This window comes from Neptunomonas marina, assembly GCF_004005935.1.
Lineage (GTDB): Bacteria > Pseudomonadota > Gammaproteobacteria > Pseudomonadales > Balneatricaceae > Neptunomonas > Neptunomonas marina.
Map to the genome: position 1 here is coordinate 170,840 of NZ_SACQ01000007.1, position 55,510 is coordinate 226,349.

Genomic DNA, 55,510 nt, shown 5'->3' on the forward strand with positions numbered 1-55,510 from the left:
ACGGTGCCCCAATGGGTACTCGTATCTTCGGCCCGGTAACGCGTGAACTTCGCTCTGAGAAGTTCATGAAAATCATTTCCCTGGCGCCTGAAGTGCTGTAAGGCATTAATTCTTCGGAATTATTCCTTTTAAAACGTCACTCTCGAGAGGGGGTGGCGTTTTTGAGCATGAGAGGGTAGTAGGAAGCGATATAGGTATATTATGCGCAAGATTAAACGTGACGATGAAGTGATCGTCATCGCAGGTAAAGATAAAGGTAAGCGCGGCAAAGTATTACGCGTACTTACTGACGATCGTTTGATCGTTTCTGGCATCAACATGGTTAAGAAACACACTAAGCCAAACCCGATGCTAGGCAAGCCAGGTGGTATCGTTGAGAAGGAAGCAGGTATTGCTACTTCTAACGTGGCGATCTTTAACCCTGCTACGGGTAAAGGTGACCGTGTAGGCTTCAAGACTCTTGAAGACGGCACCAAAGTTCGCTTCTTCAAATCTAACGGCGAAGTCGTCGGTAAATAAGGAGCGGATACCATGTCAAGATTGAAAGCACTTTACGCAAACGAAGTTAAGCAGTCTTTGAAAGAAGAGTTGCAAAGCCCGAACGTAATGGCTGTTCCACGCATCACAAAGATCACTCTAAATATGGGTGTTGGTGAAGCGTTGGGCGACAAGAAGCAGCTGGAAAATGCTGTTAATGATATGACTGCAATCGCCGGTCAAAAACCTGTGGTTACTTTGGCGCGCAAATCTATCGCGGGCTTTAAAGTACGTGAAGGCTGGCCAATCGGTTGTAAAGTTACACTACGTGGCGAGCGCATGTGGGAATTCTTAGATCGTCTGGTTGATGTATCTATTCCTCGTATTCGCGACTTCCGTGGTTTGAATCCTAAATCTTTTGACGGCCGTGGTAACTACAGCATGGGCGTTAAAGAGCAAATTATCTTCCCTGAAATCGAGTACGACAAGGTTGATAAGCTGCGTGGTCTAGATATCACTATCACGACTACTGCTCAGACTAATGACGAAGGCCGTGCGCTGTTGGCTGCACTAGGCTTCCCGTTCAAAAAGTAAGGGATTAGATAATGGCTAAGTCATCTATGAAGGCGCGTGAAGACAAGCGCGCAAAAGCGGTTGCTAAATTTGCTGAGAAACGTGCTCAGTTGAAAGCGATCATTAAGAACCCAGCATCTAGCGACGAAGAGCGCTGGGATGCTCAAGTTGCGCTGCAGAAATTGCCGCGTGACGCTAACCCTGTTCGTCAGCAGCGTCGTTGTCAGCTGACAGGTCGTCCACATGCGGTTTACCGCAAGTTTGGCCTGTGCCGTAACAAGTTGCGTGAAGCAGCTATGCGCGGTGACGTTCCGGGTCTTAAGAAGGCAAGCTGGTAAAACAGTTTGTTGAACGGTAAGCACGATGGTCTGGGCTAGTTAGCTACCGCATCGTGCTGCACAATTGAGGAAGTTAAACGCATGAGTATGCAAGACACACTAGCGGATATGTTTACACGTATCCGTAATGGTCATATGGCTGAGAAAACAGCCGTATCTATGCCGTCTTCCAAAATGAAGGTTTCAGTGGCAGAAGTACTGAAAAGCGAAGGTTACATCACTGGCTACAATGTAGAAGGTGAAGGTAAGCCATTGCTTACAGTCGAACTGAAATACTTCGATGGTAAGCCGGTAATCGAAGAAATTAAGCGCGTTAGTCGCCCAGGTCTTCGTATCTACAAAGGCGCTTCGGACCTACCGTCTGTTGCAGGTGGTCTGGGTGTGGCAATTGTTTCCACGTCTAAAGGCCTTATGACTGATCGCGCTGCACGCGCTGCTGGTATCGGCGGCGAAGTTGTTTGCACGGTATTCTAAGGGGGTTTCATGTCTCGTATAGCAAAAAATCCCGTAGTAGTACCTGCTGATGTTGAGTTGAAACTCGACGGACAGCTCGTCAGTGTTAAGGGTAAGAACGGTCAGCTATCTATCGATCTGCACACTTCTGTAGAAGTTAAGCAGGAAGGTAACGAAGTCACTTTCGGCGCACGCGATGGCTCTAAAATCGCTCGTGCTATGTCCGGTACAGCTCGTTCTTTAGTAAACAACATGGTTGTTGGTGTAGCTACAGGCTTCGAGAAAACCCTTCTTTTGCAAGGTGTTGGTTATCGTGCAGCTGCAAAAGGTAGCACTTTGAACCTGACGCTGGGTTTTTCACACCCAATCGATTATGAATTGCCTGAAGGCGTATCTGCAGAAACTCCTAACCAGACTACAGTGGTTATCCGCGGCGCGGACAAACAGCGTGTTGGTCAGGTAGCAGCAGAGATTCGCGCTTTCCGTCCACCAGAGCCTTATAAAGGTAAGGGTGTACGTTATGCCGACGAATACGTTCGTCGTAAAGAGGCTAAGAAGAAGTAAGGCAGGGTTATGAACGCTAAGAAACAAGCTCGTATTCGTCGCTCACGCCGTGCTCGCCTGAAAATGCGTGAACTCGGTGCTGCGCGCCTGTGCGTTAACCGCACACCTCGTCACATTTACGCTCAATTGATTTCAGTCGACGGTGGCCAAGTATTGGCATCTGCGTCAACTGTAGAGCAAGCGCTACGCGCTGGTGCGACGGGTAATGTTGAGGCTGCAGGTAAAGTAGGCGCTCTTATTGCAGAGCGTGCTAAAGAAGCAGGTATCACGAAGGTTGCTTTCGACCGCTCTGGTTTTAAATACCATGGTCGTGTGAAAGCTTTAGCTGACGCAGCCCGTGAAGGCGGCCTGGAATTCTAAAGGGGTCGATGATGTCAAATCACGAACAAAAAGATGGTGAACTACAGGAAAAGCTGGTTCAAGTGAACCGTGTAGCTAAAGTTGTAAAAGGCGGTCGTATTTTCGCATTTACAGCATTGACTGTAGTTGGTGACGGTAAAGGTCGTGTTGGCTTTGGCCGTGGTAAAGCGCGTGAAGTGCCTGTAGCTATTCAGAAGGCTATGGAGCAAGCACGTCGTAACATGGTTCGCGTTGAGCTAAATGGTGATACTTTGCAGTACCCAGTAAAAGCTCGTCACGGATCATCGAAAGTCTACATGCAGCCTGCTTCTCAAGGTACTGGTGTTATCGCCGGTGGTGCGATGCGTGCAGTATTGGAAATCGCTGGTGTCCACAACGTTTTGGCGAAGTGCTACGGCTCTACAAATCCAGTTAACGTTGTTCGCGCAACAGTTAAAGGTTTGCAAGAGATGCGTGCTCCAGAAGACGTTGCTGCTAAGCGTGGCAAGACTGTTGAAGAGATTTTGGGGTAATCGAACATGGCTAAGACTTTGAAAGTTACACTGGTTCGCAGCCCAATTTCTACACTGCCAAATCACAAGCTTTGTGTGAAAGGCCTGGGTCTGCGCCGTATCGGGCACACAGTTGAAGTAGAAGATACTCCTTCTGTGCGTGGTATGATCAACAAAGTCAACTACATGGTTCGTGTAGAAGGCGAGTAAGGGGAGTTCGTCACATGCGTCTGAACACTCTAAGTCCGGCTGCCGGCTCCAAACCTGCTGCGAAACGCGTTGGTCGCGGTATCGGTTCAGGTATTGGTAAAACAGGTGGTCGTGGTCATAAAGGCCAAAAGTCCCGCTCTGGCGGTTCTGTAAAACCGGGTTTTGAAGGCGGTCAAATGCCATTGCAGCGTCGTCTGCCTAAGTTTGGCTTCACGTCCCGCAAAGCTCGCTTTGTTGCAGAGATTCGTTTGAACGAGTTGGCTAAAGTTGAGTCTGAAGTGATCGATCTAGCAGCGTTGAAAGCTGCAGATATCATCTCTGAAGAGATTAAGTCTGCAAAAGTAATTTTGTCTGGCGAAATCAACAAAGCAGTAAACGTTAAAGGCCTTCGCGTTACTAAAGGTGCGTTAGCTGCAATCGAAGCTGCAGGCGGCAAAGTCGAGGCGTAAATGGCTAAGCAAGGAACAATACCAACCGGCAATCAAAGCGGATTAGGCGAGCTATGGTCTCGACTGCGATTCGTTTTGTTGGCGATCATTGTATACCGGATCGGAGCTCATATCCCGGTACCGGGCATCAACCCAGATCGTTTGGCCGCGTTGTTTGATCAGAATCAGGGTACCATCTTGAGTCTATTCAATATGTTTTCCGGTGGTGCACTGGAGCGTATGAGTATTCTCGCATTAGGTATCATGCCCTACATCTCTGCATCTATTATTATGCAGTTGATGACGGTAGTGAGCCCGCAGTTGGAACAACTGAAAAAAGAGGGCGAGGCTGGTCGACGCAAGATAAATCAATACACACGTTACGGCACTGTTGTGTTGGCTACGGTCCAGTCATTTGGTATGGCGGTGGGCTTGGCTAACCAGGGCGTTGCATTCTCAGCTGGCGCAAGTTTCTACTTCGTTGCTGTAGTTACCCTTGTAGCAGGCGCTGTTTTCCTTATGTGGTTAGGAGAACAGGTAACGGAGCGTGGTATTGGTAATGGTATCTCCATCCTTATCTTTGCGGGTATTGTTGCAGGTTTGCCTAGTGCAATTGGGCAGTCTTTCGAGGCTGCTCGCCAAGGTGACCTGAATATACTTGCGCTATTGGCTATAGCTGTCTTAGCGGTGGCAACTGTTGGTTTTGTAGTGTTTATGGAGCGCGGTCAACGCCGTATTACCATTAACTATGCGAAGCGTCAGCAGGGTCGTCAGGTTTTTGCAGCTCAGTCTAGTCATTTACCTCTGAAGGTTAATATGGCGGGTGTTATTCCTCCGATCTTCGCTTCAAGTATCCTGCTATTTCCAGCATCTGTTGGTCAGTGGTTTGGTCAGAGTGAAGGTATGGAGTGGCTTCAGGACGTAGCTTTAGCGCTGGGTCCAGGTCAGCCGCTTTATATTATCCTATTCGCAGCAGCGATTATTTTCTTCTGCTATTTTTACACAGCGATTATGTTTAATCCGCGTGAAGTGGCAGATAATCTTAAGAAATCAGGGGCGTTTATCCCGGGTATCCGTCCGGGTGAGCAGTCAGCTCGCTACATTGATTCCGTTCTAGGGCGTCTAACATTATTTGGTGCGCTGTATATTACAGCTGTATCATTGATGCCTCAGTTCTTGGTCGTAGCGTGGAATGTGCCGTTTTACTTTGGTGGTACTTCGCTATTGATTGTTGTCGTCGTCGTAATGGACTTTATGGCTCAGGTGCAGTCGCACTTGATGTCCCACCAGTACGAATCTCTGATGAAAAAATCAAATCTCAAAGGTGGCGGCGCTGGCTTTATGCGCTGAGCGCCCTAGGAGTGGATCATGAAGGTACGTGCATCTGTTAAAAAGATTTGCCGTAACTGCAAGATTGTTCGTCGCAATGGTTCCGTTCGTGTGATCTGCAAGGTGGAACCTCGCCACAAACAACGTCAGGGTTAAGAACCTGACTTCATAGAGGAAGGTGCGCGCTTGATTTATTTTTGATCAAAGCGTATAATTGCGCGCCTTCTATGGCATATAGAACATAAGCTCATGCATGATTGAGCATAGTTAGATGGAGTAAGTTGAATGGCTCGTATAGCTGGCGTCAATATTCCTGACAATAAGCATGCGGTTATTTCTCTGACTTACATTTATGGGATTGGCCGCACTACAGCAAAGAAAATTTGTGAAGCTGCGAATATCGCTGAAGCCACAAAAATTTCTGAGTTGACTGAAGAGCAACTCGATGTAGTTCGTGGAGAAGTTGGCAAGTTTACTGTCGAAGGTGACCTACGCCGTGAAGTGTCTATGAGTATCAAACGTCTCATGGACCTCGGTTGTTTCCGTGGAATCCGTCACCGTCGTAATCTGCCGGTTCGTGGACAGCGTAGTAAGACCAACGCGCGTACGCGTAAAGGTCCGCGTAAGCCGATCCGTAAATAAGTGTTAAGCGATAGGAATTTCCAATATGGCTAAGCCAGGCAATCGCACACGTAAAAAAGTTAAAAAGCAAGTCGTAGATGGGTTCGCTCATATCCACGCTTCTTTTAACAATACAATTATCACCATTACCGATCGCCAAGGTAATGCACTGTCTTGGGCGACTTCTGGAGGCTCTGGCTTCCGTGGTTCCCGTAAAAGTACGCCATTTGCTGCTCAGGTAGCTGCAGAGCGTGCTGGTCAGGCTGCTTTGGAATATGGTTTGAAAAATCTCGATGTGTTTGTAAAAGGTCCAGGACCAGGTCGTGAATCCGCAGTTCGTGCGCTGAATGGATGCGGCTACAAAATTACAAACATTACTGACGTGACGCCAATCCCACACAATGGTTGTCGTCCGCCGAAGAAACGTCGTGTATAAACTGGAGACGGTATAATGGCTAGATATCTTGGACCAAAGTGCAAGCTGTCCCGCCGTGAAGGTACAGACCTATTCTTGAAGAGCGGCGTTCGTGCCCTGGACAGTAAGTGTAAAGCTGAAACTGTTCCTGGTGTACACGGTGCTCGTCGAGGTCGTCTGTCCGATTACGGTCTACAGCTTCGTGAGAAACAAAAAGTACGTCGTATCTACGGTGTACTGGAACGTCAGTTCCGTAACTACTACAAAGAAGCGGCTCGTCGCACTGGCTCAACAGGTGAGAACCTGCTTCAGTTGCTAGAGACGCGTCTTGACAACGTGGTATATCGTATGGGTTTTGGTGCGACTCGCGCTGAAGCTCGTCAGATCGTATCACACCGTCAAATCACTATTAACGGTCAGGTTGTTAACATTCCTTCCTACCAAGTGAAAGCGGGTGATGTGGTCGCAGTTCGTGAAAAAGCTAAGACTCAGTTGCGTGTTAAGAACGCATTGGAATTGGCTTCTCAGCGCGCTCCTATCGAGTGGGTTGCTGTTGACGCTGGCAAAATGGAAGGCGAGTTTAAAGCTGTTCCTGAGCGTAGCGAGCTATCCGCTGATATTAATGAGCAGCTGATCGTAGAGCTGTACTCTAAGTAATTCATGAACTCTTGATTGGTGGAACTATGCAGCGTTCTGTAAATGAGTTTCTGAGTCCTCGTCATATTGACGTTCAGGAGATCAGTAATACTCGTGCTAAAGTGACTTTGGAGCCACTCGAGCGTGGTTTCGGTCACACATTGGGTAATGCGCTTCGCCGTATTCTTCTCTCCTCTATGCCAGGTTGTGCTGTAACCGAGGTTGAGATTGAAGGCGTTTTGCATGAGTACAGCACTATTGAAGGCGTGCAGGAAGACGTAATCGAAATCCTGCTCAACCTTAAAGGCGTCGCTATCGCACTGCACAACGGTGACGAGGCAACTTTGACGCTGAGCAAAACAGGCTCCGGTGCTGTGACTGCTGGGGATATCCAGTTAAATCAGGATGTCGACGTTGCAAACCCAGATCACGTGATCTGTCACCTGAACTCTGGCGCTACTCTGAACATGCAGCTGAAAGTAACTCGCGGTCGCGGTTATGTTCCTGCTGATTCGCGCCTAAGTGACGAAGATGAAACTCGTGCTATTGGTCGTCTTCAGTTGGACGCGACTTATAGCCCGGTACGCCGTGTTTCTTATGTTGTCGAAAGTGCTCGTGTAGAGCAACGTACTGACCTTGATAAGCTAGTCATTGATATCGAGTCAAACGGTACGATCGATCCAGAAGAGTGTATCCGTCGTGCAGCGACAATCCTTCAACATCAACTGTCTGTATTTGTTGATCTTGAGGATGCTGCAGACCAGGCTAAAGACGAGCCAGCTGAGCCGGAGGTAGATCCGATTCTGTTGCGCCCAGTCGATGATTTGGAATTGACGGTTCGTTCCGCTAACTGTCTGAAAGCTGAGCAAATTTACTACATCGGTGATTTGATCCAGCGGACAGAAGTTGAGTTGCTTAAGACACCAAATCTGGGTAAGAAGTCGCTGACAGAGATCAAAGACGTACTAGCGTCCAAAGGCTTGTCTTTGGGTATGCGTTTAGAGAACTGGCCACCGGCTAGCCTGAAGAACGACGATAAAATCGCATCGTAAGATGCGGTTTTAATTGATCAAATTGGTAAGGAATTTACAATGCGTCATCGTAAATCTGGTCGCCAACTGAATCGTAACAGCTCTCACCGTAAAGCAATGTTCAAAAACATGGCTAACAGCCTGTTCGAACACGAGCTTATCCGAACTACTTTGCCGAAAGCAAAGGAGCTTCGTCGCGTTGCTGAGCCGCTGATTACTCTGGCGAAAGAAGACTCGGTTGCTAATCGCCGTTTGGCATTCAGCCGTACTCGTAGCAAAGAAGCTGTGGGTAAATTGTTCAACGAGCTGGGCCCTCGCTATGCGAACCGCCCAGGTGGTTACATCCGCATTTTGAAATGTGGTAACCGTCCTGGCGATAACGCGCCAATGGCTTACGTTGAGCTGGTTGACCGTCCGGTTGCAGCTGAAGAAGTAGCAGAAGATTAATTTTCTGTATATTAAAAAGCCCGGCTTAGCCGGGCTTTTTTGTGCCTGAAACACTCCAGAATCATATCAAGAGTTGTTGTTTCTGAGCATCGTTGCGAGGAAGCGGCCTGTATGTGATCGTTCGCAGTCTGCGACCTGTTCAGGTGTGCCTGCTACCAATATCTCACCTCCTTTGACCCCACCCTCAGGTCCTAGGTCTACGATCCAGTCCGCAGTTTTTATCACATCTAGATTGTGCTCGATGATGACGACAGTATTCCCATGATCACGTAAGCGGCTGAGTACGCCGAGAAGCTGTGCGATGTCGTGAAAGTGCAAACCTGTTGTAGGTTCATCAAGGATATAGAGGGTCTTGCCGGTATCGCGCTTGGAGAGCTCTTTAGCTAGTTTTACCCGCTGAGCTTCGCCACCAGAGAGGGTAGTGGCTGCTTGACCAAGCTTGATATAGGAAAGCCCCACATCGATGAGTGTCTGTAAGCGACGCGCGAGGGCAGGGATCGCATCGAAGAACTCTCGTGCTTCCTCTATTGTCATCCCGAGCATCTCGTCAATATTTTTGCCCTTATATTTGATCTCGAGGGTTTCTCGGTTATAGCGCTTACCTTTACACACATCGCAAGGCACGTAGATGTCGGCTAGGAAGTGCATCTCGACTTTAATGACACCATCACCTTGGCAGGCTTCGCAACGTCCGCCTTTGACATTAAAGCTGAAGCGTCCCGGCTTGTAGCCTCGCGAACGGGCTTCCTGTGTGCCAGCCAATAGCTCACGTATCGGTGTGAAGATTCCAGTGTAGGTAGCTGGGTTTGAACGTGGCGTTCGCCCGATCGGGCTCTGGTCGATATCAATCACCTTATCAAAGTGTTGCAGCCCTTCAACGGCTTCATAAGGCGCTGGAGTTAGCGTCGTTGCTTTATTCAGCGCAGTTGCTGCAATGGGGTAAAGCGTTGAGTTGATGAGAGTCGATTTTCCAGAGCCAGAAACGCCCGTAACACACGTCATCAGCCCGACTGGAAGTTCTAGCGTGACGTTCTGCAGGTTGTTGCCAGTTGCACCGCGTAAGACTAAGTTTTTGTTTTCTACCGGAGCGGTTCGCTGCTCTGGTATTTCGATGGCTCTTGCGCCGCTCAGGTATTGTCCAGTGAGGGAGCTTTTGTTGCTCATAACTTGGTCAGGTGTGCCGCTGGCGACAACTTCACCGCCGTGTACCCCCGCACCTGGGCCGATATCGATGACGTAATCGGCTAAACGAATAGCATCTTCATCATGCTCAACGACCAGCACGGTGTTGCCGAGGTCACGAAGGTGCTCCAGTGTGTTGAGTAGGCGTTCATTATCACGCTGATGCAAACCGATAGAAGGCTCATCAAGAATATACATGACCCCCACTAAACCTGCGCCAATTTGGCTGGCTAGGCGAATACGTTGAGCTTCGCCACCTGATAGGGTATCCGCTTTGCGATCAAGCGATAGGTAATCTAGCCCGACGTTAACCAAAAATGTTAAGCGCTCGCGAATCTCTTTAAGAATCTTCTCTGCGATCTCGCCCCGTTTGCCGGGCAGGGTCAGCTGGTCAAAGTACGCTAGTCCCTCCGCGATTGGCATTTTTACAAGGTCGGGTAGTGAATGCTCATCGATAAATACATGGCGGGCTTCACGACGTAGGCGGCTGCCGTGACAAGACGGGCATGGCTGCATATTGAGGTACTTGGCTAAGTCCTCGCGCACCATATCGGACTCAGTCTCTTTGTAGCGGCGTTGGAGGTTGTTTAGTACGCCTTCAAACGGGTGAGAGCGAGTTACACGATCGCCACGGTCATTGATGTAAACAAACGGCACCTCTTCACCACCACTACCCTCAAGAATCAGCGATTGCTGCTGTTCGGTCAGCTGATTAAACGGGGTATCAATATTAAAACCAAAGTGCTCTGCCACTGCCTTAAGTTGCTGGAAGTAGTAAAGCGCACGGCGATCCCAGCCTTTGATGGCACCTTCGGATAGCGTCAATGAAGGGTCGTGCACTACCTTTGCTGGGTCAAAGAACTGCTTGATACCGAGGCCATCGCAGCTAGCACATGCGCCATGTGGATTGTTGAATGAGAAGAGGCGAGGTTCCAGCTCTTGGATGCTATGCCCGCACTGGGGGCACGCAAACCGCGCCGAGAACACCATGTCCTCATTCTCGCCATCCATGTCAGCCACGCGGGCGATGCCGTCTGTAAGATTGAGCGCAGTTTCGAATGACTCGGCCAAACGCAGCTGTAGATCGCCACGGACTTTAAAACGGTCAACGACGACTTCAATTGTGTGTTTTTTCTTTTTGTCCAGCTCAGGGATGCTGTCCACATCGCAAACAATGCCATCGACACGCGCGCGCACGAAGCCCTGTTTACGCATCTCTTGGATAATATGCAGATGCTCGCCTTTGCGTCCTTCTACAACGGGTGCGAGCAGCATCAGTTTGCTGCCCTCTGGAAGCGCCAGTACTTGATCCACCATTTGGCTAACAGTTTGAGCCGCGAGCGGTAGGTTGTGGTCGGGACAGCGAGGTTCGCCCGCACGAGCAAACAGCAGGCGCAGATAGTCATAGACTTCGGTGATTGTGCCAACGGTGGAGCGGGGGTTGTGCGATGTTGATTTTTGCTCGATAGAGATGGCGGGTGATAGCCCTTCGATATGATCGATATCCGGCTTTTCCATCATCGATAAGAATTGGCGCGCGTAAGTAGAAAGCGATTCCACATACCGGCGCTGGCCTTCAGCATATAGCGTATCAAAAGCCAGTGATGACTTGCCCGACCCAGATAGGCCGGTAATCACAACCAGCTTGTCTCGTGGAATGTCTAGGTCGATATTCTTGAGGTTATGCGTGCGCGCACCCCGAACCAGAATGGTGTCCATGTTATCCCCGTTGCTGTTCCGCAAAAGTTCCGAATTATAAGGTACAGGCTGAGGATGGGCTATGTTATCCTTGATCAATTAAAGTGCGATCTCAGGTATATACCTGTTTTATAAAGTTAGAGCGAGGCAGAAAGTTCATGGCACGTGGCGTTAACAAAGTCATTCTAGTGGGTAATTTAGGTGGTGATCCTGAAGTTCGTTACATGCCAAATGGCAATGCTGTGACCAACGTCACTATTGCAACTACGGATTCATGGAAAGACAAGCAGACGGGCCAACAGCAAGAACGTACAGAGTGGCATCGTGTTGTCTTTTTTGGTCGTTTAGCAGAAGTGGCAGGCGAATACTTACGCAAAGGCTCGCAAGTTTATATTGAGGGCGCGCTACGAACGCGTAAGTGGCAGGATCAGAGCGGCAACGACCGCTATACCACTGAGATTGTGGTTGATATTAATGGTCAAATGCAGATGCTTGGCGGCCGCGGTGGCAATGATAATAGCGGCTACAGCCAAGATCCTGGCTATGGTATGCCACAACAGCGTCAGCAAGCGCCGCAACAGCAGCAATCGATGGTACCTCAGCAACAGCCGATGCAGCAACAGCAAGCGCCGCAGGCTCAGCCTCAATCTGCACCTAATTTCGATGATTTTGATGATGATATTCCGTTCTAATGAACGTTTGATTCTTCATCCAAAAAGGGCCCCTCTACGTAGGGGCTTTTTTGTCTTAAATGTAGGGCGCGATTTGTGCGCTCAGTGATTTATAACTGTAAGGAGGCTCCATGTCTGATGAAAGCAATCTCCAGACGCCGGATGGTAAAGCTAATCCGATAGATACCGATTACCAAGTAGGGCAAGATAATGTCGCGCTCCAAATTGGCCCGTTCGGGCTCGATATCCATAACCGCGTCTTTTTGATCGCCGGTCTCACCGTTGTAGCGTTTGTTTTCCTTACCTTGGCGTTTCAAAACCAGGTGGCGCCGTTGTTCAGCGGTATGCGCACGTGGCTTACTACGAACTTAGATTGGTTCTTTATGAGCGCAGGTAACATTTTTGTGCTCGTTTGCTTGGGCTTGATTGTATCGCCATTGGGGCGGGTCAGAATCGGCGGCACAGAAGCCACGCCTGATTACTCCTACCTCGGTTGGTTCTCCATGCTATTCGCGGCAGGAATGGGTATTGGTCTGATGTTCTTCGGTGTATCAGAGCCAATGTCCCATTATGCAAGCTCCTTCGGCGGCACCAGTGTCGCCGATGGCGTCCGTACTGACTGGGCACCACTGGGGGCTGCAGCGGGCGATGCAGCAGAAGCAACTCGGCTTGGTATGGCGGCTACGATCTACCATTGGGGGCTGCACCCTTGGGCCATCTATGCCATCTTAGCGCTCGGCTTAGCTGTCTTCTCGTTTAACAAGCAATTGCCGCTGACGATGCGTTCGATTTTCTACCCTTTGCTGGGCGAGCGTATCTGGGGGTGGCCCGGCCACATCATCGATATTCTAGCGATCTTTGCAACGCTATTTGGTTTAGCGACATCGCTCGGGTTTGGTGCATCTCAGGCGAGTGCCGGTTTGAACTATCTATTCGGTATTCCAATGGGCGCAACGACAGATATTATCCTCGTGATTTTAATCACTGCGGCAGCGCTGGTGTCTGTGGTCGCCGGGTTGGACGCTGGTGTTAAGCGCCTGTCAGAGATCAATATGACTTTGGCGATTCTGTTGTTGCTCTTTGTCATTGTGGTGGGTCCAACGTGGATGATTCTATCTGGCTTCTTCACTAATCTGGGAGCATATGTGGAGTACCTGCCGCAGCTTGCCGTGCCGTTTGGGCGTGAAGATGTGAACTTTGCGTCGGGCTGGACTGCATTCTACTGGGCATGGTGGATCTCTTGGTCGCCATTTGTGGGCATGTTTATCGCGCGTGTTTCTCGTGGCCGTACGGTTCGGGAGTTTCTGATTTCGGTGCTGATTGTGCCATCGTTGGCGTGCGTTCTATGGATGACAGCGTTCGGCGGTACCGCCATCGATCAGTTGGTGAGCCAAGGCTATGAAGCGGTTGTGGGCGCTGACCTGCCACTAAAACTGTTCTACATGCTGGATGCGTTGCCGCTTTCGGGCATCACATCACTGATCGCGATTATTCTAGTGGTGGTCTTTTTCGTGACCTCTTCGGACTCAGGCTCGTTGGTGATTGATGCAATCGCAGCAGGCGGCAAAATTGATGCGCCAAAAGCGCAGCGTGTCTTCTGGTGTAGCTTTGAAGGCATGGTGGCGATCGCCCTGATTTTAGGCGGTGGTTTGGCTTCTTTGCAGGCGATGGCCGTCTCCACAGGGTTACCGTTTACTATCATTCTATTGATTGCCACCGTTGCGGTACTGAAAGGTCTTGCATCGGAACCGCGCTCGGTTTAATACCGAGCGCCATAGCGCTGTTACGGGGGAGATATGCAAAGCGAACAGGTTGAGATCTACCAATTTCTGAGTACGATCGCTCCGTTTAGTTTGCTCTCAGCCGCCTCGCTCGAAGAGGTGGTTGGGTCTGTAGAGATCGGCTATTTCAAAGCCGGAACGCAGATTCTCTCTCTAGGTGATGCGATCAATGATCTTTGCTGTGTGCGCAGCGGGGCGGTCGAGGTTTTTCGGAAAAATGGCGAGCTATACAATCGGCTGAGCCAAGGCGGTGTGTTTGGCTATCAGGGGTTGTTGGTGAATCGCCATGTGCGCTACCCAGTCTGTGCCTTAGAGGACACATTGATCTACTACATCTCCGGCGCGGTGTTCCGCGAGATGCTTGATCGCGAGGAGGAGTTTGCTGACTTTTTCGCGGTTGAAGATAGCACCCGATTGCTGCAGGTTGTCTCGCGGCAGGAGAAAAGTAGCCCCCTGATGACCTCTAAGGTGAGTAGCTTGATTGGCCGTGAGCCGGTTACGTTGCTTAGCAGTGCGAGCGTGCAGCAAGCCGCACAGCTGATGTGTGAAGAGCAGGTATCGTCGTTGTTAGTGTTAGAACCGGTTACCGATGACGTAGATGATGACCAGCTAGTCCCTGACTTAGAGGCCGGTCCACATTATATCCGCGGTATTCTAACCGATCGTGATCTGCGTGAACGCATCATCGCACAGGGGCTAAGTTATGAAACGGCCATTGATGAGGTGATGTCGCAGAGCGTGGTCACCATCAATAGTGATGACTTCGTATTTGAGGCGATGATGACGATGCTGCGGTCTCACGTCTACCACCTACCCGTACTCAAAAAAGGCCGTCCACTGGGGGTGATTAATCTGGCGGATATTGTTCGCCACGAATCCCAAAGCAGTCTCTTTATCGTGAGTAATATTCTGCATCAAACCACGTTGGAGGGGTTGGTTGCGTTACGTGATGAAGTCAACAGCAGTTTTGTACGCTTAGTTAATGAAGATGCAAACTCGCAGATGATCGGTACTGCCATGGCGATTATCGGGCGGACTTTTAAGCAGCGGTTGATTGAGCTGGCGATCGAAGCGCTGGGCGAGCCACCGATCGAGTTCTGCTTTTTAGCACTCGGCTCCATGGCACGTGATGAGCAACTGATTGTGACCGATCAGGATAACGCGCTGATTCTTGATAATAGCTATGACCCCCAACAACATGGTTCGTACTTTGAGCAGCTAGCTGAGTACGTATGCCACGGGTTAGCGGCGTGCGGCTATGCGCTGTGTACCGGTGGCATTATGGCTACAAACCCTGTTTGGCGTATGACGCAAGCGGAGTGGGAAGTACGCTTTTGTGACTGGATCGATAATCCGACGCCGCGCTCATTGTTGGATAGCTCTATTTTCTTCGATCTTGATGGGGTTTATGGCCGAACCGAATGGGCTGATCAGCTGAATTCGCTGGTCGCTCGGCGCGCGAAGCGCAGCCAGCGCTTTCTGGCCAGTATGGCGCGTAATGCACTGTTACGCACGCCACCATTGGGATTCTTCCGCACGTTTGTGTTGGAGCAGGACGGCGAGCATAAAAACTCTATCAATCTAAAGCGTCGCGGAACCGCGCCGCTGGTGGATCTTATTCGTGTCCACGCTTTGGCTATTGGGTCTTCGTCGCGCAATTCGTTTGAGCGCTTGGACGATATTGTTGAGGCAAATATTCTGCCTCCCGGACGCGGTGAAGATATCAAGGGGGCGCTGGAGTTTATCGCCTTGGTACGCATTCGCCATCAAAAGCTGGATTTAGAGAAAGAGATTCCACCTGATAACAATATTGAGCCGGAGAACTTATCAAACTTCGAGCGGCGTAATCTCAAAGATGCCTTTCAAATTGTTAGCGATGCGCAAAAGTACCTGACGTTCCGTTACCAGCCAAACCGAGCCAATTAGCACGATGTTATATCGCAGCTTGAAAGATACTACGCCCGTTGCGCCGCGTTTAGATTGGCCGGCGATCTATCAGCGGCAAGCGGATGCAGCACGGGATCGTCGTCTAAAGCGCTTTTTTCAAGCGGGCTTACCGGCGCCAGATAGCACGCTGGCTGAGCTAGAGTTTGTTGCTTTGGATTTAGAAACAACAGGCTTATCGGTTGAAGTAGATGATATTGTCAGCGTGGGTATGGTGCCGTTTACGTTGCAGCGGATACGTTGCAACGCCTCGCGGAATTGGGTAGTGCGCCCGCGTACACCTTTGCAGGAGGAGGCGATTGTTATCCATGGCATTACACATTCAGAAGTGCGCCAAGCGCCGCGGCTTGGGTCGATTATCGGCGAAGTGCTGGATGCGCTAGAGGGCAAAGTTGCTATTGTCCATTGCAAGAGTGTGGAGCAGCAGTTTCTTGGTGCTGCGCTTGAGCGCTTAACTGGGCAGCGCTTACTGTTCCCGGTGATTGATACGATGGCTCAGGAACGGGTCATCTGTGCCAAGCGCCCCGTTAGCTGGTGGCAAGCGATATGGGGTCGCAAGCCACTGTCACTGCGTTTACCCGACTGTCGACAGCGTTATCATCTTCCTCATTACACGGCTCATCACGCGACCCTAGATGCGGTGGCTGCTGCTGAGCTCTTTATTGCGCAAGTGCAGCACTACATCGGTGATGAAGCGCTGCTACGTGACCTCTGGGAATAGCGCTAAAAGGGATTTTCTCGTGTAATCATACGCTTGTATTTGGCCGCGCTGCTGTGCATCATGGAGTGAAAGCAACAGGGTGTATGTTAGTGCATGATGAAAGAGTGGGTTGACGCAGAAACGATTACGATTGTAGTCACAGGTGGTGATAGCCAAGTCGCACAAGACTTAGTGGCTTTGGCTGCCAAAGATAAGCATTTTAAGCTGATTGCACTGGATCAAGCCAAGCTGGATATCACGCAACCTGAAACGGTACGTCGCGTGATAGATGAGCTGATGCCTGACTACCTCATCAATACCGCTGCTTTTAATCGTGTTGATGCCGCGGAGCAAAACCCTGAACTGTGCTATCGCGTTAACCGTGATGGGGTAAAGAACCTCGCGGATATCTGCGGTGAACTATCTATCCCGCTTATTCACCTCTCCACTGATCACGTTTTTGATGGCCACTATGCCAGCGGTTATGCCGAAGGTGATGATGTTTCCCCACTAGGCGTATTTGGTGACAGTAAATATCAGGGCGAGCAACTGATTCGCCAGTTTTGCTCGCGTCATATTATTTTGCGTGTGAGCTGGGTCTTTAGTGATCGAGGTGATAACCATCTATTACGAACATTGACCAAAGCACGGACAGCATCAGAGATTGAAGCGGCGGATGATCGGCAGGGTTGTCCTACCTCTTCAGCGGATGTGGCGCGAGTCATTTTAGCGATGATTCAGCAGCTTCAAAATGGTGCTGATTCCTGGGGAACCTATCATTACTGCGGCGCTGAAGTCACCACGCGATATCGCTTCACGGAGGCGATTTTAGCGGCTGCGCGCCAGTATGAAGCACTGCGCGCTGAAAAGATTGTACCGGTCTCGAAAACCGAGCTTAACTCCGAAGCGGAGCGGCCTGCGTCGTCGGTACTGAAGTGTAAAAAGATTTTGGCACATTTTGGCATCCGACAGCGCCCTTGGCGTAATGAGTTGCCCGCAGTGATGCGGGCAATTTATCAGCCAGATGAGGCAACCGCTTTGCAGGACAAAGCCAGTTAAGCCCAAGGTGTCGCTGAGTGTGTGATCGCAACCGCTAAAATATATCCAACCACGGCAAGTGCAGCGATAAAGGCGAGTGTGCGCACAGTTTTTGTCTTACCGCGGCGCAGTGCTATAACACCAAGACCGATATAGGCGAACAGCGCGATGAGTTTAGCGGTGACCCAATCTGCTTGAAATGGATATTGGCTCAAGGCAATGGTTAGACCAATAGCACTCACTAGCAGTATCGTATCGATCACATGGGGAAGGATGCGAAATACTTTTTTTGAGATCCATTGGGCGTTATGCAGCATGCCGATTCCGCGGCTCACAAAGAGCAACAGACTTAAGCCGACTGCGGTCAAGTGAAGATGCTTAAGCATCGGGTAGAGTTCAGCCATAACATAGACTCCTATTAAGGTTTTGCGTATTAAACGCGCAACCTATTAGGTGTGCAAGTCAGATAAGGAGAGAGTCATGGGTTACTCGGGCCAGCACGCGTTGATGCCGGTGGCAGAGGCGCTTACGCAAATTCTTGCCAGTGCACCGGCGGCACCAGAAACAGAAACGGTTTATCTCGAGCAGGCTGTTGCTCGTGTGCTGGCTGAGTCTCCGACCTCACCTGTGGCTGTCCCACCGGCTGATAACAGCAGTATGGATGGCTATGCTGTCCGTAGCCAAGACTGCCAAAACCCAGCGACGACATTGCCTATATCGCAACGTATACCGGCCGGTAGTGCGCCATTGCCGCTTGAGCCAGGCACGGCGGCTCGTATTTTTACGGGGGCTGAAATGCCAGCAGGAGCTGACGCTGTTGTGATCCAAGAGAATGCTACTGAGGCAGATGGGCACGTAGCGTTCAGTGGCCCGATCAATGCTGGCAGCAATGTGCGCCCCAAAGGGCAAGATATCGCACTGGGTGCAGAGGTCATATATAAAGGGCGCCGGTTACAGCCTGCCGATATTGGTTTGCTTGCCTCCACAGGGATCGATAGCGTGCGAGTTTATCGGCCAATTAAAGTTGCGATCATCTCAACAGGAGATGAGCTGGTGGAGCCGGGTTCATCGTTAGGTGCCGGTAAAATTTATAACTCCAACCGTTTTGTCTTAACGACATTGCTGGCTAAGCTGGGCTGCGAGGTCGTGAATATTGGCCGCGTTCAAGATGACCTAGCGGCGACGACGGATGCGCTGGAGCGCGCGGCAGAACAGGCTGACTGTATCCTCAGTACTGGGGGTGTTTCCGTGGGAGAGGAAGACTACGTCAAAGCTGCTGTTGAAGCGTTGGGCGCGTTGCAGCTGTGGCGTATGCGCATCAAACCTGGTAAGCCGCTGGCATTCGGTCATGTAAAGCAGATACCTTTCTTCGGCTTACCTGGGAACCCCGCCTCTAGTCTCATCACGTTTACGCTTTTCGTACGGCCCTTTTTGCTGAAAATGCAGGGTGCGCATATAGAGCCTCCGCTGCGTCTGTCCGTTGCGGCGGGTTTTGAACGCAGCAGTGCCGGCTCGCGTGAGGAGTATATGCGAGCACGTTATGAAAACGGTGTCGTTCATATCCACCAAAACCAAAGCTCCGGTATGCTGTCTTCAGCGTCTTGGGCGAATGGGCTTGTGGTGGTTTATCCCCATCAGACGGTGGCGCTGGGAGATCTGGTTGAATTTATTCCGTTTTCTGAGCTTCTCAATTAATCTGCGTAGAGCTATTGGGTAGATGCAGGTAAAATAGCGGTTTTTTCCAGCTTGGCCGACTTCATGACCGACACTGTAAATACTGATCCCTATAAAGAGATTCGCCCCTACAACGACTCTGAGGTAGAGCAGGTGTTAAATAACCTGCTTTATGATGATGAGCTTATCAGTGCGATAGCGCAATATCAGTTCCCGTCGCTGCCTAAATGGTTAGTGAAGTGGCTAAAGCCTGTTGTGCGTATCGCCCTAGCGCGTGAGTTTGGTGATATCCAGAGTATTCAACAGTTTCAGGCGACTGTTGCCAAGTATATGGCCAAGATGATCGCTCGCTCCACCACCAAGCTCAGTTGCACTGGGGTTGAAGAGCTGGATCCTGATGAGGCTTACCTGTTTATCTCCAATCATCGTGATATCGCGATGGATCCAGCATTCGTGAACTGGGTACTTTATCAGTGCAAGATGAACACGGTACGCATTGCGATTGGCGATAACCTGCTGAGTAAGCCCTACGTATCTGATCTGATGCGTTTAAATAAAAGTTTCATTGTGAATCGCTCGGCCAAAGGGCGCGAGATGATGACCGCGGTGACTCAGTTATCCTCTTACATTAACCACAGTATTGAACAGGGCGACTCGATCTGGATTGCTCAGCGTGAAGGCCGCGCGAAGGATGGTAATGATCGCACCGATCCGGCGTTGTTAAAGATGCTCTACATGAGCCAACGCAAAAAGGGCAGTTTTGCTGATGTGGTGAAGAAACTCAATATTGTGCCGGTTTCGATCGCATACGAGTACGACCCCTGTGATCGCGCTAAGGCGCGCGAGCTGGCCTCTCTTGAGGAGACGGGAGCTTACGAAAAAGCGCAGCATGAAGACATCAATAGTATCGTGAAAGGCATTACCGGCTTCAAGGGTGCAGTTCACGTGCACTTTGGTGAGGTGATTACTGAGTCGTTCGAAACGCCAGAGGCGTTGGCAGAGGCGATTGATCGGCAGATTCATGCTAACTACCACCTTCATGTTAGTAATCAGCTGGCGGCAGGTGTTGAGAACACGAGTACAGAGGAACAAACGGAGCAGTTTAAGAGCCGTTTAGAAGGTCTCTCGGAACGTGAAGCTGAGATCTTAAAGCAGATGTATGCTTATCCGGTCATCAATCAGCAAAAGGCGAACAGCTAAATGGCAAAGCTAACCCACATTGATGATAACGGCCAAGCTCAGATGGTAGATGTCTCTGAGAAAGCTGTGACGACGCGTGAAGCGCGTGCAAAAGCGACCGTGGTCATGAAGCCTGAGACGCTAAAGCTGATTCTAGAGGGCGGGCACAAGAAGGGTGATGTACTCTCGGTTGCGCGCATCGCGGGTATTCAAGCGGCAAAGCGGACGAGCGATTTGATCCCCCTATGTCACCCACTCATGCTCAGCAAAGTGAGCATCGAGTTTGAAGCTGACGAAAGAAATTCACAGGTGCATATTGTTAGCTTCTGCCGCCTTGCCGGTCAAACCGGTGTTGAGATGGAGGCGCTGACAGCAGCATCGGTGAGTGCGTTGACGCTCTATGATATGTGTAAAGCGGTTGATAAAGGTATGGTGATTAAAGCCGTACAGCTATTGGAAAAACGTGGCGGTAAAAGCGGTGACTGGCAGGCTGATGAGGTGTCAGCATGATTCAGCTAGTTTTTTTTGCGAGCGTGCGTGAGCAGCTAGGCCGCAGTGAATATCAGGTAGCGCATTGCGGTGGTATAACGGTTGATGAGTTGTTAACGCTAGTGGCTCAGGAGCTGGGTGAGAACGCCGCTAATTTGTTCGCTGATGCCAATCTGCTGGTGGCGATCAATCAGGAGATGGCAGCGCGCACCGATAAGGTTAATGACAGTGATGAAGTGGCGGTCTTTCCGCCAGTGACAGGTGGATAGAATGAACACATTACGCGCAGGGCTTTACTACATTGGCTTCTATGTGGCGACAATCATCTACAGCTCGCTCGCCATGCTAATTGCGCCGCTGTTTTCATTCCGGCAGCGCTTTTACCTTATTACGGGCATCAACTTCTTTTATATTCACTGGCTGCGCATATGCTGTGGTGTGAAAGTGAATGTCGAGGGGCGTGAAAACCTACCTAAAGAGGGTGCGTTTGTGGCAATCGCCAACCACCAAAGTGAGTGGGAGACGATCTACTTTCAAATTTTGATTCGCCCGCAGTGTATCGTATTAAAAAAAGAGCTATTGAAAATTCCTTTCTTCGGCTGGGCGTTGGGTCTATTGAACCCTATTGCGATTGACCGTAGCCAGCGCCGCGGCGCGTTAAAGCAACTGTTAGGGCAGGGCAAAGCCCGCTTGGAAGAGGGTATTCCGGTGTCGATCTTTCCACAAGGTACCCGCCTGCCAGTTGGAGAGCGTGGTAAGTTTAACAAAGGTGGTGCAATGCTGGCGGCCAGTGCGGGTGTTCCGGTGGTGCCGATCGTACATGATGCAGGAAAGTATTGGCCGGGTAAGAGCTTTGCGAAAACACCGGGTACGATCACTTTGCGTATCGGTAAGCCTGTGGCGTCACAAGACCGCACAGTCGATGAGATTCACCAAGAGTCTGTGGGCTGGTTATTGGCGCAGATGGATGAGCTGGAGGGTGTTAGCTCGGTCGATACTGCAGCATAAAATCTCTAGATATAAAAAAACCGCCTATTGGCGGTTTTTTTTGTTTTAGCTCATGGGCTGGCGTGCGTTTAGTCAGCCATACGCTGGAATACCAGCGTCGAGTTTGTACCGCCGAAGCCGAAGCTGTTGCTCATGACGCGGTTGAGCTCTACGCCATCCTTACGCTCTGTTACAACAGGCAGGTTCGCAGCTTCTGGGTCGATCTCATCGATGTTTGCTGATGCACAGATGAAGTTGTTCTCCATCATCAGCAAGCTGTAGATCGCTTCTTGAACGCCTGTTGCACCCAAAGAGTGGCCCGTTAGCGACTTGGTGGAGCTGACCGCTGGCATCTCTGCGCCAAACAGTTCGCGCATCGCTTTCAGCTCTTGGATATCACCTGCTGGCGTTGAAGTACCGTGAGAGTTGATGTAATCGATATCGCCGTCAACCGTGCTCATCGCTTGCTTCATGCAGCGTACCGCACCTTCGCCAGAGGGGGCCACCATGTCGTAGCCATCAGATGTTGCGCCATAGCCCACGAGCTCTGCGTAGATTTTCGCGCCGCGCGCTTTAGCATGTTCATAGTCTTCGATAACCAACATGCCTGCGCCACCTGCGATAACGAAACCATCGCGGTTACCATCGTACGCCCGTGATGCTTTTTCTGGCGTATCGTTATATTTGCTCGATAGAGCACCCATCGCGTCAAACATAACCGTCAAAGACCAGTGCAGCTCTTCACCACCGCCGGCAAAAATAATGTCTTGTTTGCCAAGCTGGATCTGCTCCATCGCGTTTCCAATGCAGTGCGCGCTGGTAGCACATGCAGACGTGATCGAGTAGTTAACGCCTTTGATCTTGAAAGGTGTTGCCAAACAAGCAGATACGGTACTGCCCATGGTGCGTGTAACACGATAAGGGCCAACGCGACGAACGCCTTTATCACGCAAGATATCAGCGCTTTCAACGATATCTGCAGACGAAGCACCACCAGAACCTGCGATTAGGCCTGTGCGCTCATTAGATACTTGCTCTTCTGTCAGTCCTGCATCTGCAATGGCTTGTTCCATTGCTAGGTAGGAATACGCAGCAGCGTTACCCATAAAGCGGCGCAGTTTTCGGTCGATTTTTGACTCAAGGTCAATATCGATGCTGCCTGCAACGTGGCTACGGAAACCAAGTTCTTTGTACTCTTCTTGGAATTTAATACCAGAACGCCCCTCTTTAAGAGACTCAAGTACTGTTTCTTTGTCGTTTCCTAGGCAGGATACGATGCCCATACCTGTGACTACAACGCGTCGCATAAATATTATCTCCTGTCGCTCGGATCTTATTATTCTGTATATCGTAAGAGGCCTTGCTCTGTGGTGTGCAAGGCTCGCTGATTAGAAGTTGTCAGTTGATGTGAACAGACCGACACGTAGATCCTTTGCTGTGTAAATCTCGCGTCCGTCAACAGAGACGGAGCCATCTGCAATGCCCATAACTAGCTTGCGTTCAATCACGCGCTTAAGCTCGATATGGTAGGTAACTTTCTTGGCTGTTGGCAGAATCTGACCGGTGAATTTAACTTCACCTGAGCCGAGTGCACGGCCACGGCCTTTGTTGCCGCGCCAGCCGAGGTAAAAGCCAACGATCTGCCACATGGCGTCGAGGCCCAAGCAGCCAGGCATAACTGGGTCTGTTGGGAAATGGCACTCGAAGAACCACAGGTCCGGATGAATATCCAGCTCCGCAATAATCTCACCTTTGCCAAACTGGCCGCCATCTTCGGTGATCTTGATAATGCGGTCCATCATTAACATGTTGCCAACTGGCAGGCGAGCATTGCCAGGGCCAAACATTTCGCCATACCCGCATTTCAACAGGTCTTCACGTTCGAAAGAGGATGCTTTAGTCATACGAAACTGTCTATCCAAAAAAATTTTAGTCAAAATATCCGGTGATTATACCGGTTTGCGGCGAACGAAGCACGATCTGAGTCAGGTTAATTGACCAAAGGTGCACGCGCACGAGAGAAGAGGAGAGGATATGGAGCACGACTTTTGGCATCAGCGCTGGGAACAAGGGCGCATTGGCTTTCATCAGGGAGACATTAACCCTTATCTTAAAGAGCATTGGTCTGAGCTGGCGCTTGATAAAGGCAGTAAGGTGTTGGTGCCGTTATGTGGTAAGTCGTTAGATATGCTGTGGCTGCAAGAGCAGGGCTATGCCGTGCTGGGGTGTGAGCTAAGTGAGGCGGCCTGTCGAGCGTTCTTTGCTGAAAATATGCGGGTGCCCGAGCTTACTCAGCAAGATATCGGGCCGGTGTTCTCCAGCGATAACATCACGCTGTTAGCTGCGGATATTTTTACCCTTGAGGCGGCACATCTGGCCGATGTCGCTGCAGTATACGACCGTGCGGCGTTGATTGCGTTGCCAAAAACCATGCGAAAAGATTATGCGCAGCTGCTGATAGATCGGTTGCCACTTGGTTGTCAGTTGTTGCTGGTGACATTGGAGTTTGACGCCGATGCGGGTCCACCGTTCTCTGTGCCGCAGCGTGAGGTTGAGGCGCTGTTTAGTGGCCGCTTCATGGTCGAGCGTTTGGCGGAGGTGGCGTTAGGTGGTGAACGTGGTGCCGGACGCGTTGAAGTGGTGTATCGGCTAACGGAAGCACGTAGCGCTATTTAAGCGCTACGTTTGACCGCGATGTGAGCCAGTTGCTCGAGCGTCGCTTTAAATGATGAGTCTGGTAGCGCGGATAGCGCAGCTATCGCTTGATCCGCTTGCGCTTGAGCGGCGTTTTGCGTGTATTCGATCGCGCCGGTGTCCGTAACGATCTGCATGATCGGGTCTAGGTCTTCGAGACCGCCCTTGCGAATGGCTTGGCGAATCAATTGGCGGCCTTCGTCATCCGCTTGTTTCATCGCTTGGATGAGGGGCAGTGTTGGTTTGCCCTCTGCAAGATCGTCGCCGACGTTCTTACCCATCTCTTCGGCGCTGGATAGGTAGTCCATCACATCATCGATTAACTGGAATGCGATGCCCAAATGGCGGCCATATAGCTGCAAGGCAGTGCGTTGCTCTGGTGTCGCACCGGCTAAGATAGCTCCCACCTCGGTGGCTGCTTCAAACAGCATGGCCGTTTTGCCGATAATCACCTGCATATAGGCTTCTTCGGTGGTGTCTGGGTTCTTGCAGTTAAGCAGCTGTAATACTTCACCTTCGGCAATGACATTGGTTGCGTTGGAGATCACCTGCATGATCGCCATGTCACCAATGTCCACCATCACCTGGAAAGAGCGAGAGTAGAGGAAGTCACCTACCAATACGCTTGGTGCGTTACCCCATTTTGCATTTGCGGTATCTTTGCCGCGGCGCATATCGGAGTTATCAACGACATCGTCATGCAAAAGTGTTGCCGTGTGGATAAACTCAATCACAGCGGCGAGGGAGATATGTTGCTCTCCTTTGTATCCGCAAGCGTTGGCAGCTAACAGCACCAACAGTGGTCGTAAGCGCTTACCGCCCCCTTCGACTATATAGTGTCCAATCTTCTCTACCAGCGGCACATTGGAGCCTAAGTGATTGATTATATAGTCATTGACAGCGTCAAATTGTGGTTCGATGAGCGGATTTAACTGGTGTGGTTGCATGGGACAACTTTAGCTGAATGGATGATGTATAGCGCGAATGCTAGGTGTTGCAGCATGGGGTGTCAAGAAACAGTGACAGCATCAATAAGTGTGCTTGTTTTGATCGATTGCTTTCTGTACAATGCTCGGCCCTAAGCGTGTCCAAAACCGCTCCCTATTATATGGGTTCCCCATTAGAAGTAGGCTTTATTTTTAGTAGCTGGGCACGCGTAAAACTGGAGAATAGCATGTTTGCAGTAATCGTAAGCGGTGGTAAACAGTACCGCGTACAAGAAGGTCAAACACTGAAGCTGGAAAAGCTGGGTGTTGAAGCGGGCTCTACTATTGAGTTCGATCGTGTCCTAATGGTTGGTAACGGCGACGACGTTAAAGTTGGTCTGCCTGTTGTTGATGGCGCGAAAGTAACAGCTGAGGTGGTTGATCACGGTCGTGCTGATAAAGTAACGATCATCAAGTTCCGTCGCCGCAAGCACAGCATGAAACGTCAGGGCCACCGTCAGTGGTTTACTGAAGTTAAGATCACTGGAATCAGCGCGTAAGCGTTTGATTGAATCAGGAGATAGGTAATGGCTCATAAAAAAGCTGGTGGTTCTACTCGTAACGGTCGCGACTCCCAATCGAAGCGCTTAGGTGTTAAGCGCTACGGTGGTCAAGTTGTGTCTGCAGGTAGCATTATCGTTCGTCAGCGCGGTACTAAGTTCCACGCAGGCAACAATGTAGGTTTGGGTAAAGACCACACGCTGTTTGCTAAGTCAGACGGTGTTGTGAAGTTTGAAGTAAAAGGCCCTAAAAACCGCAAATACGTCAGCATCGTATCTGCATAAGGCAGGTTTTCGTTGCTGAAAAAAGCTCCGCCTTGCGGGGCTTTTTTTGTTTCTGATATTTGCGTGCGCTAAGTTAAGATCTAGGGCTCTTGGGAGGTGAAAAATGAAATTTGTTGATGAAGCGACGATATCGGTTGAAGCGGGCAAAGGTGGTAATGGCTGCCTGAGCTTTCGTCGAGAGAAGTATGTTCCCAAGGGTGGTCCGGATGGCGGCGATGGTGGTGACGGCGGTTCCATCTACTTGGAAGCAGATTCAGGGTTAAACACCTTGATTGATTATCGCTACACGCGCCGTTATAAAGCGCAGAATGGTGAAGGCGGTATGGGGCGTAACTGTACCGGCTCAAAGGGTGAAGATCTTATTCTGAAGGTGCCGGTGGGCACCACGGTGATTGATATCGACACCAACGAAGTCCTAATGGACTTAACTGAAGTTGGTCAGCGCGAAAAAGTGGCGCAAGGCGGTTTTCACGGGTTGGGTAATACACGCTTTAAAAGCAGTGTGAACCGAGCGCCGCGCCAGACGACTAACGGCTCTGCAGGTGAGCTGCGTAACCTTAAGCTCGAGCTCAAAGTGCTTGCGGATGTCGGTTTGCTGGGGTTGCCAAATGCGGGTAAGTCGACGTTTGTGCGTGCGGTATCTGCGGCAACGCCCAAGGTGGCTAACTATCCATTTACAACACTGGTGCCTAGTTTGGGTGTTGTGCGTACCGAGCGTAACCGCAGTTTTGTGGTTGCTGATATCCCGGGCATCATCGAAGGTGCTGCAGAGGGTGCAGGGCTTGGTATTCGCTTTTTGAAGCATTTGGCTCGTAACCGTGTCTTGCTACATCTTGTGGATATGGCGCCGTGGGATGAGGTGACGCCAGCGCAGGCGGCGGCTGTGGCTGTTGAAGAGTTGGCGAAGTTTAGCCAAACGTTGGCTGATCAGCCGCGTTGGTTGGTGCTAAATAAAATCGATATGGTGCCTGCTGAGGAGCTCGAGGAGCGCTGTCAGGCTGTTGTAGATGCATTGCAGTGGCAAGGGCCGGTTTATCGTATTGCGGCGATTAGTGGTGAGGGTACTCAGTCTTTGGTTGGTGATCTGCAGAACTTCTTGGATGAGCGTGCTCAGGCGTTTGCGGATGATCCAGAGTTGCAAGAACAAGAGAACGAAGTGCGTGCCATGATTGATGCAGAGGCGCGTCTACATATCGAGCGCTTACGTGCAGAGATGCGTGCGCGTAAAGAGGCGGCTGAAGATGACGACGACTTCGATGACGATGATTACGATGTCGATGTTGAGTATGTGCGGTAGATAGAGGGAGTTGTTGTGGCTGCAGGTCGTGACAAGTTAAAGCGTGCCCGTCGTTGGGTGGTAAAGATTGGTAGTGCGCTGCTGACCAATGATGGTCAGGGTTTGGATGTGGCTGCGATCGAGCGTTGGGTCGATCAGTTGGCCGAGCTTAAGCGGGATGGTGTAGAGCTAGTGCTGGTGTCATCAGGTGCCGTTGCTGAAGGGATGACGCGTCTTGGATGGACGAATCGGCCTGAAGACTTGGGTCATCTTCAGGCTGCGGCTGCGGTTGGGCAGATGGGTTTGGTGCAAGCTTATGAAACCAATTTTAGTCGCCATGGTATGCAAACTGCGCAGGTGTTGTTGACGAATGATGACCACAAGGTGCGTAGTCGTTATCTGAATGCGCGTTCTGCGCTGCGTATCCTGTTGGATATGGGCGTTGTCCCTGTTGTGAACGAGAACGATACCGTGGCGACGGATGAGTTCCGCTTTGGCGACAATGATACGCTGGCTGCGTTGGTGGCTAACCTCGTAGAAGCGGATGGCGTAATCTTGTTAACGGATCAGCAGGGTTTGTTTACCGCTGATCCGCGGACTGACAAAAGTGCTACATTGATCTCCGAGGCGCGCGCTGAAGATGAGGCGATCGTGGCAGTTGCTGGCGGTGGTGGAAAGCTTGGGCGTGGTGGTATGGCGACGAAGGTGCGGGCTGCTAGGCTGGCTGCGCGCTCAGGTGCTGTCACCATTATCGCCAGTGGTCGAGAGGATGATGTGCTCTTGCGTGTGCGTCGTGGCGAGCAGGTGGGTACGCTCTTAACGCCAGAGCGCTCACCCATGGCTGCGCGGAAGCAGTGGATCGCTGGGCATTTGCAAGCGCGTGGCACGCTGGTGCTTGATGCAGGGGCTGTGAAGGCGCTGCAAGAGCGTGGTAAAAGTCTACTGCCCGCGGGTGTGATCGGTTTGAGTGGTGACTTTACGCGGGGTGAGATGGTGCTGATGGCAGATGAGTCGGGCAATGTGATTGCGCGCGGACTGGTGAATTATAGTGCTGAAGAGTCATCAAAGCTGATGGGGCATCCGAGTGCAGACATTGGTGCGTTGTTGGGCTACGTTAGCGAGGAAGAGTTGGTGCATCGTGATAATTTGGTGTTAGCGTAACGCCAAATTATGGGCATAAAAAAACCGGCATCAGCCGGTTTTTTTTATAAGCAATAGCTTATGCCATTGCTTTGATGCTTGCGTTCATGCGGCTCTTAGTGCGGGCAACTTTGTTCTTAGGGAAGATGCCTTTGTTCACTGAAGAGTCCATGATTGGCTGAGCAGCTTTGAAAGCTTCTGCAGCAGCAGCTTTGTCACCGCTTTCGATGGCAGCAGCAACTTTCTTCATGTATGTGCGAACCATGGAGCGGAGGCTAGCGTTATGCTGACGACGCTTTTCCGCCTGGCGAGCACGTTTACGGGATCCTGCGGAGTTAGCCACGATCCGGCTCCTTATATAGTCAAGTTAAAAAGTATCCAGTACATGTTGTACTAGATTTGGAGGGCGAAATTATTCATATTTTCTGTACAGGTGTCAATAAAAAAGCAAGAAATTTTCTAGGTAAAGGATTAACATGCGCGCAGCAATAACGAAGGGACGTTGAGAGTGGATAAAGATGTAGCAGCCCAGCAGAAGGTGCCAAGCCTGTTGCGCTCGAGTGGTGTTGTGGGTGTGATGACGATGCTGTCGCGTATTTTGGGGTTGGTGCGTGATGTCGTCATTGCCAACTTCTTTGGTGCGAGTGATAGCGCGGATGCGTTTTTCGTTGCCTTTAAGATCCCTAACTTCTTGCGTCGTCTTTTTGCAGAGGGCGCCTTTTCTCAGGCGTTTGTGCCAGTTCTATCCGAGTATCGTGAACGGCGTGCGTTTGCTGATGTGCAGCACCTTGTTGGCAGCGTGGCTGGAACGTTAGGTGTGGTGCTATTGGTGGTGACACTGCTGGCGATTTGGGGGGCTCCGGTGGTTACCACGCTCTTCGCGCCCGGTTTCTCAGATCAGCCTGCGAAGTTTGCGTTGGCTGCGCAGATGCTTCAGATCACCTTTCCCTATCTGATGTTGATCTCTCTAACGGCATTTGCTGGCGCCATTCTAAATAGCTATGGGCGTTTTGCAGTGCCTGCGGTTACCCCAGTGTTATTGAATATTAGCTTGATCGCATCGGCATATTTTTTAGCTCCGCTCTTTGATGAGCCAGTTGTGGGACTGGCTTGGGGTGTGCTGATGGCGGGTGCGTTGCAGTTGGCGTTTCAACTGCCCTTCTTGCGCCACTTAAAGCTGCTGCCTAAGCCCGTTTGGGGCTGGCGCGATGAAGGCGTGCAGCGCATATTGAAATTAATGTTACCTGCGATGTTTGGTGTTTCTGTGGCGCAGATTAACTTGTTGCTTGATACCGTACTGGCATCGTTTCTGCAAAGTGGCAGCGTCTCTTGGCTCTATTACTCGGATCGCTTGTCAGAGCTACCACTAGGTGTATTTGGTATCGCCATCTCTACCGTGATTTTGCCAAGCCTCTCACGCAAGCATGCAAATGCCTCAGCAGATGCATTCGCTCGTACCCTAGACTGGGCGTTTCGCATGGTGTTGCTGATCGGTTTGCCTTCTGCTCTGGCGCTTATTCTTCTAGCAGAGCCGCTACTGATTACGCTGTTTAAGTATGGGGCCTTAACTGAGCGCGATATCGCGATGGCCGCGATGAGCTTACGCGCGTATGGCTGTGGTTTGCTTGCGTTCATGCTGATCAAAGTGTTGGCGCCCGGATATTTTTCGCGCCAAGATACGAAAACGCCGGTCAAAATAGCCGTGCAGGCGATGGCTGCAAACATGGTATTTAACCTTGTTTTGATCTGGCCGCTGCAGCATGTTGGGTTGGCACTGGCAACCAGCTTATCTGCTTTTTTGAATGCTGGGTTGTTGTTGCGTGGGTTGTTAAAAGAGGGCGTCTTCGTTTGGCAGCCCGGGTGGGGTTTGCTGATTGGCCGCCTGATGCTTGCGCTAACTGTTCTGGCCGGCTTGATTCTCTGGTTAACACCGGCTGAGGGTGATTGGTTTGCGGGGGATGTCTGGTGGCGAGCTATGACAATGTTGCTGGTTGTAGTAGCTGGTGTGGTCGGATATTTTGGTACGCTGCTGTTAACGGGGATGCGAATCCGCGATTTTCGCGCTGAGTAGCCGTTTTGGGTACTCGTTGTATGTTATCTGAGCTATAATCGCGCGTTTATTTTCCAAGCTTTTGAGATCCATGGAACTGATTCGCGGACTGCATAACCTCAGAGAAAAGCATCGTGGCTGTGTTGCAACTATCGGTAACTTCGATGGTGTGCATCAGGGGCACTTGCGCGTTCTTGCGCAAGTTAAAGCTAAAGCTGCTGAGCTGGACTTGCCGACAACGGTCATCATATTTGAACCGCAGCCGCGTGAGTTCTTTGGGGGTGATAATGTACCGCCACGCCTGACCCGCTTTCGCGAAAAAGTGGAACTGCTGCAAGCTCAGGGTATTGATCGTGTGGTTTGCCTTGGCTTCAATAAAACGCTGCGGAGTATGTCTGCAGCAGCTTTCGTCGATCAATTGCTGCTTGAGGGCTTGGCCGTCAAGCATTTCGTGGTGGGTGATGACTTCCGTTTTGGCTGTGATCGCTCTGGTGACTACGACATGCTCAAAGAGGTGGGTAAGCAACGAGGGTTCTCGGTTGCGAACACTGAAACTTACCTGATTGATGATGAGCGAGTCAGCAGCACTCGTGTGCGTGATGTATTGCTAGACAATAACTTCGCACAAGCGCAACGATTGCTAGGGCGCCCTTATTGCATTAGCGGACGCGTGATGCATGGCCAAAAGCTAGGGCGGCAGTTGGGTGTCCCAACGGCGAACATCCGTATGCACAAATATGCTGCACCCTTGCATGGCGTATATGCCGTCACGGTTCACCATCAAGACCAACTGCTTGGCAACGGCGTTGCTAACATAGGCATGCGCCCGACGGTATCGGGTACGCAGCCGGTGCTGGAAGTGCACCTTTTAGACTATTGTGGCGACCTCTATGGCACGCTGCTCAGAGTAGAATTCAAAACATTTTTAAGAGCCGAGCAAAAGTTCGATGGGCTGGCTGCTCTTAAAGAACAAATTTCGAGTGACATTGAGGCTGCGAGAAGCTTTTTTGCACACTAACTAAACGTGGAATAAGTGCGATGACCGACTACAAAGCAACACTGAATCTGCCGGATACGGCATTCCCGATGCGCGGCAACCTAGCCAAGCGCGAACCCGACATGTTGAAAGCGTGGCAGGAGCAGGGGATTTACCAAAAGATTCGTGCGATTAGCGCTGGTCGTCCAACGTTTGTGCTACACGATGGCCCTCCGTACGCCAACGGTAATATCCACCTTGGGCACGCTGTGAACAAAGTGCTCAAAGATATGATCATCAAGTCTAAAACACTGGATGGTTACGACGCACCTTACGTGCCGGGCTGGGACTGTCACGGCTTGCCGATTGAGCACAAAGTTGAGGTCACGCACGGCAAGGATATGGGCGCGGACAAGACCCGCGAACTGTGTCGTAGTTATGCGCAAGAGCAGATTGAAGGCCAGAAAGCGGACTTCATCCGCCTTGGTATCTTTGGCGAGTGGGACAACCCGTACAAAACCATGAGCTTTGCCAATGAAGCAGGCGAGATCCGTGCGTTAGCGAAAATGGTTGAAGGCGGTTACGTTTTCAAAGGTTTGAAGCCGGTTAACTGGTGTTTTGATTGTGGGTCTGCACTGGCAGAGGCGGAAGTTGAGTACGCGGATAAGAAATCATCAGCGATCGATGTGGCGTTTGTTTGCGAAGAAGCGGATAAGCTGGCTGCAGCCTTTGGTTTAAGTGAGCTTGCAAAGCCGGCCTTCGCAGTGATCTGGACGACAACGCCTTGGACCATTCCTGCGAACCAAGCGATGAATGTTCATCCAGAGTTTGAGTATGCGCTGGTCGATACCGGCGACAAACTACTCGTTATGGCGGCTGAACTTGTCGAAGGCGCATTAGAGCGCTTCGAACTTGAAGGAACTATCATTGCCAAGACTGCGGGTGCGCAACTGGAACATATCAGTTTCCGCCACCCGCTTTACGAGCGTAGCTCTCCGATCTACCTCGCCGACTATGTTGAGTTGGGTGCTGGTACGGGCATTGTTCACTCAGCGCCAGCCTATGGTGAAGATGACTTTGCAACATGCCGCCGTTACGGCATGCAGTTTGATGAGATCCTAAATATCGTTAAGGGCGATGGTGTCTATATCGATGATCTGCCGCTGTTCGGCGGTATGGATATTTGGGAAGCAAATGGCGATATCGTCAAAGCACTGGCAGACGCTGATCGTTTGTTGTGCCACAAGACAATTAAGCACAGCTACATGCACTGCTGGCGCCACAAAACACCGTTGATCTACCGTGCGACGGCACAGTGGTTTGTGGGTATGGATGGCGTCGAGGGCCAATCAGGCTCACTGCGCGATAAGGCGCTTGCTGCAATCGAAGAGACTCAGTTTGTACCTGATTGGGGTAAACCACGCTTGCACAGCATGATCGCGAATCGTCCTGACTGGTGTATCTCTCGTCAACGTAACTGGGGCGTGCCTATCCCGTTTTTCCTACACAAAGAAAGCGGCCAGTTGCATCCTGAGACCGTTGCGTTGATGGAGCAGGTAGCGCAGCGTGTGGATGAAGAGGGTATCGAAGCATGGTTTAAGCTGGAGCCTGCTGAACTGCTGGGTGATGAGGCTGATCAGTACGAGAAAGTTACAGATACGCTAGATGTCTGGTTTGATTCTGGTACAACGCATTGGCACGTGATGCGTGGTTCCCACCCGATGGGTCATGATCAAGGCCCGCGCGCGGACCTTTATTTGGAAGGTTCGGATCAGCACCGTGGCTGGTTCCATTCATCGCTATTGACCGGTTGCGCGATTGACGGTCATGCTCCCTACAAAGCACTTTTAACGCACGGTTTTACCGTGGATGAGAAGGGCTACAAGATGTCTAAGTCGCTCGGTAACGTGATTGTTCCGCAAGAGGTTACGGACACCTTGGGGGCTGATATTTTACGCCTATGGATCGCATCGACCGACTACTCTGGTGAAATGGCAGTATCGAAGCAGATCCTGCAACGTACAGCAGACTCTTATCGTCGTATCCGTAATACATCACGCTTCTTGTTGGCGAACTTGAATGGTTTCAACCCAGAAACCGATCTAGTAGCTCCTGAGAATATGTTGGCGCTGGATCGCTGGGCTGTGGATGCGGCAGCACGCTTGCAGCAGAAGGTTCAGGAGGCGTATCGCAACTATCGTTTCTTGGATGTGTATCAGCAAGTACACCACTTCTGTGTACAGGAGCTAGGTGGTTTCTACCTCGATATTATCAAAGATCGCCAGTACACAACGAAAGCAGATAGTCTGGCACGCCACTCTGCACAAACTGCGCTTTACCATATCGCTCAAGCGATTACTCGCTGGATTGCACCGGTGCTGAGCTTCACTGCCGAGGAGATCTACGCAGCGTTACCTGGCGAAAAAGGCGAGAGTATCTTCCTAGAGACGTGGTACGAGGGCTTGTTTGAGCTGGCAGATGACGATGCGTTTGGCCGTGATTACTGGGAGCGTATCTTGGCTGTGAAGAGCGCCGTGAATAAAGCGCTAGAAGAGGCCCGTAACGAAAAGCTGGTGAAAGCATCGCTATCAACAGAGGCTGTACTGTTTGCTGATGAGCAGATCGCTGCAGACTTAGCGCGTCTTGATGCTGAACTGCGCTTCGTTCTCATTACGTCAGAAGCGCAGGTTGCGCCACTGGCTGATGCGAGTGATGATGCCCGCGCGACAGAGCTGGATGGTTTGAAAGTTGCTTTGAAAGCTTCCGAACATGCCAAGTGTGAGCGTTGTTGGCACCATCGTGAAGAGGTGGGTAGCAATGCAGAGCACCCAGAGCTGTGTAATCGCTGTATCGAAAATGTCTACGGCGAAGGCGAAGCTCGTCAATTTGCTTAAATCGCAGCGGCCGATGCCCACTGGGTGCATCGGCCAATGAATGGGAAGGTGCTGTGGGTTCTCTAAAATGGTTATGGTTGACCGCATTCATTGTGGTCGCTGATCTTGTTAGCAAAGACTACGCGCAACAAGTGTTGAGCTACGGAGTTCCGAATCCAGTGTTTACTGGGTTGGATATGACTCTTCTCTACAATACGGGAGCTGCGTTTAGTTTTTTGGCAGGAGAAGAAGGCTGGCAGCGCTGGTTTTTTATCGTGATCGCTATCGTGGTGAGTACCGTACTATTAGTGTGGCTTAAGCGCACTGAGCCGCGTCAGTGGTGGTTAGCGACAGGGTTGGCATTGATCCTCGGCGGAGCATTGGGCAATTTGCATGACCGGGTTTATCTGGGTTATGTCGTTGACTTTATCTCTGTTTACTACGATGTCCATTACTTCCCGGCCTTTAATATCGCTGATATAGCCATCACGGTGGGTACCGTTTTAATGATCATCGATATGATATTTTTTGAAAGCGAAGCCGATGAACGCACGTAGCTGCGCATCGTGATTCGAGGAAGGTAAATATGACAGACATAGTTGTTGGCCCTGAGAAAAAAGTGACGCTTCACTTTGCAATCCGCTTGAAGTCAGGGGATGTGGTTGACGATAACTTTGCAGGTGGCCCTGCTTCATTTGTGATTGGCGATGGCAATATGCTGGCAGGCTTCGAAGCTGCATTGTTTGGGATGAAAGCGGGTGAGCGTAAAACCCACGAGATCCTTCCTGAAAACGGTTTTGGCATGCCTAACCCAAGTAATATGCAGGTGATGGAGCGCAGTGCATTTGAAGGCATGGAGCTTGAGCCGGGCCTAGTTGTCTCTTTTCAAGACCCAACGGGGGAGCTTCCGGGTGTGATTCGCTCATTTGACGACAACAAAGTCGAAGTTGATTTTAATCATCCCCTAGCTGGGCAAACACTCGAATTTGATGTTGAAATCCTCTCGGTAGGTGAATAACCTCTGTAGTTAATCTGCGTCACAATGATGCAAAAGATTCCTTTCTGATTAATATGGCTTGAACGCCCGTTTGAGCCTATACTCATTTTGGCTGTACACAAAGTGCACAGCCTTGTCACCTAAACTTATGGATATTTGCACGGATCGCAGATGTAACAGAAAAGGGACTTTGGCACTTATGGAAAAGAATGGAACGTACGAAGTCAGCCCACCGTGGTTTTACTCTGATCGAGTTGATGGTAACGATGTCGGTTGCTGTGATATTGGCCGCTGTGGCGGTTCCTAGCTTTGTGGACTTTATCCGCAATCTGCGTTCGGCAACCGTCGCGAACGATTTAGTCACCTCTCTCAATACCGCCCGCAGCGAAGCGATCAAACGCAACGCGACGGTACGGTTGTGCCCTGGAGCTAATGGTGGTTGTACGCTCGATTGGAACCAAGGGTGGTCGATGCGTGATGATGCCAATGCGCAACTGCAGGTCTGGATGGCACCGCCGCCAGGTGCAGCGATTCAGCAAGCGAACGGAAATGCCACGATAGAATTTAACGGTACAGGGCGCCTCACCAGTGCAGGCCCTGTCAGAATTAATGCGCGCTACACCGGCTGTACCGGCGATGCGCAGCGAGTTATTCGAATCAATGCGATGGGAAGAGTCAGTGTTACACGAACAAACTGCCCTTAGATGTCCCGCGGTTGTCGACACGCTACCTCATCTGCACAGGCAGCGTGGAGTGGGGTTGTTAGAGGTGCTGATTACGGTATTGGTGCTCTCGGTCGGGCTTGTTGGTATGGCAACGCTCATGTTTGATGCAGTACGCCTGAATACCCAGTCTTATCAGCGCACAATCGCTATCAACCTTGCTTACGACATGTCAGATCGGATTCGCAGCCATCAAGAGGAGGCTGAGGATGGCGATTTCGACCATGCGCGCGGTGCGGCTGCGCCGGGTAATGCCGCGCCTGTTGATGCAGAAATTACTGAGTGGTTAGGTGAAGTGGCGAATCAGCTCCCCGGTGGTCAAGGGGCTATTACCACTAACGTCAACGGCGACTTGGTTGAGTTTGAAATTGCCATATGGTGGGACGAAGACAGAGACAACGCCAACGGAGCGGAAGCAGTGTACAACTTCCTGACGAGCCTATGACCCCATTAAATATGCGCTTTGCAAAGCAGCAAGGTCTCTCTTTGATCGAGTTGATGATCGCCATGCTCCTCGGTTTGGTGCTCATGACTGGCGTGATCAATATTTTTCTTTCATCGAACCAAACATATCGTTTGCAGGATGCGTTGTTTCGAGTGCAAGAGACAAGCCGTTTCGCCCTTGAAATCATGAAAACTGATTTGCGCTCCTCAGGCTTCGATGACTTTCTTGGCACCTATGGTGTCCTGAAAAACTTGAACCAGCGCAGTGTGTTTGGTGTTGAACAAGGTCAGCCCTCGACGCCTGAAATTGCGGCCAACAGTGTTAATGGTCGTGTCAGCGATGCCATGCTGGTGGATGGCAGTGAAACGCCCGCAGGGCTTGCTGTTTATTATGTTGCGCCAGATGCGGCTGCGAATGGGCAGCTAGCTTTGTTTCGTAACAACGCGGCGATCGCTGAAAATGTCGAGGGCCTGAATATTCAATATGGTGTCGATACAGACAGCGACCGGTTTCCAAATCGCTTTGCAGATGCCACTGCGATTACTGCCGCTGAGTGGTCATCGGGCGGTATTGTTGCAGTGAAGCTAGATCTGTTGCTTGCTGCTGGTGAGCCGGGGCTTGTATCTGACCCTCCTGCTGCACTGCCTGCGCCTTTTAATGGCGTTGATATCTCTGATGGACGCCTCTATCGCATGTTCTCCACAACTGTTGCATTGCGTAATAAGGTGCCTTAAGAATTTGAGGAGTATGAAGTTGGCTGAATATCGTTATCCACGGAAAGAGCGCGGTGCGGCGCTGATTATCGGTCTTGTGATGATGCTGTTGTTAACAATGATCGGTGTAAGTGCCATGCAAGGGACCGGCATGCAGGACAAAATGACAGCGAATATGCGCGACTCCGAAATGGCATTCCAGAACAGTGAACTCGCTTTGCGTTATGTGGAGCGGGGCTTTTTACAGTCTTTGGATAATATCGAGAAAGGGAATACGTGGGCTGGATGTACGTCGAGCTGCCGTATTATCAACTCCGAAGAGAACTCCGCAGTCAATGTAAGAGATATGCTTTTTAACAGCCCGGCTGACTGGGATGCTCGGGCGATCGACTATGGTGATTTTAAAAATATGGCCAACGCTGTGATCTCGCCAGTCTCCGATCAAACTGATTTTGATCGCATGGGCTTGAAGGCCAAGCCGAAAGTGTTGGTGGAGTATGTAGCGTTTACGCCGTTTAGTGCTGATATCGGAGATGGTGAGCAGCCGGGGCTAGACTACTACCGTGTCACATCAAAAGCTGCAGGCGGTACGGACGTATCTGAGTCCATCTTGCAGACACTATTTTCACGTCGGTTCGAATAAAAGGGAGAGAGAGTCTGTGTCGGGAAATAACTCATCATACCGTTTGCTGCTGGCCTGTGCGCTGGTGTATTCAGCGCACTCTTCCGCAGCGCCGCTAGATTTGGCGGATACCCCGCTATCTGTCTCGAGTAGTGTTGAGCCGAATGTCATGTTGCTGATGGATAACTCGGGCAGCATGAACAACATGGTGTTTGAAGATGGCTTTGTTCCCGGAACGCTGGGAAATTCTGATCGCTGGCAGTACCTGCGTACTAACGGTAACTATTATTGGATAAATAATGGTAGCACCTATTATTTTAGCTACATGGATGATGGTAGTTGTTCTTGGCCCTACAGGCGCTTTCGTAAGTCGAGCTCAGGCCCTTACAAGTGCATGATTGCGCCAACACCGGAAGGGACAGGGAGTACTCGCTATTACGGCGAGTATCTGAACTATCTACTGGATAAGTACCCCAGTGGTACAGACCTTCGTACTGTTGCGGGCTTTCCACAGCAGACGCGTATGGGGGTGGCAAAGCAGGTAGCCTCAGATATCGTACAAAATACCCCTAAGATGCGCTTTGGTGTGGCACGTTTTAATAGCTCCAACGACGGTGCTACCGTTGATCAGTCTTGTGGAGCTAACACCACTAGTATTATTAGCTCTATATCCGGCTATACCGCTAGCACATGGACGCCATTGGCCGAAGCCCTCTATGAGGTGACTCGTTATTTCCGTGGGATGACGAGCCCTTATCGTAATGTCTCATACACAAGTCCCATTCAATATCGCTGCCAGTCAAACTTTACGATAGCCATTACCGATGGCTTCCCAACCCGTGACAGAACTTTCCCAACAAGCTTCCCTTCTGGCGATAAGGATGTGCCAGCAGGCAATGCGTTTCCTGATTGGGATGGCTTGCATCCCGCTACGAGCTCAAGCCAGTACCCAAACTTCCCGCACTTCTCTGATGGCTACAATGCCAGCAGTGACGGCGAAGGTGGCACGCTTTATTTGGACGATATAGCCAAATTCGCTTGGGATATCGACTTTAAAAATACCACTGCCCCAGATAACTCGGGGCAGAGCTACAACGACCCATTGTTCAAAGTACAGAACATGTACACCTATACCGTCGGGTTTGCGACGCAAAACAATATGTTGCAAGATGCCGCGCAATACGGGAACGGTTTGTACTTCACCGCCACCAATGCTCAACAGTTAACTGACGTTCTTAAACGGGCGCTGCTGGATATCTCTGATAAATCCACGAGTGCCACGGCTGTTGCGGCAAATACCGGGCGTGTTCAGTCTGGATCATCGGTATATCAAGCGAAGTTCCATACCGCTGATTGGAGCGGTGACCTGCTGAGTTTTGGGATTGAGACAGATAAAACGAGCCCGAACTACGGTGATATTTTAACCAGTGGTAGCGGTCCTCAAGGTGCGCAATGGAGTGCAGAGGATAAGATGCCCGAGTGGAACTCACGGCGTATATTTACCAACCTAGGGAATAGCGGTAAGCGCTTTCGTTGGGGAACATTCAACGCCGCTCAGCGTACAGAGTTCTTCAATGATGAGCAGGCGATGTTGCAGTATCTACGTGGGCGCAACACCAGCGATGCTAGTTTCGATGTCAGCGGTTACCGGACAAGAACCTCCGCATTAGCAGATATTGTTAACTCTGCACCTCAGTACAAAGGGCGTCCTAATGGGCGATATAAAGATAGCTTAGAAGGGCCTGATTACTCATCGTTTGTTGCTGCGAATCGCAACCGTGAACCCATGATCTATGTCGGCGCAAACGATGGTATGTTGCATGGCTTTAATGCCAACACTGGGGTGGAGCGTATGGCGTTTGTCCCAGGGTCTTTGTTACCGAGATTGAAAGAGCTGGCTGATACCGGTTATACCCACCGCTACTTTGTAGACGCGACGCCAACGGTTGTTGATGCGTTCGTGAATGGTGCATGGAGAACGGTACTGACAGGTGGATTAGGTAAAGGTGCGCAAAGTGTTTATGCCCTTGATGTAACTAACCCCGCCAGCTTCGGTGAGTCAGATAGCAATGCTGCGAACCTTTTCATGTGGGAGTTCACTGACGCCGACGATGCTGACCTTGGATATGTTTACGGGCGCCCAAAGATCGTTAAGATGCAAGATGGCCGTTGGTACGCTGTATTTGGCAATGGCTATAACAACACCGTGAGCGACGATCATGTCAGCGGGACGGGTAACGCGGTTGTTTACATTGTTGACCTTGCCAGCAAAAACTTTATTAAGCTCAATACTGGTGTGGGTGCGAGTGCCGATCCGACCGGTAAGAACCGGCCTAATGGTATATCAACGGCGACACCCGTTGATGTCGATGGCGACTTTAAAGCGGATTACATCTACGCTGGAGATCTATTCGGCAATGTTTGGAAGTTTGATGTCACTGGCAGCTCAACCTCTAGCTGGAAACTAGGCTATAAACTATTTACGGCCTGCCCAAGCGGCAGTTGTGGTACAACTCAGCCGATAACGTCGGGTATATCCACTGGCTTTACAAGTGATGGTGTTGGATTGATGGTGTTCTTCGGAACTGGTAAACACCTAGAGATCGATGATAACAATGCAGCAGCCGGCGGGTTACAGAGCCTTTATGGCATCCTAGATAAAGGCGCACCGGTATCACGAAGCAATCTCCTTAAACAGGTTATTACATCTGAGAAAACGGCAACATTTACCGATACAAACGGTACTGATGACCCCGCTGATGATACGACCGAGCCTCGTCTGGTGAGAGAGACTTCTGACTACTCGATGACAAATGAGCAAGGTTGGTATCTCGATCTGAAATATGGTACTGAAAACGGGGAGCGTGTTATTAACGCGCCTGAAGTGCGCGGTGATCGAGTCTTCTTTATCTCCACAACACCCGGAAATGATGAATGTTTACCTGGTGGTGTTTCTTGGATCTATCAACTTGGTAGTAAAGATGGCAAGCAGCTGCAATCGACTTGGGATCTTTACGAAGATGGTAAGTTTGATGCTAAAGACGGCCCTTACACGGGCGTCCAAGTGGGAGAGGCCGCTGGCTTCAATACCATGGTGGATGATTTTGGTGAACAGATCTATCTTGGCTTAGAGCGCTTGGGAGCAAACGCAAACGCGCTTTTACAAAACCGTCAGTCTTGGCAGGAGGTCACACAATGATGAATCTTTACCGGTGGACATTGGTGTTGATACTTGCATTAGCGAGTGCAACGGCCTCTGCCAAGCCGCTGTTCTTTATGGGCTCAATCGAAAAGATCAAAATTACCGCGGAGAAGCGCGAGCTGGTGATTGAAGGGGATCGCTATAAGATCGCTAAATATGCCCCGGTAACCGAGATGGGTAAGCCTATTTCCGTAATGTCTCTCAAGCGAAATATGCAGATCAAGTTTGAGTACACAGTTGGCAAAAAGAAGCAGCTACCCCTAATTACAAAAATCGAGGTCTTTACGGAATGAAGCAGTTCGGTTTCTCGTTGATTGAGTTGATGATCTCGGTCGCTATCGTTGCCATCTTGGCAGCCGTTGCGTTACCGAGCTACCAAGAGCATGTGCTAAATACATGGCGTGCTACTGCAACAGGGTGTTTGCTGGAGTTGGGGCAAGGTATGGAGCGCCGGTTTGCGACAGCAACACCGATGAGCTATGCCATTGGCGCTGCGGATTGGCCGTTAAGCGGCTGTACAAACGACTTAGCGGATCGTTACAACTTCCCGTTACCTGTTGTAAACGGCGCAGGCACAACCTACACGATTACTGCCGTGCCAAAGGGGGCTCAATCGGGAGATAGTAAATGCGGCACGTTGGGTATTAACAACCTAGGCGTGCGATCTGAAACCGGTTCGAAGGATGTCGCTTACTGTTGGCAGTAGTATGTAATTTCAGTGCTAGGAATACCAAATGGATTTGGTGAGCACTGACTCGAAGTAGGCAACGGAAAAGCCTCACTCATTGAACGGACAACAAGGATGTTGGAAGGGATATGGATATCAAAACCTCGCGTGCTCAATGCGGCTTTACGCTCATTGAGCTTATGGTGACCACTACAGTCGCGATCGTGCTGATTACGGTTGCGGTTCCTGCATTCACCGACCTTATCGCTAAAATCGATCTCAATACGGGGAGCCTGCAGGTACGAGAAGTCCTTCGCCAGGCCCGCTCTGAAGCTGTCAAAACAGGTAATGCGCTACACGTGTGCAGTGTTGCAGATGGCGTTTCCCAATGTGCGGGGACATCAGGCAGAGGGCGCAAGCCTTGGCAGCACGGGATGCTAGTCTTCCATGATGCCAATCGCGATAGGCGCTTTACGCCAGGGAGCGATACGTTGATCTATCAAGTTGATTTCTCCGCGGGGCTGGCAGTAAGCTGGGGTCGCGGTGATTACTTAGTCTATGCAGGCTCAGGCCGGCCAGCGCTTGCCAACGGTACGTTTGAGTTGCTGCATACCGCGAGTGGTTATCAAAAGAAACTCGTCCTCAACAATGTTGGTCGTATTCGATCAGAGCAAAACTGGTAGTTTGGTGGTGAATAGAGTGAATGATTTTGCAATCGTGGGTGCTGGCGTTATCGGTATGATGCTAGCGCGTGAGTTGGCGCAGGCAGATGCAACAGTCGCACTGATTGATAAGGGCGAATGTGCGCGCGAGTCGTCTTGGGCAGGAGGCGGGATCGTCTCCCCACTTTATCCGTGGCGCTACTCAACGCCAGTGACACAGTTGGCGACATGGTCTCAATCGAGTTATCTGCACCTTTCTCAAGATCTGCTAGAGGAAACCGGACTGGATCCTGAGTTGCGCCAGCGTGGTATGTATATGGTTGCTGTGGATGATGAAGAGGACGCGCTGCAATGGGCGCAACAGCACCATCGTCCAATGATGCGCGTTGATGCACAGCACCTCTATAATAGAGAGCCTAACTTTGCTCCGGGGCATACCTCTGCATTGTGGATGCCAGAAGTAAGCAGTATTCGCAACCCGCGACTAGGCGCAGCATTAAAGCAAAGCGTGGTCTTAAACCCTAACATTACTGTACATGAACATAGTGAGGTTACGGGGTTGCTGAGTGATGGGCAGCGGGTTTTGGGCGTGAAAACACCACGCGTAGAGATCAAGGCAGCTCATACTATCGTTACCAGCGGGGCATGGACGGGCGAGTTACTCAAGCGTTTTGATGTGAGCTTGCCGGTGGAGCCGGTCAAGGGGCAAATGATGGTCTTTAATGCACCTGTTGGGCTGGTTAATCGGGTTGTGCTGATGGGCGGGCGTTATGTTATCCCACGTAATGATGGGCGCATTCTGGTGGGCTCCACATTGGAGTATGAAGGGTTTGATAAGCAGACGACAGACGTGGCTTTCACGTCGCTGCGCGATACCGCGATAGGTATTATTCCTGAGCTGGCAAACTACGATGTCGAGCATCACTGGGCTGGTTTGCGTCCTGGCTCTCCAGAGGGTATTCCCTTTATTGGCGAGGTACCAGAATGGCAGGGCTTGTCAGTTAATGCTGGCCACTTCCGTAATGGGTTAGTGTTGGCTCCTGCGTCGACACGTCTACATGCTGACCTCTTGTTAGGGCGTGATCCGGTCATTGATCCGCAGCCTTACCAATTAGCAGGGCGAATGAACTAGACAAAAAAAGCGCCGAATGGCGCTTTTTTATTGCTGCTAAGTGCTCGATCAATCATAGATTGTTGGGATCGGCTGGCGTTTGTGCTCTGTTTTGGTATAGATCTCAATCAGGCGCTCCTGAACTGACGAGCTAACCGGCTTGCCCTCGAGGAAGTCATCAATCTCGTCATAGGTTAAACCTAACGCGGACTCGTCGGTTTTCTGTGGTTCTAAGCACTCAAGGTCGGCCGTCGGTGTTTTGTGAACTAAGGCTTCTGGTGCACCCAAGTAGTCGGCTAATTGGCGTACTTGGCGCTTACTTAAACCGAATAGTGGTACTAAGTCGCAAGCCCCGTCACCCCACTTAGTATAAAAGCCGGTGATGTTTTCAGCTGAGTGGTCTGTTCCAAGTACTAAACCGCCCAAAATACCGGCCACTTGATACTGAGCGGCCATCCGCATTCTGGCTTTAGTGTTGCCTTTGGCGAAGTCGATATGAGCATCGCTATGCTCCAGCAAACTGCCAAGGGCGGCGGTCACTTCGTTGTGTAGCCCATCGGCACCTACTTTAATGTTGATCGTGAGTGTCTCACTGGGCTGGATAAAAGAGAGCGCGCGCTGGGCATCCTCTTCATCTTGCTGAACACCATAAGGCAAGCGAACCGCGATAAATTTGTAGGGTGCACTGTCGGCCTCAGCATTGAGTTGCTCAACCGCGAGCTGCGCTAAGCGCCCGCAAGTTGAGGAGTCCACGCCACCGCTGATGCCCAAAATAAGGTGCTGCTGACCTGATGCGCGTAGTTGTTGCTTGATAAAGGCAACGCGCTTCTCGACCTCTTGGGCTGGGTCGATGGAAGGCTGTACATGCATCGCTTGGATGATCTCATTTGCGGTCATTGTGTGCCTCTTTATTCAAAGATACCGAAGGTGGCTTTGTGATACCAAGGGCGCTTGGTTTCTTGCTCTTTCTGCGCCTCATTCTCTGGCTTTTCTAAGCCTTGCTTATCTTCTGTTGTTGGGCGCGGTGGATCGTCGGCTTCGCTCTCGGAGCCAAACAGACCAAATGTCGCGGTTTCCAGTAAGCTTGTATTCTTAACCTTGTACGATTTCAGCGGATAATTTGGGTAATTTGCCAAGAGAACATCACGGGCGCTTTGTGCCAACTGTTGCTCACCCAACAGCTCGTATGCTTGGTACATTACCGCGAGGGCGTCTGGCGTTGCCGGTGTCTCTTTGAGATTTTCCACCACATAGCGGCCACGGTTAGCTGCCGCAATGTAGGCACCACGCTTCATGTAGTAGTTTGCGACGTGGACCTCGTAGGATGCTAAGCGGTTTTTCAAAAACAACATGCGCTTTTGAGCATCGGGTGCATAGGAGCTATCAGGGTAGCGGTTAATCAGAGTTGAGAAACTTTCGAAGGAGCTGCGTGCCGCACCGGGGTCGCGCTGATCTATATCGATCGGCAAGAATCGCTGGAACATACTCTGATCTTGCTCAAAGGCGGTTAGCCCCTTCAAATAATACGCATAGTCGATGTTTTCATGTGAGGGATGCAGGCGTATAAAACGATCTGCTGCGGCGCGAGCAGCCTCTGGCTCAAAATTTTTGTGGTATGCGAATATCAACTCAAGCTGCGCTTGCTCGGAGTAGCGCCCAAATGGATAGCGAGCTTCGAGCATCTGCAGTTTTTCCACAGCGGTTTCATACTCTTGTTGCTCAAGGGCTGTAATCGCTTCGTCGTAAAGTTGTTGCTCTGGAATGTCTGGTAGCCGCTTTTCATCACCGCCAAACCACGAACAGGCTGATACAAAAAAGCACACTGCAATGACGCTAAAAACTCTTCCCAACCGCATGAATTAATCCCGATACGTTACCATCCGATTCTCGGCGACCATCGCCGGATCAGGTATACTGGTGGTTATTGGTTAAAAAACAGTTTATTTAAACACAACGGCGGGCGAAGCAAAATCACTGCTGTTATCGATTGGTAGATTGATGTCTGAAAAAATAGAACGAGAGGCGCTGGTGCCCGGTGATCTTACCGGCCAACGTTTAGATCAAATATTAGCGCAGCTATTTTCCGACTTTTCACGCTCCCGTTTAACGAGCTGGATTAAAGAAGGTTTCGTGACGGTTGATGGTAAGCAGATGAAACCGCGCGAGAAGCTTTTTGGCGGCGAAAAGATCGTTATTACCGCGCAGGTTGAAGAGATCGAAGACCATGTGGGTGAGGATATCCCTCTCGATATTGTCTACGAAGATGATGACATATTGGTCGTCAATAAACCTGCGGGCCTAGTGGTTCATCCAGCAGCGGGGCACCGCAGTGGTACGCTCATGAATGCGCTGTTGCACCACTTTCCTGATATCGCGGTTGTACCACGTGCGGGCATCGTGCACCGGCTGGATATGGATACAACCGGCTTGATGGTGGTCGCGAAAACGCTGCAAGCGCAAACGGAGCTGGTGGCTCAGCTGCAAGATCGCTCCATGGGCCGTGAATATGAAGCTGTCGTACAAGGTGTGATGACCGGCGGAGGTTGTGTGGATGAGCCGATGGGCCGCCATGCTAAGAGCCGTCAGAAGATGGCGGTTGTTGGTTTAGGTAAAGAAGCGGTGACGCACTACCGTATGCTGACTAAGTTCCGCGCCCATACGCATATCCGTCTGAAGCTCGAGACTGGCCGTACCCACCAAATTCGTGTCCACATGGCGCACATCAACTATCCGCTAGTGGGTGATCAGTTATATGGCGGACGTTTCCGCTTACCCAAAGGGGCCAGTGAGGCGATGCAAGAGGCGCTGCGCAACTTTAAGCGCCAAGCGTTGCATGCCAAGAAGCTTGAGCTTTGGCATCCGGTGACGGGTGAGCTGATGTCATGGGAAGTGGATCTGCCTGAGGACTTCAGCGCGTTGCTCGATGTGCTGTCGAAAGACAAAGCTAATAACGACGACGAGTACTAGCGATGGAGCTACTGACCCCACATTGGCCTGTGCCAAGCCATATTAAAGCTGTGGCAACAACGCGCATCGGTGGATATAGCCAAGGGCCGTACGCCGGCCTTAACCTCGGTGACCATGTGGGGGATCAGCCAAGTCATGTTGCAGCGAATCGTGCTCAGTTGCTAGAGCAGCTCGATCTTGAGCAGTCGCAATGGCTAACGCAGGTACATGGCACCCGATGTATAGAGGCGTTACCCGTGTCTCTGCATATCGCTCCTGAAGCGGACGCTTGCTACACCTCGCAAGCGCAACTGGCGTGCGTCATTATGACCGCTGATTGTCTGCCGGTGCTTTTTACCGATGGTGAACGTGTCGGTGCGGCTCATGCTGGCTGGCGTGGATTGGCCGATGGCGTGCTTGAAACAACCCTTGAAGCATTTGAGCGTGCTCATACGTCTGTGTGGCTAGGACCCGCTATTGGGCCTGCTGCGTTCGAAGTAGGCGATGAGGTGCGTGAGCGGTTTTGCCAATATCTGCCCGCTTCTGAGCAGTACTTTGTTCCCTCTGCAAATGCGGGCAAATGGCTGGCAGATATCTATGGCTTAGCTAGATTACGCCTTGCTGCGGCTGGTGTCACACAGGTTTATGGTGGAGGTTTGTGCACCTTTACGGATGCCGTGCGCTTTTTCTCCTATCGGCGTGACCGTACCACAGGCCGTATGGCAACCTTGATCTGGAAAACAGCGGCTTAACAACAGCCGCTGCCCATCCGAACGTTTCTTACCGACATCAGTCAACTGTTCTATAAGTTGGATTTTTTTATCCATTATAATGGATTTTATTCCTGTTTGTTGTAATCTCAAGCAGGATAAGTCGATAGGGAGGCGGTCATGAAGCGTCAGGTATTTTATGAAACACTCGAGACGCAGCTCGATGAGCTAAAAGCCGAGGGGCTGTTTAAAGCAGAAAGAGAGATCGCGTCCGCGCAAGCGGCTCACGTGCGGCTCTCATCGGGCGATGACGTCATCAATTTCTGTGCAAATAACTATCTCGGGTTAGCTAACGACGCACGCTTGATTGATGCCGCAAAGCGGGGGCTAGATGAGCATGGTTTTGGGATGGCTTCGGTGCGCTTTATCTGCGGCACGCAAGATATTCATAAACAGCTGGAGCGCCAGCTCAGCCAGTTTCTAGGCTTGGATGACGCGATTCTTTACTCCTCCTGCTTTGATGCCAATGGCGGGCTTTTTGAAACCCTGTTGGGTGAAGAGGATGTCATCATCAGCGATGCGCTTAACCATGCCAGTATCATCGATGGCGTTCGGTTGAGTAAAGCGAAGCGGATGCGCTACGCCAACAACGATATGCAGGCGTTAGAGGAGTGCCTAAAAGCCGCACAGGATGCGCGGGTACGTTTGATTGCCACGGATGGTGTGTTCTCGATGGATGGAGTGATCGCCAATCTTGCGGCGATCTGTGATCTTGCTGACCAGTATGATGCGCTTGTTATGGTGGATGACTCCCATGCGGTTGGCTTTATCGGAGAGAACGGGCGTGGCTCGCACGAATACTGCAACGTGATGGGGCGGGTAGATATCTTAACCGGTACTTTCGGAAAGGCGCTTGGTGGTGCCTCTGGTGGATACACTGCAGCGAAACAGCCAGTGATCGATTGGTTACGGCAGCGATCACGGCCCTATCTGTTTTCAAACTCACTGGCGCCTGCCATCGTACAGGCTACCCAAACGGCGCTGGCGTTAGTGGAGAGGGGCGAAGGTCTGCGCGAGCAGCTGCAAGATAACAGCCGCTATTTTCGCCAGCGTATGACAGCCGCAGGTTTTACATTGGCAGGTGCTGATCATGCGATTATTCCTGTGATGATCGGTGATGCGGAACTGGCGAGCCGTATGGCAGACCGGTTACTTGACTATGACATCTATGTGATTGGTTTTTCGTTTCCAGTGGTGCCAAAGGGAGCCGCACGTATTCGTACCCAGATGTCGGCAGCTCATACTCGCGCGCAGCTTGATCAAGCGATTGACGCCTTCATCCGGGTGGGGCGTGAGCTAGGAGTTATCCAATGAAAGCACTTGCCAAACTGAAAGCTCAGCCAGGTATCTGGTTGCATGACACCGGCAAACCGGCGCTTGGGCACAACGACCTGCTGATCAAAATTCGTAAAACAGCGATCTGCGGGACCGATGTTCATATCTACAACTGGGATGAATGGGCGCAAAATACCATTCCGGTGCCGATGACCGTTGGCCACGAATATGTTGGTGTTGTGGAGGAGATCGGCTGTGAAGTGGAAGGCTTTGCGATCGGCGATCGAGTCTCCGGTGAGGGGCATATCACCTGTGGACACTGCCGTAATTGTCGCGCAGGTCGCCGTCATCTATGCCGCAACACCCAAGGTGTGGGTGTTGATCGCCCGGGGGCCTTTGCCGAGTACTTGGTTATTCCTGCCATTAATGCCTTTAAGATCCCCGACAATATCTCTGATGATCTTGCGGCTATTTTCGACCCCTTCGGCAATGCCTTACACACCGCTTTGTCGTTTGATCTGGTGGGTGAAGATGTGCTGATTACCGGTGCTGGCCCCATCGGGATTATGGCTGCTGCAGTAGCCCGCCATGTGGGGGCTAGGCACGTGGTGCTCACCGATATTAACGACTATCGCCTAACACTCGCTCAGCAGGTTGATCCGCGTATTCATATTGTTAATGTTGTGCAGGCGTCGTTGGCGGATACGATGCAGCAACTTGGCATGACGGAGGGCTTTGATGTGGGGCTTGAGGTGTCGGGGGCGCCGCAAGCGTTTCGTGAGATGCTTAATCGCATGAATCATGGTGGCAAAATCGCCATGCTCGGCATTCCTGCTGCTGATATGGCGATCGACTGGTCTGAGGTTATCTTTAAAGGCCTAATACTCAAAGGTATCTATGGACGAGAGATGTTCGAAACCTGGTACAAAATGGCCAGCGTGATTCAATCGGGGCTAGATTTAACACCGGTCATTACACACCATTATCCAGTTGAGCAGTTTCAAGCCGGCTTTGATGTGATGCGTTCTGGCCAGTCAGGTAAAGTGATCTTGAATTGGTAGCTACGGGCGGCCTTTATGGACCACCAAAAACGCACGTAGGGTGTCTTGTCCACGGTTTTCGATACGGTGGGCAATATCTGCAGGATAGCGCAACGTATCCCCCACTTGAGCATCGGTGTATACACCTCCATCGAGGGCGACGCGTGCTTGCCCTGCTATCACCGAAAGGTGCTCACGAGTCCCGTGAATATGGGCCTCAGAGCACAGTTCACCGCCAGGCTGCACAATCAGCTCATACCACTCCACATCGCTTGCCATATCCACAGGGTTAAGCGCGACGAGTTCGCACTGCTGATCTTGGCTAAGCAAGCGAGGTGTCGCTATGGCTTCTTGGCGCTCGATGCGCGGCCCCTCTGCTTGGCTTTGTGCTGCTAGCTGATCAATGGATACGCCCAGTGCTTGGGTAATATTCCATAGCGTGGTGAAGGTTGGGTTGGCGTTACCACGCTCAATCTCCGACAACATAGAGCGAGAAACATTGGAGCGCTCAGCCAACTGCGCCAAGTTTAGCCCCAGTGCTTTACGGCGTTGTTTCATCGCGGCACCGACATTGGGTGTAGCAGCGTGCTTCACAATAACTCCTTAACGCATCCATCAGACTCGCGCCTAGTGTAGCGCACTATGGATGGGGGTGGGCTATCTCGGTTTCTCTGCTTGAAGTTTGATCAGCATGACCGCATATATCTATTAAGAAAGCAGCTGTGCCGAATGCGGGCAGCGACATTAACGTAGGAGATGAAGGTCTATGCGACAAGATAAACTTACACCCAAACTACAAGAAGCACTGGCCGATGCGCAGTCGCTTGCTGTTGGGAAAGATCACAACTATATCGAGCCAATCCACCTATTGGCAGCGTTCTTACAGCAGCAAGATGGCGCAGTACGCCCGTTGCTGCCTCAAGCCGGCGTTTCGTTACAAAGCTTAACCACAAAGGTCGCTGAAGCGCTGACGCACTTACCCGTCGTGCAACATCCCGATGGCGATGTGCAGATCTCCCGCGAGATGGGAAAGCTACTCAACAATGCCGATAAATTGGCCCAGAAACGTGGCGACCAGTTCATTACCGGCGAGATCGTTTTGCTCGCGATGCTCGACGACAAGAGCGACTGTGGCCGGTTGTTAAAGCAAGCGGGTCTTACCAAAGCCACGCTAGAGCGGGTGATTGATGCGGTGCGTGGTGGTGAAAGTGTTGCCGATGCAAATGCTGAGTCAAACCGCCAAGCGCTGAACAAATATTGTATCGACCTGACTGAGCGTGCGGAGTCTGGCGCGTTGGATCCGGTGATTGGGCGCGATGATGAGATCCGCCGTACTATTCAGGTGTTGCAGCGCCGGACCAAAAATAATCCTGTACTGATCGGTGAGCCGGGTGTCGGTAAAACGGCCATTGTTGAGGGACTTGCGCAGCGGATTGTGAATGGCGAGGTACCCGAGGGGCTTAAACGTAAACGCGTGCTCTCTCTGGATATGGGATCGCTGATCGCGGGTGCTAAGTTCCGTGGCGAGTTTGAAGAGCGTCTAAAAGCGGTACTTAACGAACTTGCCAAGCAAGATGGGCAGGTCATTCTATTTATTGATGAGCTGCACACCATGGTCGGCGCAGGTAAGGGCGAGGGGGCGATGGACGCCGGTAATATGCTCAAGCCCGCCTTGGCGCGGGGCGAGTTGCACTGCGTTGGTGCCACCACGCTAGATGAGTATCGCCAGTATGTCGAGAAAGATGCAGCGCTGGAGCGTCGGTTCCAGAAGGTGCTGGTGGATGAGCCGTCCGAAGAGGACACTATCGCGATTCTACGAGGCCTAAAAGAGCGCTACGAGATTCACCATGCGGTAGATATTACCGACTCTGCAATCATCGCTGCGGCAAAACTCTCTCAGCGTTACATTACGGATCGCCAGTTGCCTGATAAGGCGATCGATCTCATCGATGAAGCAGCATCGCGTATCCGTATGGAGATGGACTCTAAACCGGAAGAGATGGACCGTTTGGAGCGTAAACTCATTCAGCTCAAGATGGAGCGTGAGGCGCTGCGCAAAGAGAAGGACAGTGCGGCGAAGCAGCGTTTAGCCGAGCTGGAAAATGCGATCACTGAGCAAGAGCGTGCTTATGCAGAGCTTGATGAGATCTGGAAGTCAGAAAAGTCGGTGATGCAGGGCTCCCAAAAGATCAAAGAGGAGCTAGAGCAGGCGCGCATCGAGTTAGAGCAGGCACAGCGTAGTGGCGATCTAGCGAAAGCGGGAGAGCTGCAATATGGCCGTATCCCTGAGTTGGAAAAGCAGCAAGAGATGGCGCATCAAGCCGAAAGCTCAGATCAGGAAACAAAGCTGCTGCGCAACCGCGTAGGTGAGGAGGAGGTTGCCGAAGTTGTTTCGCGCTGGACCGGTATTCCGATTAGCAAAATGCTCGAAGGCGAGCGGGAAAAACTGCTGCGTATGGAAGATGCGCTGCACGAGCGCGTGATTGGCCAAAGCGAAGCGGTCACAGCGGTGGCGAATGCCGTACGACGTTCACGCTCTGGTCTGGCTGATCCCAATCGTCCGAACGGTTCGTTCCTGTTCTTGGGCCCAACGGGTGTGGGTAAGACCGAGCTGTGCAAAACCTTAGCGAGTTTCCTGTTTGATACGGAAGAGGCGATGGTACGTATCGATATGTCGGAGTTTATGGAGAAGCACTCTGTTGCTCGCTTGATTGGTGCCCCGCCGGGTTATGTCGGCTATGAGGAGGGCGGATACCTGACCGAAGCGGTGCGTCGCAAGCCGTACTCTGTGCTGTTGCTCGATGAGGTGGAGAAGGCGCATCCCGATGTCTTCAATATCCTGTTGCAAGTGCTCGAAGACGGCCGATTAACGGATGGCCAAGGCCGAACCGTGGACTTTAGAAATACCATTGTGGTGATGACCTCGAATTTGGGTTCAGACCTGATTCAAAACTTCAGCGCTGATGATGACTATGAGCTGATGAATAAAGCGGTGATGGAGGCTGTTGGCAGCCACTTCCGACCTGAAGTAATCAACCGGATCGATGAGGTGGTGGTGTTCCACAGCTTGCAGAAAAACCAAGTGGCAGGCATCGCGAATATTCAGCTTGATCGTTTACGTAGCCGCTTAGCGGAACACAGCTTGGCGCTCACGTTGACACAAACGGCCTTGGAAAAGCTGGTGGATGTGGGCTTTGAGCCTATCTACGGCGCGCGACCGCTCAAACGGGCGATACAGCAGTGGATAGAAAACCCGCTGGCACAAGCGCTGTTGGCTGGGCGCTACGCGCCGGGCAGTGAAATAGTGGTTGATGTGGAAGCAGGAGAGTTTGTCTTCCGCTAGCGGCCATTTACCTCAACAGAGGCTCACCTTCGGGTGGGCCTCTTTGCGTTTTAGTTGGCGCACTCGCAAAGCGTAACCTATGTTTAGTGGATTGTAGTTTGCGTGATTGATGAGAGTAGTCGATGGAAAATCTGAAAGTCATCGTAGTCGATGATGCGAAGTTTATTTGTGAACATGTCACCAAAATAGTGAACGAAGCCTTTTTAGGCGCGAAAATTCAAGCGGCATACAACGGCAAAGAGGCGGTCAAGCTGATGAGCGCAGAGACTTTTGACATTGTGCTCTGTGATTGGGAGATGCCGGAGATGAGTGGCCTAGAGCTGCTTAAGTGGACGCGCGCGCAGCCTCAATATCAAACCACGCCGTTCCTGATGATCACCAGTCGCGGAGAGCGCTCTTATGTGCTTAAAGCGATCCAAGCAGGTGTGAATGATTATTTGGGGAAACCCTTCACAGCAGATCAGCTCGTAACAAAAGTGCATAAGCTACTGGGCCAACCTCAACAAGCGCCGGATGCCGCAAAACAAGCTAAAGCAGGACGCGTTTTGGCACAGGATAAACTGAAAGCAACGGGTACCCAAAAGCATGTTGCGAAGCCCAAAGGGATGGCACAGCTGCGTACCGGCGGACAAGTTTTCAAATGTGCCGTGAAGGATTTGAGCTTAAAGGATGCGTTGATCGTCATTAAGAACGAAGGTAACTACCCCAGCGTACTGGAATCGGTGGTGGTGGATATCGAGGCGTTATCTGGTGATAGCGTGGCCCAAATGAATGGCTTTATTCAAAGCCTACAGGCGGTTGAGCCGCGTGTAGACTCCCCTTTTATCAATATTGTTGTGTCTTTTGTGGATGATGATCCTGATAAGATGGCGCACTTGAGCAAATATATTGAGGCCGTTCGGCGCTAGTGCTTTTGTTGCTGCAGCAAGGCGGCGATAATAGGGCATCTCAAACAAACCTTAGGAGCAGCGGTGCTTAGTTACCAGCATGGCTTTCACGCCGGCAATTTTGCCGATGTACACAAGCATTTTATTTTGTCGTTGATCTTTGCCGCTTTAAACAAGAAGGCTAAACCTTGGAGCTACTTGGAAACCCATGGTGGCGCGGCATGTTATGACTTTCGTTCTGAGCAGGCGCAAAAAACAGCTGAGTATCGCGATGGTATCCTGAAAATTTGGCAGCAGTCGGAAACACCTGAAGCACTAGCTCCCTATCTAAATGAAGTGAAGGCCTTAAATGGGAGCGGTAACCTTGCGCTCTATCCCGGCTCGCCTCAGTTGGCTGCCCAGTTTGCGCGTGAGGGTGATAAAGTCGCCATTATGGAGCTGCACCCTGGTGAATATCGGCAGATAAAGCAGCACTTTAGTCGTAATGGACAGGTGGCGGTGCATCATCGTGATGGTTACGAAGGGGTAAGCGCGTTATTGCCGCCGAAGCCCAATCGGGGGCTGGTATTGATCGATCCGGCCTACGAAGTGAAAGCTGAATATCTTCAGGTTGCCAAGTACATAAAAGATGCGCAGCAACGTTGGCCAAATGGCAGTTTCGCTATCTGGTTTCCGCTTTTAAAAGCTGGGCAGCATCAAGCGATGATCGATAAAATCGTTGCATCAGGTATTCGGCGCATCTTTTTGTCGGAGTTTTTTGCTCAACCGAGTGACTCTGCACGTATGTTCGGTAGCGGCATGCTGCTGATCAACCCCCCGTGGCAGCTTGATCAGCAGATTGCGAGCGTCACCCCATGGCTGGCACAGAGATTAGCGATGGCAGGAGCAGAAAAGCCACGTGAGACGTGGCTTGTGCCGGAGTAAGGTGTTTAGTAGAGGGCCTGTTCATCCTTGACGATATCAATCAACAGCTCTAGGAACAGGTCGTCTGCATCGCTGTGCTCGATAGGGATCTTCACGTTGGTGGTGGCAGATAACTCTTCGCCAATAAGCTGTAGCGCGTTAGGCTCGTTTTGATGCTTGCGCGCAATATCTTTGGCAATTTGGCAGATCTCTGGTTCAGCAAAGACTTTGCGGATAAATAGCATCAGCTCGTTAATCACGCGCTCTTTGTTCTTTAAACTTGAAACATTCATTGCAGTATTCTCCAGCTACTTTCAGCAACCAATATAACTCGACTTTAGTTGAGCTGCATCTGCCAAATAGCCTATCTCGTGAGGTCAGCCCATGTTTATGCGGCTTTTGGCCCATTTTTTCTCCTACCAAGGTTCGCTTTGCTGCGGTTGAACAATAAATAGCAAAGTGGGAGAATATCGCCTCTTTTCTTCGCCCGTTTATGGTAGGCAACCCCGAACTAAGCGGCGAAACTAAGCACTACCCAGCTTAAGTCTCAGAAGGTCTGCCGGTACAAGCGATCCTTGACCAGCATTCATCCGAACATGGGCCATATGCACGGTGTGCTGTTGGCTTTATTCGTGTCTGTATTAACAAGATACCGAACACAGAACATGTTCAATTTGCAGAATCTCTGAACTGTTCACTGCCGACGTGT

General features: G+C 51.0%; 63 protein-coding genes (1 of these 63 only partly in view). 53 read left to right on the plus strand and 10 right to left on the minus strand.

Annotated features, from left to right (window positions below):
* The 17 genes from rplN to rplQ all read left to right on the plus strand — a co-directional run.
* Positions 1-101 carry the end of a 50S ribosomal protein L14 gene (gene rplN, locus EOE65_RS14830; protein WP_127695105.1) on the plus strand. Its footprint begins 268 nt before the window's first position, so the window shows 101 of its 369 coding nt (coding positions 269-369); its start codon lies off the left edge, out of view; the stop codon is at positions 99-101.
* Between the two features lie 100 nt (positions 102-201).
* Positions 202-519, plus strand: a complete 318-nt coding sequence (gene rplX, locus EOE65_RS14835) for a 50S ribosomal protein L24 (protein ID WP_127695107.1) — start codon at positions 202-204, stop codon at positions 517-519.
* Between the two features lie 12 nt (positions 520-531).
* Positions 532-1,071, plus strand: coding sequence for a 50S ribosomal protein L5 (rplE, locus tag EOE65_RS14840; protein WP_127695109.1), 540 nt, complete (start codon positions 532-534; stop codon positions 1,069-1,071).
* An 11-nt stretch (positions 1,072-1,082) separates the two neighbouring features.
* Positions 1,083-1,388, plus strand: coding sequence for a 30S ribosomal protein S14 (gene rpsN / locus EOE65_RS14845; RefSeq protein ID WP_127695111.1), 306 nt, complete (start codon positions 1,083-1,085; stop codon positions 1,386-1,388).
* An 81-nt stretch (positions 1,389-1,469) separates the two neighbouring features.
* Entirely contained in the window at positions 1,470-1,862 is a 393-nt protein-coding gene (gene rpsH / locus EOE65_RS14850) for a 30S ribosomal protein S8 (protein ID WP_127695113.1), read from the plus strand.
* 9 nt (positions 1,863-1,871) lie between these two features.
* On the plus strand, positions 1,872-2,405 hold the full coding sequence (rplF, locus tag EOE65_RS14855; protein WP_127695115.1) for a 50S ribosomal protein L6: 534 nt from the start codon (positions 1,872-1,874) through the stop codon (positions 2,403-2,405).
* A 9-nt stretch (positions 2,406-2,414) separates the two neighbouring features.
* Entirely contained in the window at positions 2,415-2,765 is a 351-nt protein-coding gene (rplR, locus tag EOE65_RS14860) for a 50S ribosomal protein L18 (RefSeq protein WP_127695117.1), read from the plus strand.
* Positions 2,766-2,776: 11 nt separating this feature from the next.
* Positions 2,777-3,277, plus strand: a complete 501-nt coding sequence (rpsE, locus tag EOE65_RS14865) for a 30S ribosomal protein S5 (RefSeq protein ID WP_127695119.1) — start codon at positions 2,777-2,779, stop codon at positions 3,275-3,277.
* Positions 3,278-3,283: 6 nt separating this feature from the next.
* Positions 3,284-3,466, plus strand: a complete 183-nt coding sequence (gene rpmD / locus EOE65_RS14870; RefSeq protein WP_127695121.1) for a 50S ribosomal protein L30 — start codon at positions 3,284-3,286, stop codon at positions 3,464-3,466.
* Between the two features lie 14 nt (positions 3,467-3,480).
* Entirely contained in the window at positions 3,481-3,915 is a 435-nt protein-coding gene (gene rplO / locus EOE65_RS14875; protein WP_127695123.1) for a 50S ribosomal protein L15, read from the plus strand.
* Positions 3,916-5,244, plus strand: coding sequence for a preprotein translocase subunit SecY (gene secY, locus EOE65_RS14880; RefSeq protein ID WP_127695125.1), 1,329 nt, complete (start codon positions 3,916-3,918; stop codon positions 5,242-5,244).
* Positions 5,245-5,262: 18 nt separating this feature from the next.
* A complete protein-coding gene (gene rpmJ, locus EOE65_RS14885; protein ID WP_007021200.1) occupies positions 5,263-5,379 on the plus strand; it encodes a 50S ribosomal protein L36 in 117 nt (38 codons plus the stop codon).
* A 129-nt stretch (positions 5,380-5,508) separates the two neighbouring features.
* Positions 5,509-5,865, plus strand: a complete 357-nt coding sequence (gene rpsM, locus EOE65_RS14890) for a 30S ribosomal protein S13 (protein WP_127695127.1) — start codon at positions 5,509-5,511, stop codon at positions 5,863-5,865.
* 25 nt (positions 5,866-5,890) lie between these two features.
* Entirely contained in the window at positions 5,891-6,280 is a 390-nt protein-coding gene (rpsK, locus tag EOE65_RS14895) for a 30S ribosomal protein S11 (RefSeq protein WP_127695129.1), read from the plus strand.
* Positions 6,281-6,295: 15 nt separating this feature from the next.
* On the plus strand, positions 6,296-6,916 hold the full coding sequence (gene rpsD, locus EOE65_RS14900; protein WP_127695131.1) for a 30S ribosomal protein S4: 621 nt from the start codon (positions 6,296-6,298) through the stop codon (positions 6,914-6,916).
* A 26-nt stretch (positions 6,917-6,942) separates the two neighbouring features.
* On the plus strand, positions 6,943-7,947 hold the full coding sequence (locus tag EOE65_RS14905; protein ID WP_127695133.1) for a DNA-directed RNA polymerase subunit alpha: 1,005 nt from the start codon (positions 6,943-6,945) through the stop codon (positions 7,945-7,947).
* A gap of 39 nt (positions 7,948-7,986) precedes the next feature.
* Complete coding sequence (gene rplQ, locus EOE65_RS14910; protein ID WP_127695135.1) at positions 7,987-8,373, plus strand: 50S ribosomal protein L17; 387 nt, start codon at positions 7,987-7,989, stop codon at positions 8,371-8,373.
* Positions 8,374-8,439: 66 nt separating this feature from the next.
* Here the strand turns inward: rplQ and uvrA are convergent, their stop codons facing one another.
* Positions 8,440-11,274 carry an excinuclease ABC subunit UvrA gene (gene uvrA / locus EOE65_RS14915; protein ID WP_127695137.1) on the minus strand — a complete coding sequence of 945 codons (2,835 nt, stop codon included), beginning with the start codon at positions 11,272-11,274 and terminating at the stop codon, positions 8,440-8,442.
* A gap of 137 nt (positions 11,275-11,411) precedes the next feature.
* Between uvrA and EOE65_RS14920 the strand changes: the two genes are divergently transcribed.
* The 5 genes from EOE65_RS14920 to rfbD all read left to right on the plus strand — a co-directional run bounded on the left by EOE65_RS14920 (position 11,412) and on the right by rfbD (position 17,408).
* Entirely contained in the window at positions 11,412-11,945 is a 534-nt protein-coding gene (locus tag EOE65_RS14920) for a single-stranded DNA-binding protein (RefSeq protein ID WP_127695139.1), read from the plus strand.
* A 110-nt stretch (positions 11,946-12,055) separates the two neighbouring features.
* Positions 12,056-13,687, plus strand: a complete 1,632-nt coding sequence (locus tag EOE65_RS14925) for a BCCT family transporter (RefSeq protein WP_127695141.1) — start codon at positions 12,056-12,058, stop codon at positions 13,685-13,687.
* A 33-nt stretch (positions 13,688-13,720) separates the two neighbouring features.
* Entirely contained in the window at positions 13,721-15,631 is a 1,911-nt protein-coding gene (locus EOE65_RS14930) for a putative nucleotidyltransferase substrate binding domain-containing protein (RefSeq protein ID WP_127695143.1), read from the plus strand.
* Between the two features lie 4 nt (positions 15,632-15,635).
* Entirely contained in the window at positions 15,636-16,370 is a 735-nt protein-coding gene (locus EOE65_RS14935; RefSeq protein WP_127695145.1) for a 3'-5' exonuclease, read from the plus strand.
* 93 nt (positions 16,371-16,463) lie between these two features.
* Positions 16,464-17,408, plus strand: a complete 945-nt coding sequence (gene rfbD, locus EOE65_RS14940) for a dTDP-4-dehydrorhamnose reductase (protein ID WP_127695147.1) — start codon at positions 16,464-16,466, stop codon at positions 17,406-17,408.
* Here the strand turns inward: rfbD and EOE65_RS14945 are convergent.
* The gene (locus tag EOE65_RS14945; protein WP_127695149.1) at positions 17,405-17,791 is read right to left on the minus strand and encodes a SirB2 family protein; all 387 of its coding nucleotides are present in this window, start codon (positions 17,789-17,791) and stop codon (positions 17,405-17,407) included. The genes rfbD and EOE65_RS14945 overlap by 4 nt on opposite strands.
* Before the next feature lie 76 nt (positions 17,792-17,867).
* Here EOE65_RS14945 and EOE65_RS14950 point away from each other — a divergent pair, with 76 nt between their 5' ends.
* From EOE65_RS14950 to EOE65_RS14970, 5 genes are all read left to right on the plus strand, one after another.
* Positions 17,868-19,082 carry a molybdopterin molybdotransferase MoeA gene (locus EOE65_RS14950; RefSeq protein ID WP_206052696.1) on the plus strand — a complete coding sequence of 405 codons (1,215 nt, stop codon included), beginning with the start codon at positions 17,868-17,870 and terminating at the stop codon, positions 19,080-19,082.
* A 63-nt stretch (positions 19,083-19,145) separates the two neighbouring features.
* Positions 19,146-20,261 carry a 1-acyl-sn-glycerol-3-phosphate acyltransferase gene (locus tag EOE65_RS14955; protein ID WP_127695151.1) on the plus strand — a complete coding sequence of 372 codons (1,116 nt, stop codon included), beginning with the start codon at positions 19,146-19,148 and terminating at the stop codon, positions 20,259-20,261.
* Positions 20,262-20,750, plus strand: coding sequence for a cyclic pyranopterin monophosphate synthase MoaC (gene moaC, locus EOE65_RS14960; RefSeq protein ID WP_127695153.1), 489 nt, complete (start codon positions 20,262-20,264; stop codon positions 20,748-20,750).
* The gene (locus EOE65_RS14965) at positions 20,747-20,998 is read left to right on the plus strand and encodes a MoaD/ThiS family protein (protein ID WP_127695155.1); all 252 of its coding nucleotides are present in this window, start codon (positions 20,747-20,749) and stop codon (positions 20,996-20,998) included. Before moaC ends, EOE65_RS14965 begins: the two co-directional genes overlap by 4 nt.
* Position 20,999: 1 nt before the next feature.
* On the plus strand, positions 21,000-21,737 hold the full coding sequence (locus EOE65_RS14970; protein ID WP_127695157.1) for a lysophospholipid acyltransferase family protein: 738 nt from the start codon (positions 21,000-21,002) through the stop codon (positions 21,735-21,737).
* Positions 21,738-21,805: 68 nt separating this feature from the next.
* Here the strand turns inward: EOE65_RS14970 and fabB are convergent, their stop codons facing one another.
* Complete coding sequence (gene fabB / locus EOE65_RS14975) at positions 21,806-23,023, minus strand: beta-ketoacyl-ACP synthase I (protein WP_127695159.1); 1,218 nt, start codon at positions 23,021-23,023, stop codon at positions 21,806-21,808.
* Between the two features lie 81 nt (positions 23,024-23,104).
* On the minus strand, positions 23,105-23,620 hold the full coding sequence (gene fabA, locus EOE65_RS14980) for a bifunctional 3-hydroxydecanoyl-ACP dehydratase/trans-2-decenoyl-ACP isomerase (RefSeq protein WP_127695161.1): 516 nt from the start codon (positions 23,618-23,620) through the stop codon (positions 23,105-23,107).
* 130 nt (positions 23,621-23,750) lie between these two features.
* On the opposite strand from fabA, the gene EOE65_RS14985 reads away from it, so the two are divergent.
* A complete protein-coding gene (locus EOE65_RS14985) occupies positions 23,751-24,392 on the plus strand; it encodes a thiopurine S-methyltransferase (RefSeq protein ID WP_127695163.1) in 642 nt (213 codons plus the stop codon).
* On the opposite strand, the gene ispB is transcribed toward EOE65_RS14985, so the two are convergent.
* The gene (ispB, locus tag EOE65_RS14990) at positions 24,389-25,357 is read right to left on the minus strand and encodes an octaprenyl diphosphate synthase (RefSeq protein WP_127695165.1); all 969 of its coding nucleotides are present in this window, start codon (positions 25,355-25,357) and stop codon (positions 24,389-24,391) included. The two genes, EOE65_RS14985 and ispB, sit on opposite strands and share 4 nt — an antisense overlap.
* Positions 25,358-25,584: 227 nt before the next feature.
* Between ispB and rplU the strand changes: the two genes are divergently transcribed.
* The 4 genes from rplU to proB all read left to right on the plus strand — a co-directional run bounded on the left by rplU (position 25,585) and on the right by proB (position 28,618).
* Positions 25,585-25,896, plus strand: a complete 312-nt coding sequence (gene rplU, locus EOE65_RS14995; RefSeq protein ID WP_127695167.1) for a 50S ribosomal protein L21 — start codon at positions 25,585-25,587, stop codon at positions 25,894-25,896.
* 27 nt (positions 25,897-25,923) lie between these two features.
* Positions 25,924-26,181 carry a 50S ribosomal protein L27 gene (rpmA, locus tag EOE65_RS15000; RefSeq protein WP_127695169.1) on the plus strand — a complete coding sequence of 86 codons (258 nt, stop codon included), beginning with the start codon at positions 25,924-25,926 and terminating at the stop codon, positions 26,179-26,181.
* Positions 26,182-26,284: 103 nt separating this feature from the next.
* Positions 26,285-27,478 (plus strand): Obg family GTPase CgtA, encoded by a 1,194-nt coding sequence (gene cgtA / locus EOE65_RS15005; RefSeq protein ID WP_127695171.1) that lies wholly within the window; start codon positions 26,285-26,287, stop codon positions 27,476-27,478.
* A 15-nt stretch (positions 27,479-27,493) separates the two neighbouring features.
* Positions 27,494-28,618, plus strand: a complete 1,125-nt coding sequence (proB, locus tag EOE65_RS15010; protein WP_127695173.1) for a glutamate 5-kinase — start codon at positions 27,494-27,496, stop codon at positions 28,616-28,618.
* A gap of 58 nt (positions 28,619-28,676) precedes the next feature.
* Here proB and rpsT read toward each other — a convergent pair whose 3' ends face one another.
* Positions 28,677-28,940 carry a 30S ribosomal protein S20 gene (rpsT, locus tag EOE65_RS15015; RefSeq protein WP_127695175.1) on the minus strand — a complete coding sequence of 88 codons (264 nt, stop codon included), beginning with the start codon at positions 28,938-28,940 and terminating at the stop codon, positions 28,677-28,679.
* A 234-nt stretch (positions 28,941-29,174) separates the two neighbouring features.
* Between rpsT and murJ the strand changes: the two genes are divergently transcribed.
* From murJ to thiO, 14 genes are all read left to right on the plus strand, one after another.
* Entirely contained in the window at positions 29,175-30,668 is a 1,494-nt protein-coding gene (gene murJ, locus EOE65_RS15020; protein ID WP_206052698.1) for a murein biosynthesis integral membrane protein MurJ, read from the plus strand.
* 70 nt (positions 30,669-30,738) lie between these two features.
* Positions 30,739-31,665, plus strand: coding sequence for a bifunctional riboflavin kinase/FAD synthetase (ribF, locus tag EOE65_RS15025; protein ID WP_127695177.1), 927 nt, complete (start codon positions 30,739-30,741; stop codon positions 31,663-31,665).
* Positions 31,666-31,685: 20 nt separating this feature from the next.
* On the plus strand, positions 31,686-34,517 hold the full coding sequence (gene ileS, locus EOE65_RS15030; RefSeq protein ID WP_127695179.1) for an isoleucine--tRNA ligase: 2,832 nt from the start codon (positions 31,686-31,688) through the stop codon (positions 34,515-34,517).
* A 53-nt stretch (positions 34,518-34,570) separates the two neighbouring features.
* Entirely contained in the window at positions 34,571-35,053 is a 483-nt protein-coding gene (gene lspA, locus EOE65_RS15035) for a signal peptidase II (RefSeq protein WP_206052697.1), read from the plus strand.
* A 29-nt stretch (positions 35,054-35,082) separates the two neighbouring features.
* On the plus strand, positions 35,083-35,514 hold the full coding sequence (locus EOE65_RS15040) for an FKBP-type peptidyl-prolyl cis-trans isomerase (RefSeq protein ID WP_127695183.1): 432 nt from the start codon (positions 35,083-35,085) through the stop codon (positions 35,512-35,514).
* Positions 35,515-35,702: 188 nt separating this feature from the next.
* Positions 35,703-36,197, plus strand: coding sequence for a GspH/FimT family pseudopilin (locus tag EOE65_RS15045; RefSeq protein WP_127695272.1), 495 nt, complete (start codon positions 35,703-35,705; stop codon positions 36,195-36,197).
* Positions 36,154-36,660, plus strand: a complete 507-nt coding sequence (gene pilV, locus EOE65_RS15050) for a type IV pilus modification protein PilV (protein WP_276317530.1) — start codon at positions 36,154-36,156, stop codon at positions 36,658-36,660. The genes EOE65_RS15045 and pilV overlap by 44 nt, the downstream gene beginning before the upstream one ends.
* The gene (locus EOE65_RS15055; protein WP_164847125.1) at positions 36,657-37,394 is read left to right on the plus strand and encodes a PilW family protein; all 738 of its coding nucleotides are present in this window, start codon (positions 36,657-36,659) and stop codon (positions 37,392-37,394) included. Before pilV ends, EOE65_RS15055 begins: the two co-directional genes overlap by 4 nt.
* A 19-nt stretch (positions 37,395-37,413) precedes the next feature.
* On the plus strand, positions 37,414-38,016 hold the full coding sequence (locus tag EOE65_RS15060) for a pilus assembly PilX family protein (RefSeq protein ID WP_164847124.1): 603 nt from the start codon (positions 37,414-37,416) through the stop codon (positions 38,014-38,016).
* Positions 38,017-38,032: 16 nt separating this feature from the next.
* Positions 38,033-41,194, plus strand: coding sequence for a pilus assembly protein (locus EOE65_RS15065; RefSeq protein ID WP_127695191.1), 3,162 nt, complete (start codon positions 38,033-38,035; stop codon positions 41,192-41,194).
* Positions 41,191-41,490, plus strand: a complete 300-nt coding sequence (locus EOE65_RS15070; RefSeq protein ID WP_127695193.1) for a hypothetical protein — start codon at positions 41,191-41,193, stop codon at positions 41,488-41,490. The genes EOE65_RS15065 and EOE65_RS15070 overlap by 4 nt, the downstream gene beginning before the upstream one ends.
* Positions 41,487-41,903, plus strand: coding sequence for a type IV pilin protein (locus EOE65_RS15075; protein ID WP_127695195.1), 417 nt, complete (start codon positions 41,487-41,489; stop codon positions 41,901-41,903). The genes EOE65_RS15070 and EOE65_RS15075 overlap by 4 nt, the downstream gene beginning before the upstream one ends.
* A 110-nt stretch (positions 41,904-42,013) precedes the next feature.
* Positions 42,014-42,547 carry a GspH/FimT family pseudopilin gene (locus tag EOE65_RS15080; protein WP_127695274.1) on the plus strand — a complete coding sequence of 178 codons (534 nt, stop codon included), beginning with the start codon at positions 42,014-42,016 and terminating at the stop codon, positions 42,545-42,547.
* A 16-nt stretch (positions 42,548-42,563) separates the two neighbouring features.
* Positions 42,564-43,658 (plus strand): glycine oxidase ThiO, encoded by a 1,095-nt coding sequence (thiO, locus tag EOE65_RS15085; RefSeq protein ID WP_127695197.1) that lies wholly within the window; start codon positions 42,564-42,566, stop codon positions 43,656-43,658.
* A gap of 48 nt (positions 43,659-43,706) precedes the next feature.
* Here thiO and nadE read toward each other — a convergent pair whose 3' ends face one another.
* Entirely contained in the window at positions 43,707-44,534 is an 828-nt protein-coding gene (gene nadE, locus EOE65_RS15090; protein ID WP_127695199.1) for an ammonia-dependent NAD(+) synthetase, read from the minus strand.
* Between the two features lie 11 nt (positions 44,535-44,545).
* Positions 44,546-45,493 carry an outer membrane protein assembly factor BamD gene (locus EOE65_RS15095; RefSeq protein ID WP_127695201.1) on the minus strand — a complete coding sequence of 316 codons (948 nt, stop codon included), beginning with the start codon at positions 45,491-45,493 and terminating at the stop codon, positions 44,546-44,548.
* Between the two features lie 142 nt (positions 45,494-45,635).
* Here EOE65_RS15095 and rluD point away from each other — a divergent pair, with 142 nt between their 5' ends.
* The 4 genes from rluD (at position 45,636) to tdh (ending at position 49,689) form a co-directional block, all read left to right on the plus strand.
* Positions 45,636-46,604: a 23S rRNA pseudouridine(1911/1915/1917) synthase RluD gene (rluD, locus tag EOE65_RS15100; RefSeq protein WP_127695203.1), complete on the plus strand. Its 969-nt coding sequence runs from the start codon at positions 45,636-45,638 to the stop codon at positions 46,602-46,604.
* Positions 46,605-46,606: 2 nt separating this feature from the next.
* On the plus strand, positions 46,607-47,335 hold the full coding sequence (gene pgeF / locus EOE65_RS15105; protein WP_127695205.1) for a peptidoglycan editing factor PgeF: 729 nt from the start codon (positions 46,607-46,609) through the stop codon (positions 47,333-47,335).
* A gap of 138 nt (positions 47,336-47,473) precedes the next feature.
* A complete protein-coding gene (locus tag EOE65_RS15110) occupies positions 47,474-48,667 on the plus strand; it encodes a glycine C-acetyltransferase (protein ID WP_127695207.1) in 1,194 nt (397 codons plus the stop codon).
* Positions 48,664-49,689: an L-threonine 3-dehydrogenase gene (gene tdh / locus EOE65_RS15115; protein WP_127695208.1), complete on the plus strand. Its 1,026-nt coding sequence runs from the start codon at positions 48,664-48,666 to the stop codon at positions 49,687-49,689. The genes EOE65_RS15110 and tdh overlap by 4 nt, the downstream gene beginning before the upstream one ends.
* On the opposite strand, the gene EOE65_RS15120 is transcribed toward tdh, so the two are convergent.
* Positions 49,690-50,262 carry a helix-turn-helix domain-containing protein gene (locus EOE65_RS15120; RefSeq protein WP_127695210.1) on the minus strand — a complete coding sequence of 191 codons (573 nt, stop codon included), beginning with the start codon at positions 50,260-50,262 and terminating at the stop codon, positions 49,690-49,692.
* A 172-nt stretch (positions 50,263-50,434) separates the two neighbouring features.
* On the opposite strand from EOE65_RS15120, the gene clpB reads away from it, so the two are divergent.
* The 3 genes from clpB (at position 50,435) to EOE65_RS15135 (ending at position 54,822) form a co-directional block, all read left to right on the plus strand.
* Positions 50,435-53,011, plus strand: a complete 2,577-nt coding sequence (gene clpB, locus EOE65_RS15125; RefSeq protein WP_127695212.1) for an ATP-dependent chaperone ClpB — start codon at positions 50,435-50,437, stop codon at positions 53,009-53,011.
* 122 nt (positions 53,012-53,133) lie between these two features.
* The gene (locus tag EOE65_RS15130; RefSeq protein ID WP_127695214.1) at positions 53,134-53,919 is read left to right on the plus strand and encodes a response regulator; all 786 of its coding nucleotides are present in this window, start codon (positions 53,134-53,136) and stop codon (positions 53,917-53,919) included.
* A 63-nt stretch (positions 53,920-53,982) separates the two neighbouring features.
* Entirely contained in the window at positions 53,983-54,822 is an 840-nt protein-coding gene (locus EOE65_RS15135) for a 23S rRNA (adenine(2030)-N(6))-methyltransferase RlmJ (protein ID WP_127695216.1), read from the plus strand.
* Between the two features lie 5 nt (positions 54,823-54,827).
* On the opposite strand, the gene EOE65_RS15140 is transcribed toward EOE65_RS15135, so the two are convergent.
* Complete coding sequence (locus tag EOE65_RS15140; protein WP_127695218.1) at positions 54,828-55,094, minus strand: hypothetical protein; 267 nt, start codon at positions 55,092-55,094, stop codon at positions 54,828-54,830.
* Positions 55,095-55,510 lie beyond the last annotated feature (416 nt).

Coding starts and splice junctions, on each gene's coding strand:
- rplX (WP_127695107.1), top strand. CDS start 202: ATGCGCAAGATTAAACGTGACGATGAAGTGATCGTCATCGCAGGTAAA.
- rplE (WP_127695109.1), top strand. CDS start 532: ATGTCAAGATTGAAAGCACTTTACGCAAACGAAGTTAAGCAGTCTTTG.
- rpsN (WP_127695111.1), top strand. CDS start 1,083: ATGGCTAAGTCATCTATGAAGGCGCGTGAAGACAAGCGCGCAAAAGCG.
- rpsH (WP_127695113.1), top strand. CDS start 1,470: ATGAGTATGCAAGACACACTAGCGGATATGTTTACACGTATCCGTAAT.
- rplF (WP_127695115.1), top strand. CDS start 1,872: ATGTCTCGTATAGCAAAAAATCCCGTAGTAGTACCTGCTGATGTTGAG.
- rplR (WP_127695117.1), top strand. CDS start 2,415: ATGAACGCTAAGAAACAAGCTCGTATTCGTCGCTCACGCCGTGCTCGC.
- rpsE (WP_127695119.1), top strand. CDS start 2,777: ATGTCAAATCACGAACAAAAAGATGGTGAACTACAGGAAAAGCTGGTT.
- rpmD (WP_127695121.1), top strand. CDS start 3,284: ATGGCTAAGACTTTGAAAGTTACACTGGTTCGCAGCCCAATTTCTACA.
- rplO (WP_127695123.1), top strand. CDS start 3,481: ATGCGTCTGAACACTCTAAGTCCGGCTGCCGGCTCCAAACCTGCTGCG.
- secY (WP_127695125.1), top strand. CDS start 3,916: ATGGCTAAGCAAGGAACAATACCAACCGGCAATCAAAGCGGATTAGGC.
- rpmJ (WP_007021200.1), top strand. CDS start 5,263: ATGAAGGTACGTGCATCTGTTAAAAAGATTTGCCGTAACTGCAAGATT.
- rpsM (WP_127695127.1), top strand. CDS start 5,509: ATGGCTCGTATAGCTGGCGTCAATATTCCTGACAATAAGCATGCGGTT.
- rpsK (WP_127695129.1), top strand. CDS start 5,891: ATGGCTAAGCCAGGCAATCGCACACGTAAAAAAGTTAAAAAGCAAGTC.
- rpsD (WP_127695131.1), top strand. CDS start 6,296: ATGGCTAGATATCTTGGACCAAAGTGCAAGCTGTCCCGCCGTGAAGGT.
- EOE65_RS14905 (WP_127695133.1), top strand. CDS start 6,943: ATGCAGCGTTCTGTAAATGAGTTTCTGAGTCCTCGTCATATTGACGTT.
- rplQ (WP_127695135.1), top strand. CDS start 7,987: ATGCGTCATCGTAAATCTGGTCGCCAACTGAATCGTAACAGCTCTCAC.
- uvrA (WP_127695137.1), bottom strand. CDS start 11,274: ATGGACACCATTCTGGTTCGGGGTGCGCGCACGCATAACCTCAAGAAT.
- EOE65_RS14920 (WP_127695139.1), top strand. CDS start 11,412: ATGGCACGTGGCGTTAACAAAGTCATTCTAGTGGGTAATTTAGGTGGT.
- EOE65_RS14925 (WP_127695141.1), top strand. CDS start 12,056: ATGTCTGATGAAAGCAATCTCCAGACGCCGGATGGTAAAGCTAATCCG.
- EOE65_RS14930 (WP_127695143.1), top strand. CDS start 13,721: ATGCAAAGCGAACAGGTTGAGATCTACCAATTTCTGAGTACGATCGCT.
- EOE65_RS14935 (WP_127695145.1), top strand. CDS start 15,636: ATGTTATATCGCAGCTTGAAAGATACTACGCCCGTTGCGCCGCGTTTA.
- rfbD (WP_127695147.1), top strand. CDS start 16,464: ATGATGAAAGAGTGGGTTGACGCAGAAACGATTACGATTGTAGTCACA.
- EOE65_RS14945 (WP_127695149.1), bottom strand. CDS start 17,791: ATGGCTGAACTCTACCCGATGCTTAAGCATCTTCACTTGACCGCAGTC.
- EOE65_RS14950 (WP_206052696.1), top strand. CDS start 17,868: ATGGGTTACTCGGGCCAGCACGCGTTGATGCCGGTGGCAGAGGCGCTT.
- EOE65_RS14955 (WP_127695151.1), top strand. CDS start 19,146: ATGACCGACACTGTAAATACTGATCCCTATAAAGAGATTCGCCCCTAC.
- moaC (WP_127695153.1), top strand. CDS start 20,262: ATGGCAAAGCTAACCCACATTGATGATAACGGCCAAGCTCAGATGGTA.
- EOE65_RS14965 (WP_127695155.1), top strand. CDS start 20,747: ATGATTCAGCTAGTTTTTTTTGCGAGCGTGCGTGAGCAGCTAGGCCGC.
- EOE65_RS14970 (WP_127695157.1), top strand. CDS start 21,000: ATGAACACATTACGCGCAGGGCTTTACTACATTGGCTTCTATGTGGCG.
- fabB (WP_127695159.1), bottom strand. CDS start 23,023: ATGCGACGCGTTGTAGTCACAGGTATGGGCATCGTATCCTGCCTAGGA.
- fabA (WP_127695161.1), bottom strand. CDS start 23,620: ATGACTAAAGCATCCTCTTTCGAACGTGAAGACCTGTTGAAATGCGGG.
- EOE65_RS14985 (WP_127695163.1), top strand. CDS start 23,751: ATGGAGCACGACTTTTGGCATCAGCGCTGGGAACAAGGGCGCATTGGC.
- ispB (WP_127695165.1), bottom strand. CDS start 25,357: ATGCAACCACACCAGTTAAATCCGCTCATCGAACCACAATTTGACGCT.
- rplU (WP_127695167.1), top strand. CDS start 25,585: ATGTTTGCAGTAATCGTAAGCGGTGGTAAACAGTACCGCGTACAAGAA.
- rpmA (WP_127695169.1), top strand. CDS start 25,924: ATGGCTCATAAAAAAGCTGGTGGTTCTACTCGTAACGGTCGCGACTCC.
- cgtA (WP_127695171.1), top strand. CDS start 26,285: ATGAAATTTGTTGATGAAGCGACGATATCGGTTGAAGCGGGCAAAGGT.
- murJ (WP_206052698.1), top strand. CDS start 29,175: ATGACGATGCTGTCGCGTATTTTGGGGTTGGTGCGTGATGTCGTCATT.
- ribF (WP_127695177.1), top strand. CDS start 30,739: ATGGAACTGATTCGCGGACTGCATAACCTCAGAGAAAAGCATCGTGGC.
- ileS (WP_127695179.1), top strand. CDS start 31,686: ATGACCGACTACAAAGCAACACTGAATCTGCCGGATACGGCATTCCCG.
- EOE65_RS15040 (WP_127695183.1), top strand. CDS start 35,083: ATGACAGACATAGTTGTTGGCCCTGAGAAAAAAGTGACGCTTCACTTT.
- EOE65_RS15045 (WP_127695272.1), top strand. CDS start 35,703: ATGGAACGTACGAAGTCAGCCCACCGTGGTTTTACTCTGATCGAGTTG.
- pilV (WP_276317530.1), top strand. CDS start 36,154: ATGCGATGGGAAGAGTCAGTGTTACACGAACAAACTGCCCTTAGATGT.
- EOE65_RS15055 (WP_164847125.1), top strand. CDS start 36,657: ATGACCCCATTAAATATGCGCTTTGCAAAGCAGCAAGGTCTCTCTTTG.
- EOE65_RS15070 (WP_127695193.1), top strand. CDS start 41,191: ATGATGAATCTTTACCGGTGGACATTGGTGTTGATACTTGCATTAGCG.
- EOE65_RS15075 (WP_127695195.1), top strand. CDS start 41,487: ATGAAGCAGTTCGGTTTCTCGTTGATTGAGTTGATGATCTCGGTCGCT.
- EOE65_RS15080 (WP_127695274.1), top strand. CDS start 42,014: ATGGATATCAAAACCTCGCGTGCTCAATGCGGCTTTACGCTCATTGAG.
- nadE (WP_127695199.1), bottom strand. CDS start 44,534: ATGACCGCAAATGAGATCATCCAAGCGATGCATGTACAGCCTTCCATC.
- EOE65_RS15095 (WP_127695201.1), bottom strand. CDS start 45,493: ATGCGGTTGGGAAGAGTTTTTAGCGTCATTGCAGTGTGCTTTTTTGTA.
- rluD (WP_127695203.1), top strand. CDS start 45,636: ATGTCTGAAAAAATAGAACGAGAGGCGCTGGTGCCCGGTGATCTTACC.
- pgeF (WP_127695205.1), top strand. CDS start 46,607: ATGGAGCTACTGACCCCACATTGGCCTGTGCCAAGCCATATTAAAGCT.
- EOE65_RS15110 (WP_127695207.1), top strand. CDS start 47,474: ATGAAGCGTCAGGTATTTTATGAAACACTCGAGACGCAGCTCGATGAG.
- tdh (WP_127695208.1), top strand. CDS start 48,664: ATGAAAGCACTTGCCAAACTGAAAGCTCAGCCAGGTATCTGGTTGCAT.
- clpB (WP_127695212.1), top strand. CDS start 50,435: ATGCGACAAGATAAACTTACACCCAAACTACAAGAAGCACTGGCCGAT.
- EOE65_RS15130 (WP_127695214.1), top strand. CDS start 53,134: ATGGAAAATCTGAAAGTCATCGTAGTCGATGATGCGAAGTTTATTTGT.
- EOE65_RS15140 (WP_127695218.1), bottom strand. CDS start 55,094: ATGAATGTTTCAAGTTTAAAGAACAAAGAGCGCGTGATTAACGAGCTG.